The organism is Pseudorhodoplanes sp., assembly GCA_032027085.1.
GTDB lineage: Bacteria > Pseudomonadota > Alphaproteobacteria > Rhizobiales > Xanthobacteraceae > Pseudorhodoplanes.
Genome location: JAVSMS010000001.1, coordinates 4824427 through 4882097 on the forward strand (window position 1 = coordinate 4824427; position 57671 = coordinate 4882097).

49 protein-coding genes, 1 other RNA gene and 2 riboswitches (1 of these 52 running past the window's edge) are annotated in these 57671 nt (G+C 63.1%); of the genes, 17 read left to right on the forward strand and 33 right to left on the reverse strand.

Going from position 1 to position 57671, the window contains the following annotated elements; all coding sequences use genetic code 11:
- Window positions 1-181 precede the first annotated feature (181 nt).
- From ftsZ to RO009_23750, 3 genes are all read right to left on the reverse strand, one after another.
- Window positions 182-1897, reverse strand: coding sequence for a cell division protein FtsZ (gene ftsZ / locus RO009_23740; protein ID MDT3688043.1), 1716 nt, complete (start codon window positions 1895-1897; stop codon window positions 182-184).
- An 88-nt stretch (window positions 1898-1985) separates the two neighbouring features.
- Window positions 1986-3308: a cell division protein FtsA gene (gene ftsA, locus RO009_23745; GenBank protein MDT3688044.1), complete on the reverse strand. Its 1323-nt coding sequence runs from the start codon at window positions 3306-3308 to the stop codon at window positions 1986-1988.
- A 226-nt stretch (window positions 3309-3534) separates the two neighbouring features.
- Entirely contained in the window at window positions 3535-4449 is a 915-nt protein-coding gene (locus tag RO009_23750; protein MDT3688045.1) for an FtsQ-type POTRA domain-containing protein, read from the reverse strand.
- Between the two features lie 318 nt (window positions 4450-4767).
- Between RO009_23750 and RO009_23755 the strand changes: the two genes are divergently transcribed.
- Window positions 4768-5934, forward strand: coding sequence for a terminase family protein (locus RO009_23755; GenBank protein MDT3688046.1), 1167 nt, complete (start codon window positions 4768-4770; stop codon window positions 5932-5934).
- A gap of 164 nt (window positions 5935-6098) precedes the next feature.
- Here RO009_23755 and RO009_23760 read toward each other — a convergent pair whose 3' ends face one another.
- Entirely contained in the window at window positions 6099-7289 is a 1191-nt protein-coding gene (locus RO009_23760; protein ID MDT3688047.1) for an NADH-quinone oxidoreductase subunit D, read from the reverse strand.
- Window positions 7290-7532: 243 nt separating this feature from the next.
- On the opposite strand from RO009_23760, the gene RO009_23765 reads away from it, so the two are divergent.
- Window positions 7533-7817 carry a GYD domain-containing protein gene (locus RO009_23765; protein MDT3688048.1) on the forward strand — a complete coding sequence of 95 codons (285 nt, stop codon included), beginning with the start codon at window positions 7533-7535 and terminating at the stop codon, window positions 7815-7817.
- A gap of 142 nt (window positions 7818-7959) precedes the next feature.
- On the opposite strand, the gene RO009_23770 is transcribed toward RO009_23765, so the two are convergent.
- The 14 genes from RO009_23770 to RO009_23835 form a co-directional block, all read right to left on the reverse strand.
- Window positions 7960-8877: a D-alanine--D-alanine ligase gene (locus RO009_23770; GenBank protein ID MDT3688049.1), complete on the reverse strand. Its 918-nt coding sequence runs from the start codon at window positions 8875-8877 to the stop codon at window positions 7960-7962.
- Window positions 8874-9794 (reverse strand): UDP-N-acetylmuramate dehydrogenase, encoded by a 921-nt coding sequence (murB, locus tag RO009_23775; protein ID MDT3688050.1) that lies wholly within the window; start codon window positions 9792-9794, stop codon window positions 8874-8876. Before murB ends, RO009_23770 begins: the two co-directional genes overlap by 4 nt.
- 222 nt (window positions 9795-10016) lie before the next feature.
- Window positions 10017-11423, reverse strand: a complete 1407-nt coding sequence (gene murC / locus RO009_23780; GenBank protein MDT3688051.1) for a UDP-N-acetylmuramate--L-alanine ligase — start codon at window positions 11421-11423, stop codon at window positions 10017-10019.
- 178 nt (window positions 11424-11601) lie between these two features.
- Complete coding sequence (murG, locus tag RO009_23785; protein ID MDT3688052.1) at window positions 11602-12708, reverse strand: undecaprenyldiphospho-muramoylpentapeptide beta-N-acetylglucosaminyltransferase; 1107 nt, start codon at window positions 12706-12708, stop codon at window positions 11602-11604.
- Window positions 12709-12924: 216 nt separating this feature from the next.
- Window positions 12925-14079 carry a putative lipid II flippase FtsW gene (gene ftsW, locus RO009_23790; protein MDT3688053.1) on the reverse strand — a complete coding sequence of 385 codons (1155 nt, stop codon included), beginning with the start codon at window positions 14077-14079 and terminating at the stop codon, window positions 12925-12927.
- A gap of 77 nt (window positions 14080-14156) precedes the next feature.
- Window positions 14157-15113, reverse strand: a complete 957-nt coding sequence (dmeF, locus tag RO009_23795; protein ID MDT3688054.1) for a CDF family Co(II)/Ni(II) efflux transporter DmeF — start codon at window positions 15111-15113, stop codon at window positions 14157-14159.
- A gap of 40 nt (window positions 15114-15153) precedes the next feature.
- Window positions 15154-16536, reverse strand: coding sequence for a UDP-N-acetylmuramoyl-L-alanine--D-glutamate ligase (gene murD, locus RO009_23800; GenBank protein MDT3688055.1), 1383 nt, complete (start codon window positions 16534-16536; stop codon window positions 15154-15156).
- An 11-nt stretch (window positions 16537-16547) separates the two neighbouring features.
- Window positions 16548-17636, reverse strand: coding sequence for a phospho-N-acetylmuramoyl-pentapeptide-transferase (mraY, locus tag RO009_23805; GenBank protein MDT3688056.1), 1089 nt, complete (start codon window positions 17634-17636; stop codon window positions 16548-16550).
- Window positions 17637-17648: 12 nt separating this feature from the next.
- Window positions 17649-19079 (reverse strand): UDP-N-acetylmuramoylalanyl-D-glutamyl-2,6-diaminopimelate--D-alanyl-D-alanine ligase, encoded by a 1431-nt coding sequence (locus RO009_23810; GenBank protein ID MDT3688057.1) that lies wholly within the window; start codon window positions 19077-19079, stop codon window positions 17649-17651.
- The gene (locus tag RO009_23815) at window positions 19079-20518 is read right to left on the reverse strand and encodes a UDP-N-acetylmuramoyl-L-alanyl-D-glutamate--2,6-diaminopimelate ligase (protein ID MDT3688058.1); all 1440 of its coding nucleotides are present in this window, start codon (window positions 20516-20518) and stop codon (window positions 19079-19081) included. Before RO009_23815 ends, RO009_23810 begins: the two co-directional genes overlap by 1 nt.
- 165 nt (window positions 20519-20683) lie before the next feature.
- Window positions 20684-22432 carry a penicillin-binding protein 2 gene (locus tag RO009_23820; protein ID MDT3688059.1) on the reverse strand — a complete coding sequence of 583 codons (1749 nt, stop codon included), beginning with the start codon at window positions 22430-22432 and terminating at the stop codon, window positions 20684-20686.
- Window positions 22429-22800 carry a hypothetical protein gene (locus RO009_23825; GenBank protein MDT3688060.1) on the reverse strand — a complete coding sequence of 124 codons (372 nt, stop codon included), beginning with the start codon at window positions 22798-22800 and terminating at the stop codon, window positions 22429-22431. The genes RO009_23820 and RO009_23825 overlap by 4 nt, the downstream gene beginning before the upstream one ends.
- 1 nt (window position 22801) lies before the next feature.
- Entirely contained in the window at window positions 22802-23839 is a 1038-nt protein-coding gene (gene rsmH, locus RO009_23830; GenBank protein ID MDT3688061.1) for a 16S rRNA (cytosine(1402)-N(4))-methyltransferase RsmH, read from the reverse strand.
- Complete coding sequence (locus RO009_23835) at window positions 23836-24315, reverse strand: division/cell wall cluster transcriptional repressor MraZ (protein MDT3688062.1); 480 nt, start codon at window positions 24313-24315, stop codon at window positions 23836-23838. Before RO009_23835 ends, rsmH begins: the two co-directional genes overlap by 4 nt.
- Before the next feature lie 379 nt (window positions 24316-24694).
- On the opposite strand from RO009_23835, the gene RO009_23840 reads away from it, so the two are divergent.
- Entirely contained in the window at window positions 24695-25255 is a 561-nt protein-coding gene (locus RO009_23840; GenBank protein ID MDT3688063.1) for a PRC-barrel domain-containing protein, read from the forward strand.
- 81 nt (window positions 25256-25336) lie between these two features.
- On the opposite strand, the gene RO009_23845 is transcribed toward RO009_23840, so the two are convergent.
- The gene (locus RO009_23845) at window positions 25337-25561 is read right to left on the reverse strand and encodes a hypothetical protein (GenBank protein ID MDT3688064.1); all 225 of its coding nucleotides are present in this window, start codon (window positions 25559-25561) and stop codon (window positions 25337-25339) included.
- Between the two features lie 520 nt (window positions 25562-26081).
- On the opposite strand from RO009_23845, the gene RO009_23850 reads away from it, so the two are divergent.
- Window positions 26082-26813, forward strand: a complete 732-nt coding sequence (locus RO009_23850; GenBank protein ID MDT3688065.1) for an outer membrane beta-barrel protein — start codon at window positions 26082-26084, stop codon at window positions 26811-26813.
- A 136-nt stretch (window positions 26814-26949) separates the two neighbouring features.
- Here RO009_23850 and rnpB read toward each other — a convergent pair.
- Together rnpB and RO009_23860 are read right to left on the reverse strand one after the other, a co-directional pair.
- An RNA gene (rnpB, locus tag RO009_23855) (RNase P RNA component class A) lies at window positions 26950-27396 on the reverse strand.
- Between the two features lie 32 nt (window positions 27397-27428).
- Window positions 27429-28265: an N-acetylmuramoyl-L-alanine amidase gene (locus RO009_23860; protein ID MDT3688066.1), complete on the reverse strand. Its 837-nt coding sequence runs from the start codon at window positions 28263-28265 to the stop codon at window positions 27429-27431.
- A 179-nt stretch (window positions 28266-28444) separates the two neighbouring features.
- Here RO009_23860 and RO009_23865 point away from each other — a divergent pair, with 179 nt between their 5' ends.
- The gene (locus RO009_23865; protein MDT3688067.1) at window positions 28445-29335 is read left to right on the forward strand and encodes a DMT family transporter; all 891 of its coding nucleotides are present in this window, start codon (window positions 28445-28447) and stop codon (window positions 29333-29335) included.
- Here RO009_23865 and RO009_23870 read toward each other — a convergent pair.
- The 4 genes from RO009_23870 to RO009_23885 form a co-directional block, all read right to left on the reverse strand.
- Window positions 29332-30639: a TRAP transporter large permease subunit gene (locus tag RO009_23870; GenBank protein ID MDT3688068.1), complete on the reverse strand. Its 1308-nt coding sequence runs from the start codon at window positions 30637-30639 to the stop codon at window positions 29332-29334. The genes RO009_23865 and RO009_23870 overlap by 4 nt on opposite strands.
- Window positions 30639-31196: a TRAP transporter small permease subunit gene (locus RO009_23875; protein ID MDT3688069.1), complete on the reverse strand. Its 558-nt coding sequence runs from the start codon at window positions 31194-31196 to the stop codon at window positions 30639-30641. The genes RO009_23870 and RO009_23875 overlap by 1 nt, the downstream gene beginning before the upstream one ends.
- A gap of 97 nt (window positions 31197-31293) precedes the next feature.
- Window positions 31294-32268: a TRAP transporter substrate-binding protein gene (locus RO009_23880; protein MDT3688070.1), complete on the reverse strand. Its 975-nt coding sequence runs from the start codon at window positions 32266-32268 to the stop codon at window positions 31294-31296.
- 97 nt (window positions 32269-32365) lie between these two features.
- A complete protein-coding gene (locus RO009_23885) occupies window positions 32366-32905 on the reverse strand; it encodes a winged helix DNA-binding protein (protein MDT3688071.1) in 540 nt (179 codons plus the stop codon).
- 106 nt (window positions 32906-33011) lie between these two features.
- Between RO009_23885 and RO009_23890 the strand changes: the two genes are divergently transcribed.
- Window positions 33012-36683 (forward strand): hydantoinase B/oxoprolinase family protein, encoded by a 3672-nt coding sequence (locus RO009_23890; GenBank protein ID MDT3688072.1) that lies wholly within the window; start codon window positions 33012-33014, stop codon window positions 36681-36683.
- Window positions 36684-37181: 498 nt separating this feature from the next.
- On the opposite strand, the gene RO009_23895 is transcribed toward RO009_23890, so the two are convergent.
- Complete coding sequence (locus RO009_23895; GenBank protein ID MDT3688073.1) at window positions 37182-38129, reverse strand: diguanylate cyclase; 948 nt, start codon at window positions 38127-38129, stop codon at window positions 37182-37184.
- 298 nt (window positions 38130-38427) lie between these two features.
- On the opposite strand from RO009_23895, the gene RO009_23900 reads away from it, so the two are divergent.
- Window positions 38428-38754: a hypothetical protein gene (locus RO009_23900; GenBank protein MDT3688074.1), complete on the forward strand. Its 327-nt coding sequence runs from the start codon at window positions 38428-38430 to the stop codon at window positions 38752-38754.
- 1 nt (window position 38755) lies between these two features.
- Here RO009_23900 and RO009_23905 read toward each other — a convergent pair whose 3' ends face one another.
- The gene (locus RO009_23905; protein ID MDT3688075.1) at window positions 38756-40105 is read right to left on the reverse strand and encodes an extensin family protein; all 1350 of its coding nucleotides are present in this window, start codon (window positions 40103-40105) and stop codon (window positions 38756-38758) included.
- Between the two features lie 150 nt (window positions 40106-40255).
- Here RO009_23905 and RO009_23910 point away from each other — a divergent pair, with 150 nt between their 5' ends.
- Entirely contained in the window at window positions 40256-40489 is a 234-nt protein-coding gene (locus tag RO009_23910) for a DUF2798 domain-containing protein (protein MDT3688076.1), read from the forward strand.
- Window positions 40490-40960: 471 nt separating this feature from the next.
- Here RO009_23910 and metH read toward each other — a convergent pair whose 3' ends face one another.
- From metH to RO009_23925, 3 genes are all read right to left on the reverse strand, one after another.
- Window positions 40961-44698: a methionine synthase gene (gene metH / locus RO009_23915; GenBank protein MDT3688077.1), complete on the reverse strand. Its 3738-nt coding sequence runs from the start codon at window positions 44696-44698 to the stop codon at window positions 40961-40963.
- 148 nt (window positions 44699-44846) lie between these two features.
- Window positions 44847-45761, reverse strand: coding sequence for a methylenetetrahydrofolate reductase [NAD(P)H] (metF, locus tag RO009_23920; GenBank protein MDT3688078.1), 915 nt, complete (start codon window positions 45759-45761; stop codon window positions 44847-44849).
- Window positions 45761-46756 carry a metalloregulator ArsR/SmtB family transcription factor gene (locus RO009_23925; protein MDT3688079.1) on the reverse strand — a complete coding sequence of 332 codons (996 nt, stop codon included), beginning with the start codon at window positions 46754-46756 and terminating at the stop codon, window positions 45761-45763. The genes metF and RO009_23925 overlap by 1 nt, the downstream gene beginning before the upstream one ends.
- Before the next feature lie 247 nt (window positions 46757-47003).
- On the opposite strand from RO009_23925, the gene tsaA reads away from it, so the two are divergent.
- The 4 genes from tsaA to RO009_23945 all read left to right on the forward strand — a co-directional run bounded on the left by tsaA (window position 47004) and on the right by RO009_23945 (window position 50989).
- Window positions 47004-47537 carry a tRNA (N6-threonylcarbamoyladenosine(37)-N6)-methyltransferase TrmO gene (gene tsaA, locus RO009_23930; GenBank protein MDT3688080.1) on the forward strand — a complete coding sequence of 178 codons (534 nt, stop codon included), beginning with the start codon at window positions 47004-47006 and terminating at the stop codon, window positions 47535-47537.
- Window positions 47538-47541: 4 nt separating this feature from the next.
- Entirely contained in the window at window positions 47542-48465 is a 924-nt protein-coding gene (locus RO009_23935; GenBank protein ID MDT3688081.1) for a ketopantoate reductase family protein, read from the forward strand.
- A 148-nt stretch (window positions 48466-48613) separates the two neighbouring features.
- Window positions 48614-49309 carry a L,D-transpeptidase gene (locus RO009_23940; GenBank protein ID MDT3688082.1) on the forward strand — a complete coding sequence of 232 codons (696 nt, stop codon included), beginning with the start codon at window positions 48614-48616 and terminating at the stop codon, window positions 49307-49309.
- Between the two features lie 123 nt (window positions 49310-49432).
- A complete protein-coding gene (locus RO009_23945; protein ID MDT3688083.1) occupies window positions 49433-50989 on the forward strand; it encodes a DUF4403 family protein in 1557 nt (518 codons plus the stop codon).
- Between the two features lie 199 nt (window positions 50990-51188).
- Here the strand turns inward: RO009_23945 and RO009_23950 are convergent, their stop codons facing one another.
- The 3 genes from RO009_23950 to RO009_23960 all read right to left on the reverse strand — a co-directional run bounded on the left by RO009_23950 (window position 51189) and on the right by RO009_23960 (window position 54508).
- The gene (locus RO009_23950; protein MDT3688084.1) at window positions 51189-52208 is read right to left on the reverse strand and encodes an NAD-dependent epimerase/dehydratase family protein; all 1020 of its coding nucleotides are present in this window, start codon (window positions 52206-52208) and stop codon (window positions 51189-51191) included.
- 37 nt (window positions 52209-52245) lie between these two features.
- Window positions 52246-53481 carry an ATP-grasp domain-containing protein gene (locus tag RO009_23955; protein MDT3688085.1) on the reverse strand — a complete coding sequence of 412 codons (1236 nt, stop codon included), beginning with the start codon at window positions 53479-53481 and terminating at the stop codon, window positions 52246-52248.
- Window positions 53482-53557: 76 nt separating this feature from the next.
- On the reverse strand, window positions 53558-54508 hold the full coding sequence (locus RO009_23960; GenBank protein MDT3688086.1) for a homocysteine S-methyltransferase family protein: 951 nt from the start codon (window positions 54506-54508) through the stop codon (window positions 53558-53560).
- A gap of 216 nt (window positions 54509-54724) precedes the next feature.
- On the opposite strand from RO009_23960, the gene RO009_23965 reads away from it, so the two are divergent.
- The 5 genes from RO009_23965 to thiC form a co-directional block, all read left to right on the forward strand.
- Window positions 54725-55342: a TetR/AcrR family transcriptional regulator gene (locus RO009_23965; GenBank protein MDT3688087.1), complete on the forward strand. Its 618-nt coding sequence runs from the start codon at window positions 54725-54727 to the stop codon at window positions 55340-55342.
- Between the two features lie 43 nt (window positions 55343-55385).
- A riboswitch (TPP riboswitch) is annotated at window positions 55386-55509 on the forward strand.
- A gap of 114 nt (window positions 55510-55623) precedes the next feature.
- A complete protein-coding gene (gene thiS, locus RO009_23970) occupies window positions 55624-55821 on the forward strand; it encodes a sulfur carrier protein ThiS (protein ID MDT3688088.1) in 198 nt (65 codons plus the stop codon).
- Window position 55822: 1 nt separating this feature from the next.
- Window positions 55823-56605, forward strand: a complete 783-nt coding sequence (locus RO009_23975) for a thiazole synthase (protein MDT3688089.1) — start codon at window positions 55823-55825, stop codon at window positions 56603-56605.
- A gap of 194 nt (window positions 56606-56799) precedes the next feature.
- Window positions 56800-56907, forward strand: a riboswitch (TPP riboswitch).
- A complete protein-coding gene (locus tag RO009_23980; GenBank protein MDT3688090.1) occupies window positions 56901-57311 on the forward strand; it encodes a hypothetical protein in 411 nt (136 codons plus the stop codon). (Overlaps the previous riboswitch by 7 nt.)
- A protein-coding gene (thiC, locus tag RO009_23985) for a phosphomethylpyrimidine synthase ThiC (GenBank protein MDT3688091.1) crosses the window boundary here: on the forward strand, window positions 57308-57671 show its beginning. 1511 nt of this gene lie beyond the right edge of the window; 364 of the gene's 1875 nt are visible here — the first part of the coding sequence; it begins with the start codon at window positions 57308-57310; the stop codon falls past the right edge of the window. The genes RO009_23980 and thiC overlap by 4 nt, the downstream gene beginning before the upstream one ends.

Here is a 57671-nt window from a genome sequence, read left to right on the forward strand (position 1 = left end):
TTCAGGGGCGCGACGATTAAATGCGGCAACTCAAGACGTTGCGGCCGCCCACGCCTATCCCACAGACCCTGCCGGTCCGTGAAAGCACATAATATTTCAATAATTTACCGGGCCAGGCAGCAAAAACCCCGGCCCTTGCGGTCCGGGGTCTTGAATTGTGGCAACCATCCAAAATGGCTGGTTAATTGGCCTGCCGGCGCAGGAAAGCCGGGATATCAAGCTGGTCATCATCCGCCGGGTTATGCACAGGCGCCGGGCGGCCATGCTGGTCGAGGCCCTGGGGTTGGCCCTGCGGGGCGCGCGGAGCGTAGTCGGAAACCGGTCCCCGATTCTCCAGCGAGGGATTGGCCGGACGCGGTGCCGGCGGCCGCTGCGGCATTCGCTCGAACGCGGGCGGAGCCGGAGGCATGGCCGGCATGGCCGGCTCGGCAGACTGGGCCGGCTCCTCGACCTTGCGGCCGAGACCTGCCGCCGCGAGGCGCTGCAGCAGGGTCATGCGCTGCTTTTCCGGATGCTCGCTTTCCACCGGCTCGCCCTGACGGGCGCGCAACTGGCGCTGGGCCGGCGCCGGAAGTTCCTCGATGCGCGGCATGCGCGGCCGCTGCAGGACACGTTCGGGCTGCGGCGGCACAAAAACCGGCGGAATGTCACGCTGCGGTGTCTCAACCGGCGGCTCGACAAAAAGCGACGGCTTCTGCGGCATGGCGCGCAGCGTCACGTCGTCGATTGAAACCGGCTGCGGCATCGGCTGCGACAGCGCTGCAGCGACAGCCGCGGTCGCGGCCTGTTCGACAGCCGGTGCGGCCGGACGCGCCGCCGGCGCCTGCGTGGACGGTGCCGCCCGCTCGATGCGCTCCGGGGTGCGCTCGGCGATGCGCGCGGCGGCCTCCGTGCGCGCACGCTGCACGGTCTCGGGCGCCTTCTGGACGCTCGGCTTGTCGATGCCGGTGGCGACAACCGACACGCGGATGATGCCGTCCAGGCTTTCGTCGAAGGTGGCGCCGACAATGATGTTGGCGTCCTTGTCGACTTCCTCGCGGATGCGGGTCGCGGCTTCGTCGACTTCGTACAGCGTCAGGTCCTTGCCGCCGGTGATGGAGATGAGAAGACCCTTCGCGCCCTTCATCGACGAATCATCGATCAGCGGATTGGAGATGGCGGCTTCGGCGGCGGTCGAGGCGCGCTTCTCGCCGGAGGCTTCGCCGGTGCCCATCATCGCCTTGCCCATCTCGCGCATGACGGCGCGGACGTCGGCGAAGTCGAGATTGATCAGGCCTTCCTTCACCATCAGATCGGTGATGCAGGCGACACCCGAATAAAGCACCTGGTCCGCCATCGCGAAGGCGTCAGCGAATGTGGTCTTCTCGTTGGCGACCCGGAACAGATTCTGATTCGGGATGACCAGCAGCGTGTCCACATATTTCTGCAATTCGACGATGCCGGCTTCCGCGTAACGCATGCGGCGGTCGCCTTCAAACTGAAACGGCTTCGTGACAACGCCGACGGTGAGGATGCCGAGCTCGCGCGCCACCTTGGCGATGACCGGCGCGGCTCCCGTTCCCGTCCCGCCGCCCATGCCGGCGGTGACGAACACCATATGCGCGCCGCTGAGATGATCGCGGATCTCGTCGATCACCTCCTCGGCGGCGGCGCGGCCAACTTCCGGCTGCGATCCGGCACCGAGACCCTCGGTCACCTGCGCGCCCATCTGGATGATGCGCTCGGCCTTGGACGAGGTCAGCGCCTGCGCGTCGGTATTGGCGACGACGAATTCAACGCCCTGCAGGCCCGCCGAAATCATGTTGTTGACGGCGTTGCCGCCGGCCCCGCCAACACCCATGACGGTGATCCGCGGCTTCAGCTCACGGATATCGGGGACTTTCAGATTGATGGTCATGTCTGCCTCATTGCTACGCGGGCGTTGAAGACGTCTCCGCACCGGCCGGTCCGCCGCCGGCCTGTCCCGAGATCCTGCGTTCGGGTCATCAGAAGCTTTCCTTCAGCCATCGTCCGACCCTTGAGAAATAGCCGCCCGTTCCTGTCATCAGGTGCCGCGTTCTTCGCGGTTCAAAGTGTTCGAGATGCGCCGCCTGCGGGTACACCAGGAGCCCTGTCGCGACGGCATAAGCCGGCCCCTTGGCAACGTCCGGCAATCCGGCGATGCCGAGCGGGCGACCGATCCGGACCGGACGCCTCAGAACGCGCGAAGCAAGTTCGGTCAGTCCGGTGAGCTGACTGGCGCCGCCGGTCAAAACCACCGTGCCGCCAGGCTCGGCGGCAAAGGGAGATGCCGCCAACCGGTCGCGCACCATTTCCAGGATTTCCTCGACGCGCGGCTGGATGATTTTCACCAGCGTCGCCCGGGAAATCACCTGAGGCGGCTCGCGCAGGTCGACGCTCACCGCTGGCACTGTGATCATGTCCCGCTCATCAGCTCCACCCGACAACACAGTGCCATAAATCGCTTTGATTCGCTCGGCATCTGCGATGCGTGTGTTGAGTCCGCGGGCCAGATCCATGGTGACGTGATGACCACCGAGCGCGAAGCCGTCGGCATGCACAAAGCGGCCGCCGGAGAAGACGGCGATGGTGGTGGTGCCGGCGCCCATATCGACGACGGCGGCGCCGAGATCTGATTCGTCATCGGCCAGAACCGACAAGCCGGCGACATAGGGCGAGGCGGCCATGGCCTCGACATCGAGGTGGCATTGCTCGACCGCCAGCATCAGGTTGCGCGGCGTCGCCGCGTCGGCGGTCGCAACATGCATGTCGAGACCGAAATGGCGCGCAAGCATGCCGCGCGGTTCCCGAATACCGCGCACATCATCAAGCGCGTAGCCGAGCGGAAGCGAATGCAGCACCACGCGGCCGTCGCGCACCGAATTCCTGTTCCCCGCGGAGAGAAGGCGCGCGATATCGCCATCGGAAACCGTCGGACCGGCGACATTGACCGAGGCCGTGTAGCGCTCACTGCCCAGCCGGCCACCGCCGACGGAGACCGCAACCGACTCAAGCTGCACTATGGCCGATTGCTCGGCGAGCTCGACGGCATGACGAATGGCGTCTTCCGCCTGATCGAGATTGGTGACGTTGCCGGCCTTCATGCCGGCCGCCTCGACATGGCCGAGACCGATGATCTCGACCGAGTGGCTGCGGCGGCGCAAGGCCTGGCGCGGCGACTGCGGCTGCAGCCGCGCGATCAGGCACACGATCTTGCTGGTGCCGAGATCGAGCGCGGCGACCAGCGCGCGCCGCTTCGGCGACACCGGCTTCATCTTGGGGGCAAGGCCGTAATGGAGCGGGTTCATGCGGCGCTCACCTCTTGTTCCCCTCCCCCTTGTGGGGAGGGGTTTGGGGTGGGGGTCGCGCGATTTTGAAAAGCGTCGACGTCAAACACCGACCCGCCTCCCCAACCTTCCCCCATCGCAAGTCGGGCCTGCCCGACTTGCGCATGATCATGTGCAACCCGGGCAAGCCCGGGTTGCATGGAGGAGGGAGAAAAAACGGAGAGCGCGAGAGTGTTACGAACAGGGTTCATGCGTCACCCGCCTTGCGTCTGGTCTTCTTGTCCTTGAGCGCTTCGTCGCGTGCACGGTTGCGTTCTTGCGCGGCGGCGTCCGACAGGCGCACCGTGACGCGGTCGGCGAGCCGCAGATCGATCGCGGTGATGTCGCGCGTGAGCAGCTTCTTGTCGCGGTCGAGCGCGATCAGGGTCTCGATCGCGCGTTCGGGCTGCGCTTCCGGCAGCCGCACGTCGAGGCCGTTCTTCAGCTTGATGTTCCAGCGCCGCTCGGCGACCAGCACATAGGCGCGCGCCTGATCGCGGATCGCCGGATAGCGGTCCATGAGCGCGAGAAAATCGGCAGCCCGCTGCGCGGCGCCCTGCCCGACCACCAGCGGAAGTTTGGCAAATTGCGGATCGACATAGGTTTCAAGCACGGTGCCGTCGCCGGCGATGACCGAGACGCGACCGTCCTTCTGCCAGAGCGCATAGGGCCTTCGCTCGGTCACCGAGATGTGCAGCCGGTCGGGATAGAGCTTGAGCACCGTGGCGTCGGCGATCCAGGGATTCGCCTTCAGGCGAAGGCGCGCATCGTCGGCGTTGAGAAAGAGCAGCGAGGTGCGGCCGGTGACGCCGGCGGTCGCCAGAATCTGTTCGCGCGTCAGCTGCGCCTGGCCGACCAGCGCAATGGAGGAAATGTAAAAGCCCGCGGCATTGGCGAGGGCGTCGCGCGCATCCTTGAACTGCACGACGATGGTATCGACATGGCCGCCGCGCACGGAACCATAAGCGACACTCGCGGCGATCAGCGTGAAAGCCGCCACATGGCCGGCGCCGCGCGGAATGCGATTTTCGAGCGTGGAAGCGAGACGATGGATCGCGCGCCCGAGACGGGCGAAGACATGGGGCCGCTTCAGCGATTGAGCGAGGCGTCCTCGATCATCCATCTTACAAAACTCTTCGAACGTTACCCCCGCATGCGCGGCCAGCTCGGGAACGAGGGACGTTCGCTCATGCCCGGCGGCGATCGCGTCCTGGCAGGCCGGCCCCCTCATCCCCTGCCACGATCGGCAGCGGGCATCAGCGCGCGTCACACCCCGACAAGCTAGGGCGCAATGCACTGAGAGAGTCAGTCTTCGGGCTTCTTGGTAAAGTTTCGGTAAAAATTGAGATTAATTGGAGGTTAAAGGTATTGGCCGTCAAGCAGTACCTTTTCGTGAAGGATCTTTGATCCATTCCACTATTGAACTCATAAAGGCCCTGAGCTGCACCCCGTCTTTGGCCGCGGCGCCGGCAAGACGCGGCTCGGCGCCGAATGGATACGCGCGCTGGTGCATGGCACGCCGCCTTATGCCGAGCGTCGGCACCGCCGCATCGCGTTGGTCGGCGAAAGCATGCTTGATGCCCGTGCGGTGATGATCGAAGGCGAATCCGGTCTGCTGCGCATTTCGCCGCGCGCGGAGCGGCCGATCTGGCTCTCCTCGCGCCGGCGGCTGGAATGGCCGAACGGCGCGGTGGCGGAGCTCTTCTCCTCGGAAGACCCCGACAGCCTGCGCGGGCCGCAATTCGACGCGGCGTGGTGCGACGAACTCGCCAAGTGGCACAACGCCGAGGCGACGTTCGACATGCTGCAATTCGCGCTGCGGCTGGGACGGCATCCGCGCCAGCTCATCACCACGACGCCACGCCCGATTCCACTGCTCAAGCGGCTAATCGCCGATCCGCGCACAGCGGTAACGCGCGCGACGACACACGCGAATGCCGCGCATCTGTCTCCGGCCTTTATCGACGAGGTGATCGGCCGCTATGCCGGCACGCGGCTCGGACGCCAGGAAATCGACGGCGAGATCATCGAGGACCGGCCGGACGCGCTGTGGTCGCGCGAGACCATCGAACGCGCCCGCGTCGTCGCCGCGCCGCCGCTGGTGCGGATCGTCATCGGCATCGATCCGCCCGCGTCATCGCGCGATGGCGCCAATGCCTGCGGCATTGTCGCGGCGGGGCGCAGCGAGGACGGCTGCGTGTATGTGCTTGCGGACGCGACGGTGCACGGCCTGCCGCCGGCGGGCTGGGCGAGCAAGGCGATCGCGCTCTACCGCCGGCTCAAGGCCGACATCATGGTGGCGGAGGTCAATCAGGGCGGCGAGATGGTGCGCGCGGTGTTGCGCGAGGTGGATGCGTCGGTGCCGCTCAAGATCGTGCATGCGACCCGCGGCAAATATCTGCGCGCCGAACCTGTCGCCGCGATGTATGCGCAGGGACGGGTGAAGCATCTCGACCCGCCGCTGGAACAACTGGAGGACCAGATGTGCGATTTCGGACTGAACGGATTGTCCGACGGCCGGTCTCCCGACCGGCTCGATGCGCTGGTCTGGGCGGTGACGGAACTGACGGCGCCGCGGCACCAGGGGCCGCGGATCAGGTCTTTGTGATGCGCGAGCGCCTTACCGGATGGGCGCGGGTCGCCGGAAAGCGTATAATTTCAATAGTCCTTCGCGACATGACCAAGATGCATGAAATATGTGCTGCTCGGCAATCTCGGCAAGAAGCCCGCATGAAGCGAAGCGAGTTGACCTTGCTATCCCGGGTTTCGGTTTTATCGATCGATCTCTCCGAACACAATGTCGAGTGAGCCGATGATGGCCGCGACATCGGCCAGCATGTGCCCGCGGCTCAGATAGTCCATCGCCTGGAGATGGGCGAAAGAAGGGGCTCGAATCTTGCACTTGTAGGGCCGGTTGGTGCCGTCGGAGACGAGATAGACGCCGAACTCGCCCTTCGGCGCCTCGACCGCCGCATAGACCTCGCCGGCAGGAACACGGTGCCCTTCGGTGTAAAGCTTGAAATGGTGAATCAGCGCCTCCATCGAGCGCTTCATTTCGGCGCGTGGCGGCGGGGCAATCTTGTTGTCCTGAATGATTACAGGCCCCTGCCCTTCGGGCAGTCTTAGTTTCTCGAGGCACTGCTTCATGATGCGCACCGACTGGCGCATCTCTTCCATGCGGATGAGGTAGCGGTCGTAGCAGTCGCCGTTCTTGCCGACCGGAATATCGAAATCGAGCTCGGGATAGCACTCGTAGGGTTGCGCCTTGCGCAAATCCCAGACGGCACCGGAGCCGCGCACCATCACGCCGGAAAATACCCAGGCCCAGGCGTCTTCCAGCTTCACCACGCCGATATCGACATTGCGCTGCTTGAAGATGCGGTTGCCGGTGAGCAGGGCATCGAGATCGTCGACAACCTTGAGGAAGGGATCGCAGAAGGCCCAGATGTCATCGAGCAGCTTCGGCGGCAGATCCTGGTGCACGCCACCGATGCGGAAATAGTTGGCATGCATGCGCGCGCCCGACGCCTTCTCATAGAACACCATCAGTTTCTCGCGTTCCTCGAAGCCCCAGAGCGGCGGGGTGAGCGCGCCGACATCGAGCGCTTGCGTTGTGACGTTGAGGAGATGCGAGAGCAGCCGTCCGATCTCGCAATAGAGCACGCGGATCAACTGCCCGCGCTTCGGCACGGTGATGCCAAGAAGCTTCTCGGTCGCGAGGCAGAAGGCATGTTCCTGATTCATCGGCGCGACGTAATCGAGCCGGTCGAAATAGGGGATCGCCTGCAGATAGGTCTTGTGCTCGATCAGCTTCTCAGTGCCGCGATGCAGCAAGCCGATATGTGGATCGACCCGCTCGACCACCTCGCCGTCGAGCTCGAGCACAAGCCGCAGCACGCCGTGGGCTGCAGGATGCTGAGGCCCAAAATTGATCGTGAAGTTGCGCTCCGCAGGCCGAGCCATCGCAAGCCTCATCTCGGCTGCAAATGGAACGCTGCCCTGGTTCCCCGGGTTCCAGCCCGCAGGGTGCGACAGCGAAGCGTATCGCACCATTTTATCTATTGGCGATCAGCGGCAGGACATGTGTCGCGCTATTGTGATGCGCAAGCACACGCCGCATGGCGAGGTACCGGATGGGCGCGGGTCGCCGGAAGGCGTATAGTTTCAACAGTCCTTCGCGACATGACCAATGATCGGGAGGTGGCCATGAAATATGTGCTGCTCGGCAATCTCAGCGCGGAATGGGCCAGCAAGCAGTCAGAGCGGACCGGCAAAGCCAGGGCAAAGCTCGACAAGCTTGGCATCAAGATCGAGTCGATCCATTACACGCAGGGCTATTACGATTTCGTCGACATCGTCGATGCTCCGTCTCCGGAGGCGATGCTCGCGTTTTCAGTCTGGTACTCGACGCAGGGCCTGGGCCGGATTCAAAGCATGCCGGCGTTCGACGCCGCGAGCTTCGAAACCGCAATCAAGGACGCCGCAGGCTGAGACGGCGCCGCGGTATCGGGGGCCGAGAATCAGCAGGATGGGTTGAGCGCAAGCGAAACCCATCACGTTGGGTTACGCGCGGCGCGAAGGTTCGGACCTGTCGCTCGGCCGTGGCCGGTTTAACCCAACCTGCCACCGCCGTTCACCGCCCGAGCGAAGCGTCCTCTATCATCCAGCGCACCAGCTCCTCGAAGCTGATGCCGGCATGCGCGGCGAGCTCCGGCACCAGCGAGGTCTCGGTCATGCCCGGCTGGGTGTTGACCTCGAGACAGGCGAGGCCCTGCCTGCCCGCCGTGTCATCGTAGCGGAAATCGGCGCGCGTCACGCCGCGGCAGCCAAGCGCGCGATGCGCGGCGAGCGTGAGGCGCCGTATCTCTTCATAAACGTCGGGTGGAATCTTTGCCGGCAGGACGTGCTCGGAGCCGCCCGGCGCATATTTCGCCTCGTAATCGTAGAAGCGCACCTTCGGCACGATTTCGATCACGCCCAAAGCCGTCTCCCCCATCACCGCGCAGGTCAATTCCTTGCCGGGAATATACTGCTCGCACAACACCGTCTCGCCAAAGGTCCAGTCCTCGCGGAACAATTCCTGCGGCGGATGTTCGTGCTTGTCGGTGACGATGAAGACGCCGACGCTCGAGCCTTCGGCGATCGGCTTGATCACATAGGGCCGCGGCAGCACGTGCTGCTTCGCCGCCTCGAAACGCGACACAACCATCCCCTCAGGCACCGGCACGCCGGCCGCCTTCAGCATGATCTTGGCGAGATCCTTCTGCATGGCGAGCGAGGACGCCAGCACCCCGGAATGCGTGTAGGGAATGCCGATCACTTCCAGCACGCCCTGCAACGTGCCGTCCTCGCCGGGACGGCCGTGCAGCACGTTGAGCGCAACGTCGGGCTTGAGATTTTGCAGCACGGTCGCGATATCGCGCTCAACGTCGATGCGGGTGACGCGATAGCCGGCACGCTCGGCGGCGGCTGCGCAGGCAGCCCCCGAGCGCAGCGACACCTCGCGCTCGGCCGACCAGCCTCCCATGAGAACGGCGACGTGTTTGCTCATTGCGCCACTCCGATGCGCTTGATTTCCCATTCCAGCGTCACGCCGGAATTCTCCTGCACGCGCCGGCGCACGGTCTCGCCCAGCGTCTCGATGTCATGCGCGGTCGCGTTGCCGCGATTGATTAGGAAGTTGCAGTGCAATTCGGAGACCTGCGCGTCGCCGACGACGAGGCCGCGGCAGCCGGCGGCGTCGATCAATTGCCAGGCCTTGTGGCCTTCCGGATTCTTGAAGGTGGAGCCGCCGGTACGGCTCTTGATCGGCTGCGTTGACTCACGCGCCTCGGTGATCTTGTCCATCTCCGCGGCGATCGCCGCGCGGTCGCCCGGTGCGCCCTGGAACAGCGCCTGCGTGAAAATGATGTCCTCGGGCGCGCCGCAATGGCGATAGGTGTAATGCATGTCGCCATTCTTGAAGACATGCAGCCTGCCGGCGCGGTCGACGCCGCGCGCCTCGATCAACGCATCTTTGGTCTCGCGGCCATAGGCACCGCCATTCATGCGCAGCGCGCCGCCGACGCCGCCGGGAATGCCACGCATGAAGGAAAGACCGGCAATGCCGGCCTCCTGCGCCGCTCGCGCCACCTTCACATCCGGCACCGCGGTGCCGACGCGGATGCGTGCGCCCTCTTCCACCGTGATGTCGCTGAAGCCGCGGCCAAGCCGGATCACGACGCCGGGCACGCCGCCGTCGCGCACGATCAGGTTGGAGCCGAGACCGACGACGATGACGGGAATGTCAGCCGGCAGGTTCTGCAGAAAGTAAGCGAGATCGCTTTCGTCCTCGGGCGTGAACAACACCTGCGCCGGCCCACCGACGCGAAACCAGGTGAGATCGGCGAGCGGCTGGTTGGCGATCAGCCGTCCGCGCAATTGCGGCATCTTCGCTTTCATGTCGGCGGTGATGTCAGGAAAGGTCATGCGGGCACCAACCATTCCCCCTCATGGCCGGGCTTGCCCGCCATCCACGCGATGCGAACACGGCGGCGCAGCCTCTTGCCCGGCACAAGTTTACACTCGGGCCGACCGAAGGCCGCACCCGTGTAACCGGGTATGAGAATGGAGAGACTAGGCAGGGCTTGTCCCGGCCATCCGCGAGCCATGACGATGGAGAGGCAATCGACTTGTCGAAAACCCTCACCGCTACGCTCCCAGCGCCTTCAGTTCGCCGGGCAGCGCGTAGGCCCATTGCGTGATGTTGCCGGCGCCGAGGCACACAACCATGTCGCCCGGCTGCGCGATGCCCTTGATGAGAGATGCCAGCTTCTCGGAGCTTTCCAGCGCTATCACATCGCGATGTCCCCGCGCCCTCATGCCGGCGACAAGATGGTCGCGATCGATGCCCGCGATGGGCGCTTCGCCGGCGGGGTAGACATCCGCGATGACCACGGTGTCGGCGTCGTTGAAGCAGGTGCAGAACTGTTCGAACAATTGCTGCAGGCGCGTGTAGCGGTGCGGCTGCATCACCGCGACCACCCTGCCCTTGCTCGATTCGCGCGCGGCTTTCAGCACCGCCGCGATTTCGACGGGGTGGTGACCGTAATCATCAACAATCGCAACGCCGTTCCACTCGCCGGTGCGGGTAAAGCGCCGCCTCACGCCGCCAAAGGCGGCAAGCGCCTTGCGGATGCGCTCGTCCGACACACCGAGCTCGTGCGCGACCGTGATGGCGGCGACGGCATTCAGCGCATTGTGGCGGCCCGGCATCGGCAAGGTGAGATCGCGGATCGTGTGTTCGCCGGCTCCGTCGCGGCCGCGGAAAACAACCGTGAAGGTCGAGGCGCCGTTGTCATGCGACAGGTCGATCAGCCGCGCATCGGCTTGCGGATTCTCGCCGTATGTAATGATGCGGCGGTCGACGATGCGGCCGACCAGCGTCTGCACGTCCGGATGATCGGTGCACATCACCGCAAAGCCGTAGAACGGCACATTCTCCACGAACGCCTGGAAGGCCGCCTTCACGGCGTCGAAGGTCTGGAAATGATCGAGATGTTCGGGATCGACATTGGTGACGATGGCGATGTCGGCCGGCAGCTTGAGGAAGGTGCCGTCCGATTCGTCGGCTTCCACCACCATCCAGTCGCCGGCGCCGAGCCGCGCATTGGTGCCGTAGGCGTTGATGATGCCGCCGTTGATCACGGTCGGATCGAGTCCGCCGGCATCAAACAACGCGGCCACCATCGAGGTGGTCGTGGTCTTGCCGTGCGTGCCGGCGATGGCGACCGCCGATTTCAGCCGCATCAACTCGGCGAGCATTTCCGCGCGCCGCACCACCGGCAGACGCTTGCCGCGCGCCGCGATCAGTTCAGGATTGTCCTTCTTGATGGCAGAGGAAACGACCACCACCGCGGCGTCGTCGACATTCCCAGCATCGTGGCCGACCACGATGCCGATCCCCTTCTCGCGCAGCCGCTTCACGTTGGCGCTCTCGGCGACATCCGAGCCGGTCACCTTGTAGCCCAGATTGGCCAGCACCTCGGCGATGCCGCTCATGCCGATGCCCCCGATGCCGACAAAATGGATCGGGCCGATGTCGCGCGGAAGTTTCATTCACATTCCTATAGAGGCGTCATGGCCGGGCTTGTCGCTCGAAGTCGGGTTTACGCGACTTCGGCTACAAACTTGACGCAACTCGGGCAAGCCCGAGTTGCGATGCCATCTCGCTTAGAAAGGCACGGCATCCCTAAGCGGGATGCCCGGCACAAGGCCGGGCATGACGAATTGGAGTTCAGGGCCTTAGGTTTTTACCCACCCTCAGTACCAATTCGGCCAGACGGGCCGCCGCGTCAAGCGTGCCCGCTGATTTCGCCGATTTCGCCATGTTTGCGAGGCGTTCGGGGTCGCCGGCGAGGTCGGCCATGTCGGTCGCGAGACGGCCGGGCGTGAAATCGGGCTGCAGCAGGCGGATTGCGCCGCCGGCCTCTTCCAGCACGGCGGCGTTGGCGGCCTGGTCCTGATCCAGCGCATGCGGCAGCGGCACGAGAATTGCCGGGCGTCCGATGGCGGCGAGTTCGGCGACGGTGGACGCGCCGGAGCGCGAGATCACGAGATGCGCATCCGCCATGCGCGCCGGGAGATCGCCGAAGAACGGCGCGACATCCGCTTTGACTCCGGCCTGCGCATAGGCCTCGCGCACCGCCGGCAGATCTTCCTCGCGTGCCTGCTGCACGATCCTCAGCCGCATCTTCAGATGCTCGTCGAGCCGCGCGACGGCAGGCGGCACGATCTCCGACATGATGCGCGCGCCCTGGCTGCCGCCGAAGACCAGCACGCGGAAGGCGCCATCGGATTTCGGAATGTCGTAGGGCGTCGAGGCGGCATCGATCACTGCGGGGCGCACCGGATTGCCGACATGCGTCGTCTTGGCGGCGAGCGGCGGATCGCGATCGGTGACGCCGGCAAAGCCGGTGGCGATCGCGGTCACACGCGGCGCCAGAAATTTGTTGGCGCGGCCCATCACCGCGTTCTGCTCATGGATCACGGTCGGGATTTTGCGCAAGCCGGCGGCGAGCAAGGGCGGCACGCTCGGATAGCCGCCGAAGCCGACGACCACAGATGGCTGCACGCGGCCGAGCATCGCAAACGCCTTGGCGACACCGAATGCGAGGGTGCCCGCCGTGCGCGCGAGCGAGATCGGATCGCGACCGCGCAGGGTTGCGCTGGGGATGACATGCACTTGCGAGAACCTGTCGCCGAATTTTGCCGCCCGCGCATCGGTCGCCAGCGCGACCTCAGCACCATGCCGCAGCAGTGCCGCGCTCAGCGCCTCGGCGGGAAACAGATGCCCGCCGGTGCCGCCGGCGGCGAGGAGCACCAGCGGCCGACCGCCTGTCATGCAGTTATCCCGTGATCACGCCAAAGACGGGTTGGTCATACAAAAAAACGTGCCCTCAAGCCAGCAGCACGGTGGACACGTTGTCAAAGCGAGATGATCTCGAAGTCGTCAGGCCCGCGCATGTCGCGGGCGTGACGCCTTGGCAGCGTTTCAGCAACAAAGAAGTGGGATGCCGGGAGTACCCGGCGATGACGGGACACTGTCAAGGCAGCCAGCCTAAGCGGTGCTACTCACCGGCCTGAAATGCCCGCGGCTGGTGAGTTGCTCGGCGCGCGGGCGCTCGCGCGTCAGCGCCAGCAGCATGCCCATGCCGTAAGCCAGCGAGAGCAGCGAGGAGCCGCCATAGGAGATGAACGGCAGCGTCATGCCCTTGGCCGGGATGAGATGCAGGTTCACCGCCATGTTGATCGCCGATTGCGCGCCGAACAGAACGGCGAGACCGGTCGCGGCGAAGCGCGAGAACGCATCTTCGTTGCGCATCGCCCGCGCCAGCGCGCGCACCACGATGAAGGTGAACAGCGCGACCAGCACGATGCACAGCACCACGCCGAATTCCTCCGCCGCCACCGCGAAGATGAAGTCGGCATGGCTGTCCGGCAGAATGCGCTTGACCACGCCCTCGCCCGGCCCCTGGCCGAACCAGCCCCCGCGCACGAAGGACTCGACAGCGTTGTCGATCTGGAAGGTGTCCCCGGAGGAAGGATCCATGAAGCGCTTGAAGCGGCGTGCGACATGCGGAACGGTGAAATAGGCGACGGTCAGACCAAGAATGGCGGTGCCGCCCAGCCCGATCACCCAGATCACGCGCATGCCGGCGATGAAGAACAGCGCGCCCCAGACCATGGCGACCAGCATGGTTTGTCCGAAGTCCGGCTGCATCACCAGCAGGCTTCCAATCACCCCCAGCAACAGCAGCGCGATGGAATTCGCCGGCATTTCCGGGCGGTGCGCCGATTCGGCGAACAGCCAGGCAATGAGAATGACAAAGGCCGGCTTCACGAATTCCGACGGCTGGATATTGAGGCCGAGCAGCACGATCCAGCGCCGCGCGCCCTTGATCTCGGCGCCGACGAACAGCGTCGCCGCCAGCATCAGGGTGGAAATGACAAAGACGAGGAGCGCCAGCCGCCGTATCTGCCGCGGCGACAGGAACGAGGTGCCCATCATGATGGCGATGGCGGGAATGAGATAGAGAATCTGGCGGTTGACGAAATGGAACGGGTCAAGTCCGAGCTTGGTCGCCACCGGAGAACTCGCGGCCAGAAGAAGAATGATGCCGGCCAGCATCAACGCGAAAATCGCCGCCAGTGTCAGGCGATCGACCGTCCACCACCATTCCGCGAAAGGCGTGCGTTGCGTGCGCGAAACCATGCGACTCCCCGAACGCTAGTGGTCGCCTGATTGTGTTTAGGTTTGATTAACGAACGCAGATCCCGCCCGTCAAAGGATCAGGCAGCAACCGGAGGCGACGCGCATGCCTGCACCTCGACGGTAATATGCGAAAGAGTGTCGAGGCCTTGCAGCCGCGCCTTGTAGATCTCCGGCGTCTTGGGACGATCGCTGACGATACAGGCGATCACGCCCATATGGCCCGGGCCCAACTGCCACAAATGCAGATCGGCGACGCGGTCGCCTTCAATTTCGAGTTTCTCGCGTATCTCGGCGGCAAGCCCGTTCTGCGGCTCCATGTCGAGCAGCACGGCGCCCACCGACCGCAGCAATCCCACCGACCAGCGCGCGATGACCAGCGCGCCGACAATGCCAATAACAGGGTCGAGGAAGACCCAGCCCTGAAAGCGGCCGACCAGAAGCGCGACGATAGCGAGAATCGAGGTCAGCGCGTCGGCCACGACGTGCAGATAGGCGGCGCGGATGTTGCTGTCATGGCTGTGGTGGTGATGATGATGACCGGCGTGATCGTCATGATGGTGGTGGCGGTGGTGATCCTCGTCGTCGAACAGAAGCCAGGCGCTGACCAGATTGACCAGGAGGCCGATGACGGCGACGGTCAGCGCCTCGTTGAAACGGATCGAGACTGGAGAAAACAGGCGCACAAGGCTCTCATAGGCAATGAGAACCGCGATCAGGCCGAGAATGCAGGCGCTGGCAAACGCAGCCAATTCTCCGACCTTGCCGGTACCGAAGGAAAACTGCGCATCGTCGGCGTGCTTGCGCGCGAAGCGATAGGCGAAGGCGGAAATGGACAAGGCGGCGGCATGCGTGGACATGTGCCAGCCGTCCGCAAGCAGGGCCATCGAGCCAAATATCGTGCCGGCGGCGATTTCGGCGACCATCATGATCGCCGTCAGGCCAACCACGAGCCAGACCCTGCGCTCGTGCCGCGCATGCGACGCACCAAGAAACACATGCCGGTGTTGCCAAGGTTCGATCGAGTGAGAATGCATTCCGCGTCTCTCCTTCGATCGCAAGATAGTGCGCGAGGGCCTAGGGGACCAGCCCCGGCAACGCCTTCACCAATTCACGGAAGGCGTCGCCGCGCACTTCGAAATTGCGGTATTGATCGAACGAGGCGCAGGCCGGCGACAGCAGTACCACCGCCTCGCCGCCATCCTTCGCGGCATCCGCTGCGGCCTGCGGCACGGCGCGGTCCAGGGTCTCGACAATTTCGAACGGCACCTTGCCGGCCAGCGTTTCTGCAAAGTCCTGCGCCGCCTCGCCGATCAGATAGGCCTTGCGGACGCGCGGGAAGAATTCGGCGAGCGGCGCGATGCCGCCCTCCTTCGGCTTGCCGCCCGCGATCCAATAGATGTTGCTGAAGGAGCCGAGCGCCTTGGCGGCGGAATCGGCATTGGTCGCTTTCGAATCGTTGACAAAGAGCACATTGCCCTCGCGGCCGACCTCTTCCATGCGATGGGCAAGACCGGGGAAGGACTGCAGACCTTTCCGGATGCGCTCGTCGTCGAGGCCAAGCGCCGTGCAGGCCGCGACCGCGGCCATCGCGTTCTGCGCGTTGTGCATCCCGCGCAGCGAGCCGATGCCGGCGAGATCCGCGACTTCTTCTGCATCCGCACCGACGACGCGATAGATGTGCGTCTCGCCCGCGAGATAGCCCTGCGCGGGCATGTCCTTTGTCGAAATCCGGATCACGCCCTTGCCGGTCGCTGCGAGGTTACGCGCCATCTCTCGCCCATAATCGTCGTCGATGCCGATCACCGGAAATTTTGCGCGGCCGGGCACGCGCGACTTGATGAAGGCGTAACGCTCCATGGTGCCATGCCGGTCGAGATGATCGGGCGTGACGTTGAGCATGATGCCGATCGTCGGGTTGAGCGACGGCGTCAGGTCGATCTGGTAGGATGACATCTCGATCACATGAAAGCGATCGTCACTCGGCGGGTCCAGCGCCAGGATCGGCGTGCCGAGATTGCCGCCGACCTGCACGTCACGGCCGGCGCTTTTGAGAACATGCGCGATCAGCGCGGTGGTGGTGGATTTGCCGTTAGTGCCGGTGATCGCGACAAATGGCGCCGCCGGCGCCAGCGCCGCGCGCTCGCGGAAATACAGTTCCACATCGCCGATGACCTCGACATTGTGCTGCTGCGCGCGCTTGACGGTCCAGTGTGGCTCCGGATGCGTGAGCGGCACGCCCGGTGCGAGAACGAGCCCGTCGAATCTCTTCCAGTCGGCATCCTTCAGATCGCCAACGGGAATGCTCTCGCGCGACGCCGCTTCGCGGCTTTTTTCGGAATCGTCCCACACGAGCACATCGGCGCCGCCCGCCATCAGCGCTTTCGCCGAGGACAAGCCGGAGGAGCCGAGGCCAAACACGGCAACGCGCCTGCCTTTGAATGAGGTGACCGGTGTCATGGGTCGCGCCGTCAGCGCAATTTCAGCGTCGACAGGCCGATCAGCGCCAGCACGATGGAAATGATCCAGAAGCGGATCACAATCTGCGGCTCGGTCCAGCCCTTCTTCTCGTAATGATGGTGGATCGGCGCCATTTCAAAGACGCGCCGACCGGTCAGTTTGAATGACACCACCTGCACGATCACCGACACCGCCTCGAGCACGAACAGCCCGCCGATGATGGCGAGCGCGATCTCGTGCTTGGTGGCAACCGCAATGGTGCCGATCATCCCGCCCATCGCCAGCGAGCCGGTGTCGCCCATGAAGATCGAGGCCGGCGGCGCGTTGAACCAGAGAAAGCCAAGGCCCGCGCCGACCACCGCGCCGCACAGCACCGCCAATTCGCCGGAGCCAGCGACATAGTGAATCTGCAGATAGTCGGCGAAGACGACGTTGCCGGAGAGATAGGCGATCATGCCGAAGGACATGGCCGCGATCATCACCGGCACGATGGCGAGGCCGTCGAGACCGTCGGTGAGGTTCACCGCATTGCCGGCGCCGATGATGATGAAGGCGCCGAAAATGACATAGAACCAGCCCATATTGACCACGAAGTCTTTCAGGAACGGAAAGACCAGCGATGTTCCGAAGGGCGGGCGCGCGAGCTGCGCGATGGCGACGCACGCGGCAATGGCCACGATCGCTTCCAACGAAAGCCGCATGCGGCCGGTGAAGCCGGTGTCGCTCTTCTGCTTCCGGACTTTCAGCAGATCATCATAAAAACCAATGGCGCCGAAGCATAATGTGACGCCGAGCACGATCCAGACATAGCGGTTGGACGGATTGGCCCACAATACGGTCGCCATGGTCACACCGAAGAGGATCATCAGACCGCCCATGGTCGGCGTGCCGATCTTCGTCTTCAGATGCGATTGAGGACCATCGGCGCGAATCGGTTGACCGCGACCCTGGCGCATGCGCAGCCAGTCGATGATCGGCGAACCGGCAATGAAGACGAACAGTGCCGACGTGATCATCGCGCCGCCGGTACGGAAGGTGATGTAACGGAAAACGTTCAGGGCCGAAAATTTGTCCGACAGATCGACCAGCCAATAAAGCATCGGATGAGAACCTTATGCCGACGCCGTCTCGTGCGCGTCCGCCGGCGCAAAATTGCGCTGCAGTGCTTTCACGATCGGCGCCATTTTCGAACCGTTGGAGCCCTTGACCATGATGGCGTCACCGCCCCGGATGGCATCGAGGACCTGCGGTTCGAGACCTTTCGAATCCTCCGCATAGCCGCCCCGGCGATCCGAGGGAAGAGCCTGCCACAGATTTCGCATCGCCGGGCCGGAACAAAAGACAAGATCGACTTCGTTCGCGATCACCGGCTCGACCAGCGCGCGGTGCAAGCTTTCAGCCTCGCGGCCGAGTTCCAGCATGTCGCCCAGAACCGCAATGCGGCGTCCGCGCGGCCCGAGCGCCGCCTGTCCGAGCAGCTCGAGCGCGGCGCGCATGGAGACCGGATTGGCGTTGTAGCTTTCGTCGATCAACAACGCGGAACCGCCGGGCACGCGCAAATCGATGCGGGTGCCACGGCCGGAGGCCGGTTTCAGATCGGCGAGCGCGAGCGCCGCGATGGCGAGATCGGCACCGGCGAGTTTGGCGGCCGCCAGCACGGCCAGTGAATTCAGCACCAGATGCCGGCCGGGCGCGCCGAGCTTGTAGGCAATATTCTCGCCCAGAACATTCGCGCGCACGGTCGAACTCGCCGGCTGCAGCGCGCAACTGATCACACGCGCATCGGCGCTTTCATCTTCGCCGAAGGACACGATGCGACCGACCTTCGCCGCCTTGGCCTTTTCAACCAGCCGGGAAAATTGAGCGATATCGCAATTGAGAATCGCAGCACCGCCCGGCATCAGGCCCTCGAAGATTTCCGCCTTGGCGTCGGCGATCTCGTCGACCGACTTGAAATATTCGAGATGCACCGGCGCCACTGTCGTGATGATGCCGATATGCGGCTGCACCAGCTTCGACAGCGGACCGATCTCGCCGACATGATTCATACCCATTTCGAAGACGGCGAAACGCGCGTCCTGCGGGCAGCGCGCCAGCGAGAGCGGCACACCCCAGTGATTGTTGTAGGACGCCGCCGAGGCATGCGTCAGGCCTTCACGCGACAGCGCAAGATGCAGCGCCTCCTTGGTCGATGTCTTGCCAACCGAACCTGTGACACCGACCACTTTCGCGTCGGTGCGGGCGCGGGCCGCCTTGCCCAGATCGCGCAAGGCTTGAAGCACGTCATCGACGATGAGGTAGCCCCCGTCGCCGGGAAGACTGCCGCGCCTGTCGGCGGCAACAACCGCCAGCGCCGCGCCGGCCTTCAATGCCGCATCAACGAATTGATGACCGTCGCGATTGTCACCGGCGATCGCGAAGAAGGCCTCGCCCGGCACGAGCGTGCGGCTGTCGATGGAGATGCCGGAAATGTCCTGCGCCGTCACGCCGTCGGCGCTTGCGCGCATCGCCGCCGCCATCCTGTCGACGGTCCATAAAGCCATCAAAGCTTCTCCCCCAAAGCCGCCGCGACCGCATCATGATCGCTGAACGGCAACACCCGGTCGCCGACAATCTGGCCGGTTTCATGGCCTTTACCGGCGATCACCAGCACGTCGCCGGGATTGAGTCCGGTCAGGCTTTGGCGGATCGCCTCGCCCCTGTCGGCAATCTCGGTCGCGCCGGGTGCCGCCGCAAGAATGGCGGCGCGGATGGCCGCCGGATTTTCGCTGCGCGGATTATCGTCGGTGATGACCACACGATCGGCCTTCTCGGCAGCGATCGCCCCCATGATGGGGCGCTTGCCGGGATCGCGGTCGCCGCCGGCACCGAACACGGCGATCAGCCTGCCCTTCACATACGGACGCAACGCCTCCAGCGTCTTCGCCAGCGCGTCCGGCTTGTGCGCGTAGTCGATAAAAACCGGCGCGCCGTTATACGAGCCGGCATATTCAAGACGGCCCTTCGCGCCCTGCAGTTTTTCCAGCGCCGCGAATACGCGGGCGGCATCGCTTCCCGTCGTGATGGCAAGCCCCGCCGACACCAGCGCATTTTCAATTTGAAAGGCACCGACCAGAGGCAGGTGTAAGGAATATGTCCTGCCGGCGTGTGCGACCGTCAACTTCTGCGCATAGCCGTCAATCGCCGCATCGGTCAGGCGGATGCCCTCTCCCTTGCGACCAACGGTGAAGATATTCAAACCGCGCCTCCGCGCGGCATCGATCACGGGCGTGGCCTCGTCATGATCGGCGCAAATCACCGCGCTGCCGCCATCAACAACAAGACTGTCGAACAACCGCAGCTTGGCGCCGAGATAATGTTCGAGACTCGGATGATAATCGAGATGGTCGCGGCTGAGATTGGTGAAGGCGCCGCCGGCGACGCGCACACCATCGAGGCGATGCTGGTCGAGACCGTGCGAGGATGCTTCCATCGCCAGATGCGTGACGCCCTCAGCAGCAAGCTGATCGAGCGTGCGATGGAGCGCAACCGGGTCGGGCGTCGTCAGCGAGCCATAGACTTCGCGCTTGGGCGAAACGACGCCGATTGTGCCGAGGCTTGCCGCCTGATGCCCAAGCGCGGCCCAGATCTGGCGCGTGAAGGCGGCGACCGAGGTCTTGCCGCTCGTGCCGGTCACCGCCGTGATCACGCGCGGCTGGCGCGGATAGAGTTTCGCGGCCGCGAGTGCGAGCGCGCGCCGCACGTTCTTCACCTGTGCGAAGGCTGCTTCACCATCCGGCTTGCGCTCCGCGATGATCGCGACCGCGCCGTTGGCAATCGCCTGCGGGACATATTGCAATCCATCCGCTTTGGTCCCCGGCACCGCGACGAACACATCGCCCGGCTTCACCGCGCGGCTGTCGGCGGTGATGCCTGTTACCTCCAGCGCGGCGAAGCGCGGGTCGAAGGTGGCATCGGGAGGTAGGAGTTCGGAGAGCTTCATGAGCGTCGTTGTTCATCCTTATACCTCCCCCTGCAAGGGGGAGGTCGGCGAGCTTCAGCGAGCCGGGTGGGGGGCAGCTTGTACTTTGTAAATGACCCCTCCCCGGACTGCCTTCGGCAGTCCGACCCTCCCCTTTCAGGGGAGGGATAGGACGACGGCACGGCTTTACCGTATCCCCGCCGTGGCGGCCAGAATCTGCTTGTCCGCAGTCGGAAGATCGAAGCGCGGTTCGACGCCCAATAATGGCGCAATCCGGGCCACCACCTTGCCGGCGGTCGGCGCTGCGTTCCAGCCAGAGGTCGCATAACCATGCGTCTCCGGGGTGGGCTGCGGCTCGTCCAGGATGATGGTGACGAGATATTTCGGCTGGTCGGAGGGAAACACCGCCATGAAGGTGGTCAAAAGCTTGGTCTTCGAATAGCGGCCGTTAATGACCTTCTCCGCGGTGCCGGTCTTGCCGCCGACATAATAGCCGGGGATGTCCACCTTCTTCGCCGATCCCTTCTCTGCATTCAGCCGCATCAGATAGCGCATGCGCTCGCTGGTCTCCGGCTTGATCACCTGCTTTGCCAATTGGTCGGCTTCCGCCTGCGAGCGTTTCAGGAAAGTGGGCGGAATGAGCTTGCCGCCATTCATCAGCGCACCGACGCCCATCACCGCCTGCAGCGGCGCGACCGACAAACCGTGGCCGAAGGCGATGGTGACCGTGTTCAGCTCGCCCCAGCGCTTGGGCACCAGCGGCTCGGCGCTTTCCGGAATTTCCGTGCGCAACCGATCGAGCTGGCCCATCTTCTTCAGAAACGCCTTGTGGTGGTCGACGCCGAGCGCCAGCGCCATGCGGGCAGTTCCGATATTCGAGGAGTAAGTAAAAATCTCCGGCACCGTGAGTATGCGCTTCTGCGCATGATAGTCGCTGATGTTGAACTTGCCGTAGCGCAGCGATTGCCGGGCATCGAACGACGAATTGAGCGTGATCTTTCCCGAATCGAGCGCCATCGCGACGGTGAGCGCCTTGAAGGTGGAGCCCATTTCAAAGACACCGGTGGTCAGGCGGTTGAGCCGTGTCTTGTCCAGCGCCTGGCGCGGATCATTCGGGTCGTAATCCGGCAACGACACCATGGCGATGATCTCGCCGGTGCGGACATCCGTCACCAGTCCTGACGCAGCGATCGCCTTGAACTTGTCCTTTGCGGCCAAAAGCTCGGCACGCAGCGCATGCTGCACCCGCAGATCAAGCGCGAGCTCGACCGGCTTCTGCTGGCGGTCGGTCGCAAAACCCAGCCGGTGCAGATCGGCAAGCCCGCGGCTGTCCAGCCACTTTTCGATGCCGGCGATGCCCTGATTATCGATATTGACGTGACCGATCACATGCGAGACTTCCGGCCCGTTCGGATAGACGCGCTTGTTCTCGGCGAGAAAGCCGATGCCGGGAATGCCGAGATCGTGAATCTGCTGCTGCTGCTTCGCCGTGATTTCGCGCCTAAGCCAGGCAAAGCCCCTGTTGGATGACAGCCGTTCGCGCACTTCCTTCCCGTCGAGATCCGGCAAGGTTGCGGTCAGCAATTCCACCGCCTCATCCACGTCGATGATGCGGCGCGGTTCGCCGAACAGGGAAGGCATCCGTACGTCGGTCGCCAGCACCGCGCCGTTGCGATCCAGAATATCGGGCCGCGCAGTGGCGATCACGTCGCCGCCGCCCGCCCGCCTGGAGGCATGGCTGTCAGCCGACATGCCATAGAGAACAAGGCGGCCGGCGATCACCGCATAAATGACGGCGAAGACCGCGATGGCGAGGCCGACGCGCGCCTTCGCCTTGGCGTTGCGGTCGACATTGCGGCCATAGAGAAGGCGATCGAGCAGCCTTTCCTTCGGCTCTGCCACCGGACTGCCGGTCTGTGCGACGGGTTGCGTCATTGGTCCCCCGCCGGATTGCCGATGCTGGCGGTCGGAATGTCGGTTTCCTCGATGATGGCCCCGATCGGATCGGCCTCTTCCGGAGTCGGCGGCTTGGGGCGCTCCGGCAGATTGTCGAGGCTCGACACCTGACGCGCATCGATCGGCTTCAGCGGCAGATGGCGCTGCGCGAGGCCCTCGATGCGGCGGGGTGTCGTCAGCTTCGCCCATTCCGCCCGGAGGGCGGCGATGGCGTCGCGCTCGCGCCTGATTTCAGCGCGCATCCCGGCCAGCCGCTCGGCGTCCAGCGTCGCCTGAAACTTGATTTCGTAGACATAAGCCGCCGCCGCGACCAGGCCGATGATGACCAGCAGATTGAGGATGCGCATGTCAGCGGCCCCTGATCACATCGGCCAAGGACGGCAGCCGCGGCAGGAGATCATCGAAGTCTGCGTCGCGCGGCGGCGCGCTCGTGCGCTCGGCGGCACGCAGTTTGGCGGAGCGCGCGCGCTGATTGGTTGCAACCTCGGCGTCGTCCGGCGTCACCGGCTTTTTGGTCACCAGCGTGAAGGTCGGCGCCGGGCCGCGTGCGTCCGGCTGATGCCGCGAGCCCTGCTTGTGTTTGCCGCGCCCGGCGAAGAAGGACTTCACAATCCGGTCTTCCAGCGAATGAAACGACACCACCGCAAGCCGCCCGCCAGGCTTCAGGATGCGCTCAGCCGCAACCAGCGCTTCGCAGAGTTCCTGCAACTCCTCGTTCACGAAAATGCGGAGCGCCTGAAAGGTCCGTGTCGCCGGATGAATGGCGCCGGGCTTTGTGCGCACCACGCGCGCGACAACCTCGGACAGCGCGCGCGTGGTCGCGATCTCCGCCCTGTCGCGTTCAGCGACGATCGCACGCGCGATGGCGCGCGACTGCCGCTCTTCGCCGAGCTGATAGATGATGTTGGCGAGGTCGCGTTCGGACGCCTGCGCGATCACGTCGGCGGCGCTCGGTCCCTGCCGGCTCATGCGCATGTCGAGCGGACCGTCGAGACGAAACGAGAAGCCGCGCCCGGCCTCGTCAAGCTGCATCGAAGACACGCCGACATCGAGCACGATGCCGTCGACTGTGTCGAAACCGGCGCCGCGCGCAACATCATCCAGTGCAGAAAAACGATCCTCGGTCAGCATCAGCCGGCCTTTGGCGCTTTCGACAAGATCGGCGCCGCGCGCAATCGCGCTCTGGTCGCGATCGATGCCGATGACCCGGCAATTCGCCGCCGCGAGCATCAGCCGCGTGTAGCCGCCGGCTCCGAACGTGCCGTCGATGTAAACACCATCGTCCCTGATATTGAGTGCCGCGACCGCCTGCGGCCCCAGCACGGGAATGTGACGGGCCAGTCCGCCAGCGACCGCGGGTTCCCCGCCGTCGCCGCCCGTTGTCATTCCCGTGCTCCTTGCGGTTTCACCGCCGCCCCCTGCGCACCCAGCTTCCTTCTCAGCTCGCGCATCTTTCCGGTGGCCGCGGAAAGCTGCGCCGAGAAGCGATCGGGCGCCCAGATCTGGAATTTGTGTCCAAGACCAACGAACGCGACCGCGTCCATGATCCCCGCATGGTCCTTCAAAGACTCGGGAAGCGTCACCCGCCCCTCGCCGTCCATCTTCAATGTTTCGCTGGTGCCGTAGAGCGCGGTGGCGAATTGCTCGCGCTCCTCCGAAAACGGCGGATAGCTTGCGATCAGTTGCTCGATCTCGGTCAGCAGCGCCTGGCCCCCGGCCTCGATCGCCGGCTGGTCGAGCGACGGGCAGCAATAGAGCCCCTCGAACGCATCGCGCGCCAGCACGGCCCGGAACGGCGCCGGCACAGAGACCCGGCCTTTTGAGTCCAGCCGCAGAATGAAATGAGAGACGAACCGGTCCATCTCGCCCGCCGCACCGGTATGGGAGAATATGGGCTATCATGGGAACATTTGGGCGTCAATGGATTCACGCCCCGTTCCCGCTGACGGGGATACCGGGCTGCTCGCTCGTGATTAAGGATGGTTAAGATTAAGGAAGGGTTGAACGCCCGCACGCGCCCTTTCCGGCTCCCGCAAGAAGAAGATTTTCCTGCCCCGGGCGAATCGTTTCTGCGGCACCGCATCACGTCTCCGACACAACTTGCATGGCTCCTGTGATTCCTCGCCGCAGGCGAAGTTCCATCGGAACGCGCTCCGCCTCCGGACGTTTGCTCTGCGTGCGTGCGTCGCGCGTGTATGCGGCGCGCAACGAGTTTCTGTTTTTGAAAGCAAGGAGGCGAGCATGTTGAAGAAATTGATGGTGACCACGGCGATTACCGGTTTGATGATCGGTGCTGCCGCGGCGCAGTCATCGCAGCCGTCGGGATCGCAATCGATGCCATCGGCGCAGGACAAACCGGCAACCGACAAGGCTGCAACGTCGGCGCCTGCCGGCAATGCACAGTTCATCAATTCGCAAAGTGCGGACCAGATGCTGTCGTCGAATTTCATCGGAACCGACGTGGTCGGGCCGGATAATGAAAAGATCGGCGACGTGAATGACGTCCTCTTCACCAAGGACGGCAAGATCGTAGGTTATGTCGTGGGCGTCGGCGGCTTCCTCGGCATCGGCAGCAAGAACGTCGCCTTGGCTCCGTCATCGTTTCAGATGGTCCCGGCCGGCTCCGGAACCACAGGCTCGGCGGCGGGCGCATCCGATGACATGAAGCTGAAGCTGAACATGACCAAGGATCAGCTGAAGCAGGCGGCAAGCTTTGAAACGAAGAAAGACCAGGACTCGAAGGCGCGGGCGACTTCGCCGTCGAGCAGCCCCGGAAGGCCGGCTGGTTCGCCGTCCAAGTAATTCGGGTGAGAGTGGCGTCAACAGTGTGTAGCGTGAGCGTGAGCGGTCCGGATACCCCCGTCCGGGCCGCTTTTTTTGCGATCAAGAGAATGTCTGCTTCCACCACATCGTCAGCGCGGCCAGCGCGATCACCAGCGCCGGTGCAACGATGCCGCGCCAGTCGGCGCCGAACGGATTGTGCCGTCCGCAATAATAGCAGCGCTGGAATTTTCGCAGGATCATATCCGAGAGCGGCAAGCTGGTCCCGCAAGAGCGGCACTTGCTGCGACGATCGAGTCTGTACAATTCAACGGCAGGCTCACGCATCACGGACTCCCGGTATCCTATGCATTCGCACGTTGAAGGACGGGATTTCGTTTGCGATTTTGAGCGTCGCACTTTGATATTTGCTTAACCAGGCGGTGCACATGCGTCGGCGAATCGAAAATGCGTGGACGCGTCTCAATCTGAAACAAGATTCGTCTTGTGTTCCTGAAGAACGAATCGAGGTCCGATTTTTTGGGACAGGTCAGGTGTTAAGCGAAGGTTTCCGCGTGCGCCGCCGCCGACAAAAAAGCGAGCCATCATCATCTCGCCCCCCGAAACGAATCATCGTTATCCAGCTACCTCGAAAACATCCAGAGCCAGGATCGCGAATGAATGAGGCGGCGTTATCACGCGGTTGCGTGCACGATCAGGCGATTGCGTTGCGCGGCTACAACGGTTTCCGGTGCCCAGCCACCGTTTTACGGCGATATTTATCGACCATCATTTTCGCTTGGCTTGCGGCGAACTGCCGCTGATTTAACGTGGCTATGGGACGGACATAGCAAGAGGGGGGCGCCAGATGCGTCGTCTGTTTGGACTTTCTCTCTCACTTCTCGGCATCGCCTTTTTCGCGCACACAGCGAACGCCGCCGATCTTCCCAGAAAGGCGCCGCCTCCTGCACCGGTTGTTGCCGCTTTCAACTGGAGCGGTTTCTACGCCGGTATTCACGGTGGCTGGGCAACCGGCGATTTTGAGTCCAGCACGCTCGGAGGTTCAGCCGACATTGACGGTGGATTTTTCGGTGGCCAGATCGGCTGGAATTGGCAGGCCGCCGGTTCGCCGTGGGTTTGGGGTGTAGAGGTTGACAGCGCCTGGGCCGACATTGGCGACTCTGTCACGACCGTCATTGCTCCCTTTACCGGGACAGCCTCATCCGATCTTGACTATTTCGGCACGGCCCGTCTGCGTGTTGGTTACGCTTGGGATCGCGTACTTTGGTATGTCACGGGTGGCCTCGCCTGGGCGCACAACGAGATTTCCGGCAGCTTGGCAGGCCCCGGATTTGTCGCTGGCGCCTCCAGCGACAACACGCATGTTGGCTGGACCATTGGCGGCGGCGTGGAATGGGCTTTCGCCGATCCGTGGTCAGTCAAGCTCGAGTATCTGTTCATGGATTTCGGCAGCGAGGATTATTTTGGCGGACCCGGTGGCGGCGGCTTCGATGCCGATACACAGATTCACACCTTCAAGATCGGCCTGAATTATCGCTGGGGTGGCTACGGCAAATCGCCGGTTGTTGCCCGCTACTGAACCTGAGTGAGAGACTGCTTTACGCAACTGGCCCCGGCGCAAGCCGGGGCTTTGTTGTGCGCCATCAGATCAGGCGCGCCCAGACCAAAAACCTGGCGGGGCGCCCGGCGGTTTGCGCCGGACGCCCCTTCATCAAGATGTCAGCCCGCCTGTAAGCCGGGTTCTGTATGGCCCGCATCTCGCGATGCGAACGTGACGGCCATTCCTCTGCGACGCCGGTTGCCCGGCGCCTGAAGCAACCTACCCGAACGGCTGGTCCGGACAGACCTGAGAGTGTCCCGCTTTCGCGAAGACAAGTCCCGCGCCGTTCCTATTCGGTTTTGCTCCCGGTGGGGTTTGCCGTGCCGTCTGCGTCGCCGCAAACGCGGTGCGCTCTTACCGCACCGTTTCACCCTTGCCTCGCGCCAATACGCAACGCGGCCGAGGCGGTCTCACTTTTCTGTGGCACTTTCCCTAGGCCCTGTCTCCGGGAAGCGGAGACCGGACTCGCCGGACGTTATCCGGCACCGTGTGTCCGTGGAGCCCGGACTTTCCTCCCCGGCGCCCTTTCGAGCCTTACCGGAGCGGCCGTCCGGCCGACTGACGCCTTAGCAATGGGGAGTGCGGACGCCCGCGTCAAGTGTCGCTGAGGCTTTCGCGGGCGACGTCTCGCGGCATGGTTTCCGTCTGCTGCGCCATCAGATGCGAGGGCTGTGTCTCCAGCAGCGCCCGCAGCGTGATCAGCGTCGAGGAATCGAGCACGCCGTCAATGCGGGCCGGGCGGAAATGGCGCTGGAAAGCGGCGACGACGCAGCGGGTTTTCTCGTCGTAATAGCCGTCGGTCGGCAGACCGTAGCCATAGCGCGCGAGCGCCATCTGCAATTTGCCGATCGCCTCGCCGCGGTCGCCCATTTCGAAATTTGGACTGTCCATGATCGGCGCCGGTTCGACCCAATGCCCGATGCCGGACTCCGACAGAAGGCGCCAGGGGAATTTCTCACCGGGGTCCTGCTTGCGTTCCGGCGCCACATCGGAATGCGCCAGCACCCGATCGGCCGGAATGGAATGGCGCAGCATGATGGCACGGCAGAGCGAGATGACGGCCGCAATCTGCCGGCGGGGAAAATCCGGATAGCCGAAATCATGGCCAGGATTGTGGATCTCGATGCCGATCGAACACGAATTGATGTCGGTCTCGCCGGCCCAGAAACTGTGCCCCGCATGCCAGGCGCGGCGGCTCTCCGGCACAATCTGGACGATGCGCCCATCCTCGTGCACGAAATAATGGGCGGACACGCTGCTTTCGACGGCGGCGAGACGCTGCACGGCGGCATCCGCGTCCTCCATTCCGGTGTAATGCAGGACGATCATGTCCGGATCGCGATTATTCGCTCGCTCGCCATGATTGGGCGACGGCACGACTTCGGACACCAGGACGCTGTCGGGTTCGAACGGGAGCAACGGGGCGGGCATGGCGGCACAATAGCAAGCCAGACGCCAGAACGAGAAGGGGAAATGCCGACGGAGGTCAAGACGGCCGCCCCAAAAAACTTGCTCATCACTTTACCGCATGAAGCCAATGAATTCTCGGCGCTGGTTCGCGGTCCGAAACGCAGCTAGCGTGCGTCTCCCTCCTCCCGACAATTGCCTGCATGCTTTCCCAACGACAAAATCTCGGCCTGCTGCTCGGTTTCATCGGCATCGTCATCTTTTCCGGCACCATGCCGGGGACGCGCTATGCCATTCCATCTGTCGATCCTTATTTCCTGACGGCATTTCGCGTCAGCCTGGCGGGCTTTGGCGGCGTCGTCGCGTTGATCGTCACGCGCCGGAAATGGCCCTCGGCCAATGCCTTTGGACCGCTGATCCTGTGTGCGATCTGTCTGGTGCTGGGCTTTCCGCTGCTGATGGCGGTCGCGCTGGTCACGGTGCCGGCCGGACATAGCGGGGTCATCCTTGGCGTTCTGCCGCTCGCAACTTCGGTTGCCGCCGCATTGTTCCAGCATGAGCGCCCAAGCCGCGGATTCTGGATTGCCGGCGTGATCGGCGCCGTGCTCGTGATCGCATTCGCGCTCCATCGCGGCGGCGGAGGAACCATTACCATCGGCGATATGCTGGTTCTGCTTGCGGTGCCCTGCGCCGCCATTGGCTATGTTTATTCGGCGCGACTGGCTGCGACGATGCCGGGCTGGGAAGTCATTTCCTGGATCGTCGTTATATCGCTGCCCATCGCATTGCCGGCGACTTTCCTGTTATGGCCGGCAGACGCATCCAGCATCCCGGCGAGTGTCTGGGTGGCGCTGATCTATCTCGGCCTGATGAGCCAGTTCATTGGTTTCTTCGCCTGGAATGCCGGGCTGGTCATGGGCGGCATTTCGCGCGTCAGCCAGATTCAATTGCTGATGCCGTTCGTGGTGGTGCTGATGGCGGCGGTGGTCAACCGCGAGGCAATCGACCTCGAGACGATGCTGTTCGCCGCCGCTGTGGTGCTGACGGTTGCGATCGGAACTCGCATGCGGGTCGCGCGTCCCGCCAAGGCCTAGCGCACATCGAACATTGTCGACGGCAGCCACAAAGCGATTTGCGGGAAGATCACGATCAGCGCCACCGCCGCGCACATCAGGAAGAAGAGCGGCAGCGTGTACGCGCCGATGGTGAATATGTTGCGGCCGGTCATGCCCTGCAGAACATAAAGGTTGAAACCAACGGGCGGCGTGATCTGCGCCATTTCCACGACCAGCACCAGATAGATGCCGAACCAGATCAGATCAAAGCCCGCCCGATCGACCAGCGGAATGATGATGGACGTCGTCAGCACCACCATCGAAATGCCGTCGAGGAAACATCCAAGCAGGATGAAGAACACCGTCAGCACCGCAATCAATTGCCAGTGCGAAAAATTGAATCCGGCGATCCATTCCGCCAGCGCGCTCGGGATGCCGGTGAAACCCATTGCCGCCGTCAGATAGGCGGCCCCCGCCAGAATGAAGGCGATCATGCAGCTCGTTCGGGTCGCGCCCAGCAAGGCCTCGACGAAGGTGGTGCGTGTCAGCGTGTTGGACCACCATGACAGGGCCAGCGACAGAAACACGCCGACAACCGCCGCTTCGGTAGCGGATGCAAGTCCACCATAGATCGAGCCGATGACGCCAGCGATCAGCAGCACGATCGGAATCAGGCGGCGGCTGGCCACGACCCGATTGACGAAACTGACCGGCGGCTCGCGCGGCGGCATCCGCCGTGTATTCAACAACGCCCAGACGACGATAAAGCCCATGAACAGGGCTGCGAGCATGATACCCGGCACAACGCCGGCGATGAACAGGCGCGCGATCGACTGGTCGGTCGCCGTCGCATAGACGATCATGATGATCGAAGGCGGGATCAGAAGCCCCAGCGTGCCGGACCCGGCGAGTGTTCCGACCGCCATTTTCTCGTCGTAGCCGCGCTTGAGCAGTTCCGGCAGCGCGATGCGACCGATAGTGGCGCAGGTGGCCGCGGACGATCCCGACACCGCGGCAAAGATCGCGCAACCCACGACATTGACGTGCAGCAGGCGTCCCGGAAGCCGCTGCAACCACGGCGCCAGCCCTTCGAACATGTCCTCCGACAATTTGGTGCGATAGAGAATCTCACCCATCCAGATGAACATCGGCAACGCGGTGAGATCCCACGAATTGGAGGCAGACCACACGGACGTGGCAAGTACCTGGCCGGGAGGCGTCGCAATCTTGGTCATGACCGCGACGAGACCGGTAGCGGCAAGCGCAAATCCGATCCAGATCCCCGAGCCCAGAATGACGAACAGCAGGACAATGAGAACGAACGAGAGTTCTACGACGCCCATTACGCCTCCTTGCCAAGCGTAATGGCGTCTTCGCTCGTCCGGAATGTCGGCCGACCCTGCCGCAGCACGATGAGAAACTCGTCAACAAGAGCGATGGTGAGAACCAGTGCGCCCACAGCCATCGCAGCCTGCGGAATTGTGAGTGGAACCCGGATCACGCCCGTCGACACCTCGTTGAATTGCCATGACACCCAGGCGAACAGCAGCAATTGCCAAGTCATGTATCCAGCGAACGCGGCCGAGGCGCCGAACGCCCATAATTCGGCCTTGTGCCGCCACTTTTCGGAAAGCATCGCCAGCAGCATGGTGACGCGGATATGCGCGCCCGCTTTCAGCGTGCCGGCCAACGCCAGGAAACTCGCGGCCGCCAGCAGATAGCCTGCGATTTCCGCCAGCGACAGAATGACGAGGCCAACCGGCGGCAACCCGACCAGCGGCAGGAGAATATCGATGAGGCGGCCGGCAAGCTGCGCGCCGACCATAACCGCAATCACGACAAGACACAGGGCCGAAAGCCAAAGTGCCGTTTGAAAGAGCGCGTCCAGAAACTTCCGCATCACGATCCCCACATCGTCACGCCGGGCCTGCCCCCGCGTCCCGCGGCCGAAAGAAGAACTCCCGGGCCTGGGTCCGGGAGTTCTTGTCAGTGCTGAATTACTTCTTGTAGGCGTCAATCATCGCTTTTCCATCGGCCCCGGCCGATTTCGCCCACTCGGCCGCAATCGTTTCGCCGATCTTGGTCAGACCATTCTTCAGTTCCGCACTTGGGGGCAGCACAATAATTTTGGCATCCTTGAGCGCCTTGGTCTTGATCGCCATTTCCTCCTGCGAGGCCTTCCAGCCGCGCTCTTCTGCGGCCTTGGCGGCATCCAACAACGCCTTCTGCTCGTTCGGCTTCAGCTTGTCGAACGCCGCTTTGTTCACGAAAACGATGTTGCGCGGCAGCCAGGCCTGTGTGTCGATGTAATGCGTCAGGTAATCCTGCGCCTTGGTGTCGACGCCAGTCGAAGCGGAGGTGATCATCACATCGACGCGGCCGGTGGCGAACGCGGTCGGCAGGTCGGGCACCTCGATCTGCGTCGGGATCGAGCCGGCCAGCTGAGCGATGCGGCCGATCATCGGATTGTAGGTGCGGAATTTCAGCCCCTTGAGATCGTCGACCGATTTTATCTCGCGCTTGGCATACAGACCTTGCGGCGGCCACGGCACCGAATACAGCAGCATCAGCCCTTCGGAGGCGAGCTGCTTTTCAAGAAACGGCTTCTGCGCAGCATAAAGCTTCTTCGCCGCATCATAGCCGGTGGCGAGGAACGGCAGCGCGTCAAAACCGTAAACCGGTGCTTCGTTGGCCGCCAGCGATTCCAGAATCTCGCCGATCGGCGCCGTACCCTGACGGACCGCACGCTTGATTTCAGGATGTTTGATCAGGGAACCGGCCGAATGAACCTTGATCTTGAGCGAACCGCCAGTGGCTTTCTCCACGTCAGCGGCAAAAGCGGCGACGGTTTTCGTGTGGAAATTGCCGTCCGGATAAGGGGTCGGCATGTCCCATGTAGTCTGGGCCGCAGCCGCAGTCGCCACGCTGCCGGCTACTGCCAGCCCAAGCAGTCCACGCATAACTATCGTCATCGTCGTTCTCCCTCGCGATTGCATCACACAGCCGTTCTGCTCTGACACTCACTCTAGCAGGGATCGCCTGCCCCTCGAATAGTCTTCCGTTCGAGTTTCATAAGCTCGCCGCCGATCGCGCGGCCTGATCGTAGTGACCGGACAAGGCGCGCATCAGCGCGGCAATCTCCGACAGGCGTCGCTCATCGCTGCCGGCGCCCTTGACCGGCGCGACCAGCAAGACCTCGCGGATTTTCGTGTAAGCGGCGACAACCGTTTCGCCCTTGCGCGTCAACGCAACCGTTTTCTCGTTGCCGCTGCGGCCCGAGGACACGAGTCCGGCCGCCTCCAGCTTTTTCACGGAATAGGTAACGAGATGCGTATCCTCGATATTCAGCACGAGGCAGATATCGGCGAGCCGCTTTGCTTTGCCGCGGTGCGCGATGGTGTGCACCACCAGCACGTCCAGCGGCGAAAGATCGGGCACGCCGGCGGCCGCCATACAGCGGACGATCCAGCGCTCGAAAGCGTGACCGAGAAGAATGAGCCCGAATTCCAGTTCCGATAAAGCCGGCATCGCTCCGGCGGCCAGATGTGCCGAAGAAACCACCGGGCCAACCGGTTTCTCGCCGCTTCTTTGCGCTTGCTGCCTGGCCATAAGCCGCGCTTCCATTGCCCTCATGGAAGGCTAGCGTCGTAAAATAATTTGTCAACAAATCGTTGACGATTTATAGGATGAGCAGAGACCACAGCGAACCATCAAAATGGCGGCGCAGCAAAGCTGGGATTTCTGGATCGACCGCGGCGGCACGTTCACCGACATCGTCGGGCGCAAGCCCGACGGCACGTTGGTCGCGCACAAGCTTCTGTCGGAGAATCCTGAGGCCTACCGCGATGCCGCCGTGCAGGGCATCCGCGACCTGCTCGGACTGAAGGCCGGCGACGCTATTCCTGAAGGCCGCATCGCCGCCGTGAAAATGGGGACTACGGTCGCGACCAATGCACTGCTGGAGCGCAAGGGCGAGCGCACTTTGCTGGTGACGACCAAAGGTTTCCGCGACGCGCTGCGCATCGGCTATCAGGCGCGGCCGAAAATCTTCGCGCGGCAGATCATCAAGCCGGACATGCTGTTCGAACGCGTTGTCGAGGTCGACGAGCGCGTGCGCGCCGACGGCACTGTCGAGCGCAAGCCTGATCTCGCCGCTGTAGGCGACGAACTCGAAGCCTCGAAAGCCGACGGCATCAAGTCAGTCGCCATCGTGTTCATGCATGCTTATCGCTATCCGGAACACGAAAAGGCTGTTGCCACGCTCGCGCGTGAGATGGGCTTTGCCCAGGTCTCGGTCAGTCACGAGGTCTCGCCGCTGATCAAGTTGGTGGGACGTGGCGATACGACTGTGGTCGATGCATATCTCTCGCCGATCCTGCGCAAGTATGTAGCGCAGGTAGGAAGCGAGCTTGTTGCTTCACCGACCTCGCTTGCTGAGAAAGTCGGCGCGCTCGGCGCGCCGGGAGGAGGCTCATCCACAAGAGTCCACCTCATGTTCATGATGTCCTCGGGTGGCCTCACCGCCGCCGATCTGTTTCAGGGCAAGGACGCGATCCTCTCCGGCCCCGCCGGTGGCGTCGTGTCGATGGCTGAAACCGCGCGCGAGGCCGGCTTCAAGTACGTGATCGGCTTCGACATGGGCGGCACCTCGACCGACGTGTCGCATTTCCACGGCGAATACGAGCGCGCATTCGAGACCGAAGTGGCGGGCGTACGCATGCGCGCGCCAATGATGCTTATTCATACGGTGGCGGCCGGCGGCGGCTCGATCCTGCATTTCGACGGCGCGCGCTTTCGCGTTGGTCCCGACAGCGCCGGTGCCAATCCCGGGCCAAAGTGCTATCGCCGCGGCGGCCCCCTCGCCGTCACCGACGCCAATGTCATGGTGGGCAAGCTGCTGCCTGACTTCTTCCCGAAAATCTTCGGACCGCGGCAGGATGAGCCGCTCGACGACAAGGCGGTGCGCGAAGCCTTCGAGAAACTCGCCAGGGAGGTCGGCGACGGCCGCAAGCCAGAAGAGGTCGCCGACGGCTTCATCAAGATTGCGGTCGAGAACATGGCCAACGCGATCAAGAAGATTTCCGTGCAGCGTGGCTATGACGTGACGCGCTATGCGCTGAACTGTTTCGGTGGCGCCGGCGGCCAGCACGCCTGCCTTGTCGCCGATGCGCTCGGCATGACCAAGGTCCTCATCCATCCTTTCTCGTCGCTGCTCTCGGCCTATGGCATGGGCCTCGCCGACATCCGCGCCACGCGTCAGCAGGCGATCGAAGAGCCGTTCGGTGTGAAATCACTTGCCGCGCTGAAGAAGATCGGAACGCGGCTCGGCAAAGAGACGAAGGGCGAAGTGGCGGGCCAGGGTGTACCTGCGAAATCGATCGACGTGATAGTCCGAGCGCACATCCGCTACGCGGGGACTGACACCGCCCTTGTGGTGAAAGCCGGAACGCTGGCAGCGATGAAGGCGGCGTTCGAGAAAGCGCACAAGGCGCAATTCGGCTTCGTCGACCGCAAGAAGGATCTGGTGATCGAAGCCGTTTCGGTGGAAGCCGTCGGCGGCGGCGCCAAGTTCCGCGAGAAGACACTGAAGACGACGCGGGGCAAGCTCCCCTCGCCCACCCGCCGCACCAAATTTTTCTCCGCCGGTCAATGGCACAAGGCGAATGTCTATACGCGCGACCAGATCAAGCCTGGTCAGAAGATCAAAGGCCCGGCCATCGTCATCGAACCGCATCAGACCATCTTGGTTGAATCCGGCTGGCAGGCGGAGCTGACGAAGAAGAATCACCTGATTCTGGCGCGCGTCAGGAAGCTGAAACGGCAAAGCGCGATCGGCACCAAGGCGGATCCAGTGATGCTGGAGGTCTTCAACAACCTGTTCATGTCGATCGCCGAACAGATGGGCGTCGCTTTGCAGAACACCGCCTATTCGGTGAATATCAAGGAGCGGCTCGACTTCTCCTGCGCGGTGTTCGACGGCAAAGGATCGCTGGTCGCCAACGCGCCGCACATGCCGGTGCATCTCGGCTCGATGGACCGTTCGGTCGAGACCATCATCCGCGACAACAAAGGCAAGATCAAACCGGGCGACGTCTACGCGATCAACGCGCCTTACAACGGCGGCACGCATCTGCCCGACATCACGGTCTGCACGCCGGTCTTCGACAAGGCCAGGCGCAAGATCCTGTTCTGGGTCGCTTCCCGCGGCCACCACGCCGACGTTGGCGGCATTTCGCCCGGCTCAATGTCGCCGAACGCGACGACCATCGAGCAGGAGGGCGTGCTGTTCGACAATTTCAAGCTGGTCGACCGCGGACGCTTCCTCGAAAGGGAACTGATGGCCGCGCTGACCGGCGCCAAATATCCGGCACGCAACCCGATCCAGAACATCAACGACATCAAGGCGCAGATCGCCGCCAACGAGAAGGGCGTGCAGGAACTGCGCAAGATGGTTGCGCATTTCAGTCAGCCCGTGGTCGACGCCTACATGAAGCATGTGCAGGACAACGCCGCCGAAAGCGTGCGGCGGGTGATCGACCGGCTGCATGATTCCGAGTTCAGCTACGAGATGGACCAGGGCACCGTGATCAAGGTGAAGATCACGGTCGACAAGAAAAAGCGGGAGGCGACGGTGGATTTCACCGGCACCTCGCCCCAGCAGCCGACGAATTTCAACGCGCCTGAGCCGGTGACTCGCGCGGCCGTGCTCTATGTGTTTCGCGTGATGGTGGACGATGACATCCCGATGAATGCCGGCTGCCTGCGGCCGATCAATATCGTGATTCCGAAAGGCACAATGCTGACGCCGGAATATCCCGCCGCTGTGGTCGCCGGCAATGTCGAGACCTCGCAGGCGGTGACCAATTGCCTGTTCGGGGCGCTCAATGCGCTCGCCGCTGCGCAGGGCACCATGAACAACCTGAATTTCGGCAACAAAAAATATCAATACTACGAGACGATCTGCTCGGGCTCGCCCGCGGGCCCCGGCTTTGACGGCACCGACGCCGTGCATACGCACATGACCAACACGCGGCTGACCGATCCGGAAATCCTGGAATTTCGCTATCCGGTGCTGCTGGAGGATTTTCACGTCCGCAAGGATTCAGGCGGCAAGGGGCAATGGAAAGCCGGCGACGGCATCCGCCGCACCATCCGGTTCCTCGAGCCGATGGAATGCACGCTACTGACCGGACACCGCCGCGTGCGTCCGTTCGGACTTGCCGGCGGCGAAGCCGGTCAGGTCGGCGAAAATTCCGTGCGCCGCAAGGACGGCACGATCGAGAAGCTCAAGGGCTGCGATTCCACGACGCTCGACGCCGGCGAAGCCATCATCATCCAGACACCCACTGCCGGTGGCTGCGGCGATCCGCGAAAGCGTCGATCATAGCCCGCGTTCAGGCCTCGGCGCGCGTGTCCTCTTTCCAGCAGAGGGATGACTTGCTGATCGCATCTTCCTGAGCCGCAACGGCGACGTTTTGGCCAGCGAACGCGGCTGACGCTTCGGCGTCCCAAGGACATGCGGACCTCCGCGGCCGGCCGCCATGCCGTAACCAGCGATGGGCAACAGCCCAAGACTGCGCCGTGCCGCCTCGATCTGTATCCAAGCCGCTTCGATGTCCCGCCGGCAGCGTTCGATGAGCCGCCATGCCAATGCCTGCGGGGCTTCCCCTTCCGCGTCGCTCTGCATGCCGGTCAACGCTCACAATCTGCGGCCGTTCCTGCAAAAAGCAGCTGGCATTGCGATTTCCGCAGTGGCGTCGCGAAAATCCTGCTGTCCTTGGCAATCTGGAAATGGCCTGAGCTCGCGGAGCGCCTTCCCGCCTTCGCCCGGCGCTACAATCAGCCTTGACCACACGTGCCAGGAGGCCACTGGCGCATGACGTGACTAGTCCCGCGTCTTGATGTCGCGCGCTTGACCGCGGATCACGCTGCCCGTCCTGTCGAGTGCGTGCGCCGCCTCGACATCCGACGAGGAAACAACACGATTCCGGCCACCCGATTTGGCCATGTACAAGGCCATGTCGGCGCGACGCAACAATGTGTCGATGTTGTCGCCGATCTGGTAAGCGCTGACGCCAAAACTGCTCGTCAGGCTGATCCGGCCTTGACCGGCACTGATTGACAGATCCGTCACCCGCACGCGCAACCGTTCAGCCAGCGCGACGGCGTCATCCGCCGTCTTGCCTGGCAGAAGCATGGCAAATTCCTCGCCGCCAAGGCGGCCGGTTATCGCCTCTTCCGATGCTGCGAGCGCGGCAACACAGCGAATCGCTTCGTCGCCCACATCATGACCAAACGTGTCATTGATTCCCTTGAAGTGATCTATGTCGATCATGATGGCTGCGATAGGGCCGACGACGGACGGGCTGAAATATTCGGCCGCCGCTTCAAAAAAACCGCGGCGATTGGAAATGCCCGTGAGCGGGTCCAATGTCGCCATGCAGATCAAATCGCGCTGCAACGTCCCGAGACGCTCGGCGGCCCTCAGCCGGGCGTAGAGTTCTTCCGCATTTGGCGGCTTGTTGATGAAGTCGTCGGCGCCTCCATCGATCGCCTCGACGAGATTGTGCCGCTCGTGGCTGGCGGACATCATCAAAATATAGATGGGCCGCCGCTTGCCCGCGAGACGGCGCACCTTGAGGCACATTTCAGCTCCCGACATGGACGTGAGTTCGGCGCTGGTCAGCAGCACTCCGACATTGGTGTGAGCGGAGATATAATCGAGCGCTTCCGGCGCATCCTGGAACGGAAATACCTGATGGTCGCGTGCCTCCAGCAAGCGCCCCACACATTTCAGGACCGTTCGGCTTGGATCGACGACGACCGTATCCATCGCATCCCCTCCATTCTCTCCACTTGCTTGGAATGCATTCTCCGATTGCCGGAGCAATTTTTCTCAACTTCCGCGTTCAAGAATGATGGGGGAGCGTTAGCAGTTTAATGCGGAAAATGCGAAAATTTGACGAGAATGCATTGCCCCGGAAAAACACATCGGCGACCAGAATTTTGTCCCGGTTGGTCGAGAAGGCCATTTTGCGCGTTACATGTGGAAAGATAGTCAGACTGCTCCAGTCAGAATAAGCCATGATCAAAGCGCCCTGATTTTCGTTGTGGTCGTCACGGCGCTGGCCGTGGCGCCACCTGCGGCACGGGCCCAGTCCTATCCAGTCTCAGGCAAATGGACCTATGAAAATCCGCACGGCGAAGGGCCGGCCAAGGATTGCGGCCGGCGCTACATGACATTCCATTCGCCGCAGCGCTTCGACACCGGTGGCGGTGTGCCGAGCTATCGCAATGTCAGCGTCGACAACGCCGGAAACGCGACCTATCGCATTGTCGATGAATTCGCCACCGGCCAGATCCGGGCACGCTTAAGTTACACCCTGCGCCAGATCGATGCCGACCACATCGTGATCCAGGTTGCGGGAAACACGATTCCGTTGCGGCGCTGCCAGTAAATCAGTCATCGCGGCGGCGCGGGCCGTCATCTTCCACCCAGTCATCGTCATCTTCTTCCGGTGCGAAGAATTTCTTCAGCTTGGGTTTTGCTTTCGTCTTCGCCGCGGCTTTCATCTTGTTCACCGAACCGGTGACGCCGGAATCCCGGCCGAGCGCATAGCCACGCTCCTGCGCCGCGCGCGCGGCGATGATCTCGCCCGACACCGCATCGGGATTGCAGATCGTGCGCCCGCTGTCGCGCCGCATCAGATCGACATGGATATGATCGTAATGGAAGCGGTTGGAGCCCGGCGCCAGCACCGTGGTGAATTGCTCGCAGGCCGCGCCCTGGACGTCGCGCAGGAAGCCCTGCTCTTCCGGCGTACCGCGCCAGCCGTTGTTCACCGTGATGCGGCGCCCGTCCGCAAGCGTGAATGAGGAAATGTCGAGCGCGTTGCCGAAGGCATGTTCGGAGATGCGCGCGCCCGGTTGGGCGTTCATGCCCCGGCAGGAATAGGCGGAAATCTGCCGGATCTCGGACACCGGTTGCCCGAACCAGCGCCGCGCCGCCGGCTGCACCGAAGACGCGATCCATTGATCGAGCGCAGACACAATCGGACAGGCAAGCGTCGCCGCCGGCTTGATCTCCACCGGACCGATCGACCCGGTATATTGCCCGCGCGGCGACAGCGGCACGCTTTGCGCACGGGGATAAGACGACCGCGGCTGATATTGCGGCTGGCTTTGTCGAACCGGCGCGCGCGAGGACGATGCATCGGACACATCGTCTTCGTTGTCGGGCGGCGGCGCGTCATAGATCGATGGCCGCCGCGACGTGGCAGCTGCGGGAGCGGCGCGCATCCCCGGCTGTTCGTGTCTGCCCAAAGACGACGCCTGCTGATCCAGGCTTTGCGGCGTGAGCGACAGCGGCGCCTGCAACGGCGCCGACTGCACGGCGCTGCGCGGCTGATAAGTCTGCGGCGCGGCAACCTGCGGCACAGATCGCGGCTGGCTGTAAGGATTGCCGTAGCGTGGCTCCGCCGCCGGCCATGACGGCTGCGACGACGGCCGGGACCTGGCCCCACCCGGAATGGCGCCCGGCGGGCGCAGCTCTTCGGAATAGCCCATCGCGCTCGAGACCTCGCCGAGCGCCGTCACCTTCAGCGGATAGTCCGCCCCGCAAATGCCTGGGCCGTTGATCGGCTCCGCCCGCACCAGCACTTGGCTTTCTTTCACTGCGCCGGATTTCAGACAGGCGAGCTCAGCTTCCTTCCGCCAGGGCTCACGCTGCGCAAAAAAATAGCGCCCGCAGCCAGCCAGGGCGACGAGAACGAGGGAGCCGACGAGACACAAACGCACTCCGCGGGACATGACGCGGACAATGCGAATGACTCTGTTAACGTCTCATCAATCCTGCCGAGGGCGCAAAACCCCGGTCTGGTTAGCGTTACCAAATGGTTTCGCGCTTGATGGGGCGCCGACGTTGCGTTCAACTTCCGCCGTGCAAAGGGACCCTGCGCCATGGACTGGAAGACACGGCTGCTCACCGCGTCGCTGATGACCATCGTCATGGTGGCGATGGTCACCTTCATCGCCACATTCCTGAATCTCGGTCTTGACCCGGGCTTTTTCCGGCAATGGGGCAAGGCGTTTGTCGTTGCCTGGCCGGTTGCTGCCATCACGGGCTTCATGGTCATGCCCAAGGCGCGCCGTCTCGCCGACCAGATCCTGATGCGGCTGGGGCGGCCAATGTGACGCCGCAGAAGTGCGACAATTCAACCCAGAATTGTTCTCATGCCATTTACCTATGCCAAGGAAATCAATGGCTTCCCGCAGCGCCCCATGACTGGTGTGGAAAATATTTTATGTAGAAATATCAGGTTCTTAGTAGCAAAAAGGTGACGATTTCGCGATCCGCTTGGACACTTTTGGGCAGATGCCGCGTTGTGGGCTTCGAGCCAGCCACCGCATCTGTTAAGCTGGCATTCATCTCAACACAAGGGAGGCCTTATGCACCTAGCCTTGAAACTGAATGTCCTGGCTGTCTGCGCCGTCTTTGCATTCGTTGGCGCAGTCCTGCTTGGAGCGTTTTGATTTCGAGACTGCAGGACAAGCCATAAGACCAGGCCGCACTGAAGCGGCTCAAAGTTTCAGCGGACACCGGAGCGGGGCATCTCCGGTGTCTTGCTTTTTGGGGCTCTCTCTTGCGTTTTCAGACTCTGAAAGTCAGGCCGCCGCGCGCGTCTTGCCTAGGCTTGCCGGACTGTAGTTGAGGATCGGCGCCAGCCATTTCTCCGCCTCTTCCACCGTCCAGCCCTTGCGGCGGGCATAATCCTCGACCTGGTCGCGCTCAATCTTGCCAACGCCGAAATAATGGCTCTCCGGGTGGCTGAAATAGAGCCCGCAGACAGAGGCGCCCGGCCACATGGCGAAGCTCTCGGTCAGCTTCACTCCGATGCGCTCGCCCTCGATCAGACGGAACAGCGTGTCCTTCTCGGTGTGATCGGGTTGCGCCGGATAGCCCGGCGCCGGCCGGATGCCTTGGTACTTTTCCCCAATCAGCTCGGCCTTGGTGAGCTTCTCGTCCGGCGCGAAGCTCCAGAATTCCTTGCGCACTTTCTCGTGCAGACATTCGGCAAAAGCTTCCGCCAGCCGGTCGGCCAGCGCCTTGATCATGATCGACGAATAGTCGTCATTGGCTTTCTTGTAGCGGTCGGCGACGTCATCCTCGCCGATGCCGGCGGTGACAACAAAGGCGCCGACATAATCCTCAAGCCCGCTCGCACGCGGCGCGACGAAATCGGAGATCGCAACATTGGCGCGACCTTCGCGGCGCGTCAGTTGCTGGCGCAATCCATGCAGCGTCGCGATCTTTGTCTTGCGTGCGTCGTCGAACACAAGGATGTCGTCGCCCTCGGTATTCGCCGGCCAGAAGCCGACCGCGGCGGCGGCCTTGAACCAGCCTTCGCCGGTGATGCGCTTCAGAAGCTCCTGTGCATCCTTGTAGAGAGATCGCGCCGCTTCCCCGAATTTTTCGTCATTGAGAATGTCGGGATATTTCCCGGTCAGCTCCCAGGTCGAGAAGAACGGCGTCCAGTCGATGTAATCGACAAGCTGCGTGAGCGGGAAATTCTCGATCACGCGCGTGCCGAGGAAAGACGGTTTCGGCGGCACATAGCCTGACCAGTCGAACTTGAGGCTGTTGGCACGTGCATCGGCGATCGACAACCGCTTCTTGTCTTCCTGGCCGCGGGCATGCGCAGCAGCAATCTGCGCATATTCCTCGCGAACATTGGCGACATAGGCCGGCCGATTATCCTTCGACATCAGCGAGGCGGTGACGCCGACCGCGCGACTGGCATCGTTCACATAGACCGTCTGGCCGCTATTGTAGTTCGGATGAATCTTGACCGCGGTGTGCACGCGGCTGGTGGTGGCGCCGCCGATCAAGAGCGGCAGATCGAAATTCTGCCGCTCCATCTCCGCCGCGACATGGCACATCTCGTCGAGCGAGGGCGTGATCAGCCCGGACAGGCCAATGATATCGACCTCCTCGGCGCGCGCGGTTTCCAGAATCTTCGCCGCCGGCACCATCACGCCGAGGTCGATGACCTCGTAATTGTTGCACTGGAGCACGACCCCGACGATGTTCTTGCCGATGTCGTGCACGTCGCCCTTGACGGTTGCCAGCAGCACCTTGCCGTTGGAATTGCTCTGGCCCTTGTCGTTCGCCGCCTTTTCCTCCTCCATGAAGGGCATGAGATAGGCCACGGCCTGCTTCATCACCCGCGCCGACTTAACCACTTGCGGCAGGAACATCTTGCCCGAACCGAACAGGTCGCCGACGATATTCATGCCGTCCATCAACGGGCCTTCGATCACGTCGAGCGGGCGCTTGGCCTTCAGCCGCGCCGCCTCTGTGTCCTCGGTGATAAAATCGGTGATGCCATGCACCAGCGCATGCGACAGGCGCTTCTCCACCGGCCATTCCCGCCACGCGAGATCGGCCGCGGTCTTTTCGCGGGTCTGGCCCTGGAAGCGTTTTGCAATGTCGAGCAGGCGCTCGGCCGCGTCCTCACGGCGATTGAGCACCACGTCCTCGCAGGCATCGCGCAATTCCGGATCGAGATCGTCATAGACCGCCATCTGGCCGGCATTGACGATGCCCATGTCCATGCCGGCATGAATGGCGTGATACAGGAATACCGAATGCATCGCCTCGCGCACCGGCTCGTTGCCACGGAACGAGAACGACAGGTTCGATACGCCGCCGGAAATATGCGCATGCGGCAGGTTCTGCCGGATCCAGCGCGTCGCCTCGATGAAGGCGATGCCGTAGCCGTTATGCTCCTCGATCCCGGTCGCAATGGCGAAGATGTTGGGATCGAAGATGATGTCTTCCGGCGGAAAGCCGACCTCGTTGACCAGGATGTCGTAGGCCCGTTTGCAGATCTCCATCTTGCGTTCAACGGTGTCGGCCTGGCCCTTTTCATCAAACGCCATGACCACCACCGCCGCACCATAACGGCGCACGACTTTGGCGTGGTGGATGAACGTATCGACACCCTCTTTCATGGAGATCGAATTGACGATCGCCTTGCCCTGCACGCATTTCAGCCCGGCCTCGATCACCGAAAATTTCGATGAATCGATCATCACCGGCACGCGCGCAATGTCGGGTTCCGCCGCGATCAGATTGAGGAAAGTCACCATCGCCTTCTCGGAATCGAGCAGACCCTCGTCCATGTTGACGTCGATCACCTGGGCGCCGTTCTCAACTTGATCGCGCGCGACCGCGAGTGCGGCCGGATAATCGCCCGCCGTGATCAGCTTGCGGAATTTTGCCGATCCCGTGACATTGGTGCGCTCGCCGACATTCACGAAGGGGATTTCCGGCGTCAGCGTGAATGGCTCAAGGCCGGACAGCCGCAGCCGTACCGGGATTTGTGGAATCTTGCGGGGCCTCGCCTGCGACACCGCCGCCGCGATGGCCTTCATGTGCGCGGGTGTGGTGCCGCAGCAGCCGCCGACGATATTCACAAGACCCGACGAGGCGAATTCGCTGAGCAATCCGGCCATGTGTTCCGGGCTTTCATCATACAGCCCGAATTCATTCGGCAGGCCGGCATTGGGATAAGCGCAGGTGAGCGTATCGGCGATCTGCGCGATGTCGTCCATATGCGCGCGCATTTCCTTGGCGCCGAGCGCGCAGTTCAGGCCGATCGAGAACGGCGCGGCATGCCGCACCGAATTCCAGAAGGCCTCCGGCGTCTGGCCGGAGAGCGTGCGGCCCGACAGGTCGGTGATGGTGCCGGAGATCATCACCGGTATGGAGCGGCCGAGTTGATCTTCCAGTTCGGCAATCGCGCAGAGCGCCGCTTTGGCGTTCAACGTGTCGAAAATGGTCTCAACCAGCAGGATGTCGACGCCGCCCTCGATCAAGGCCGCAGCCTGCTCCGCATAGGCGGCCTTCAATTCGTCGAAGCTGACGGCGCGGAAGCCGGGATTGTTGACGTCGGGCGAGATCGACGCGGTGCGGTTTGTCGGTCCCATTGCGCCCGCGGCGTAACGCTTTTTCCCGTCCTCCTTCTCCGCAATCACCGCCGCCTCGCGCACAAGGCGCGCGGCATCGCGATTGAGTTCGGATACCAGCTCTTCCATGCCGTAGTCGGCTTGCGCGATGACCGTCGAGGAGAAGGTGTTGGTGGAGACGATATCGGCGCCGGCGCGGAAATATTGCAGGTGGATATCGCGCACCGCATCCGGCCGTGTCAGCGCCAGCAGATCGTTGTTGCCGCGCAGATCGCGCGGCCAGTCCTTGAAGCGCGATCCGCGAAAGCCCTGCTCGTCGAGCTTCAGCGCCTGCAACATGGTGCCCATGCCGCCGTCGAGCAGCAGGATGCGCTCGCGTGCCAGATCGCGGAGCTCGAGTTCGACGGGGGATACGCCAACGGAAGAATGCATGCAGTCTGTCACTCGTGCTGGTCATTCCGGGGCGCGTGCGAAGCACGCGAACCCGGAATCAAGAGACACAACGAAGCGTGCCGTGATGGTTCTGGATTCGGGGTTTCGCCGCCTTCAGCGGCTCGCCCGGAATAACGGATGATATTGTTCACGCCGCTGCCCTCGTTTCCGGCCGCAGGCCGAGCAGATGGCAGATCGCGTAGACGAGATCGGCGCGGTTCATGGTGTAGAAGTGGAAATCGGTGACGCCGCGATCGACGAGATCCATCACCTGCTCGGCGGCGACGGCGGCGGCGACGAGCTTGCGGGTGGCGACATCGTCATCGAGCCCATCGAAACGCTCTGCCAGCCAGGACGGAACGGAGGCGCCGGTCCGCTCGGCGAAACTCTTCGCCTGCTTGAAGTTCTGCACGGGCAGAATGCCGGGAACGACCGGCACATCGATGCCGCGCGCGCGGACGCGGTCGAGATAGCGGAAATAGAGATCGTTCTCGAAGAAGAATTGCGTGATGGCGCGCGTCGCGCCGGCATCAACCTTCGCCTTCAGCATGTCGATGTCGGCTGCGACGGTGGGGCTGTCCGGGTGTTTCTCCGGATAGGAGGCAACCGAGATTTCAAAATCAGCGACGCGCTTGATGCCCGCGACAAGATCGGCCGCATTCACATAGCCGCCCGGATGCGGGGTATAGCGCGTGCCGGCGCCCGTGGTCGGATCGCCGCGCAAGGCCACGATGTGACGCACGCCGGCGGCGGCATAATTCCGGATCACCTCGTTCACCTCGTCGCGCGTCGCCTCGACGCAGGTGAGATGCGCGGCCGGCGTCAGCGCGGTTTCATTGAGCATACGCTTGACGGTTGCATGCGTGCGCTCGCGGGTCGAACCGCCGGCGCCGTAGGTTACCGACACAAAATGCGGCGTGAGCGGCGCGAGCCGGCTGATGGATTCCCAGAGGGTCGCCTCCATCTCTTCCGTCTTGGGCGGAAAGAATTCGAACGATACGCGGATCCGGCTGGCCAGTCCGTTCTGCAGCAGGCGGCTGGCGCGCGTTGCGGATTCGGTCATCAGGCCACCTCCCGGCTGCGGCCGGCGATGCGAAGGCGCGGATCATGCGCGAGCCAGAGCGAGACCGCGATCTTGCCTTCGGAGCCGAGCTCCGGCGCGATGCTTCGTTGCATCGTGACGTCCAGACCCGCCGCTTCCAGCCATTGCGACACCGTTTCCGGCGGGAAACCGAGGCGGCGATGCGCGTGCTCTTCGCGCAGGAATTCCAGATCATGCGGCGCGAAATCCACCACCAGCAGCCGCCCACCGGGTTCGAGCACACGCGCAGCTTCGCGCACGGCGCGCCCGCCGTCATCGAGATAATGCAGCACCTGATGGATGATCACGACGTCGAAGGATTCACGCGCCAGCGGCAGATTGTAGATGTCGCCCTGCCGCACGCTGCAATGTTTCAAGCCGGCGCGCTCGAGTCGCGCGCGCGCGATCGACAGCATGGCCGGCGACAGATCGATGCCAAGGCCGCGCTCGATCTGCGGACCGAACAATTCCAGCATGCGTCCGGTGCCGGTGCCGAGATCGAGAAGCGCCCGGAACGGCTTGTCGGAAAGCGCCATGATGATGGCGTCCTCCACGGCGGAATCGGCGGTGTGCAATTTGCGGATGCGGTCCCACTCCGCGGCATGCGAGCGGAAGTAATCCTGCGCCTGCTTGGCGCGCTGCTCGCGCACGGCGGCCAGCCGCTCGCGGTCGCGGGACAGCGTCGGGTCGTCGGCATCGAGCCGCTCCACCAGCAACCGGCCGAGCTGCGCATTCTCGCCGCGGTCGGCCATGCGGAAGAAGGCCCAGGCGCCCTCGCGATGGCGTTCGATCAGCCCGGCTTCTGCCAGCAGCTTCAGATGGCGGGAGATGCGCGGCTGCGACTGACGCAGGATTTCGGTCAGGTCGGAGACCGTGAGCTCGGTCTCGGCCAGCAGCGCAAGGATCCGCAGGCGCGTGCCCTCGGCGCTCGCCTTGAGCGCGCTGTGCATGGCCTCAAAAGACAGGTTCGCCACCATTCGATCCACCATATAAGGATATCTTTATACCTTAATTTGGTGGGCGCAAGCCCATTCATTGGGCGACAGAAGACCCCTTGCCAGTCAGGGTTTCAAAGCGGTTTCTCCGGCCGAACAGCGCATTATCCGGCGAAGTGAAATCACTTCGCCGTAAAGATCATGCGCCATGTCAACAAGTTAGCGCGCGATGGGACGCAAAATTGCTATCCACTTTTGCTGATCGCGCGCTAGAGGCTAGGGTCTCGCCATGACAGAAAAAGCTCTAAACGACCCCGGCGCCAGCATCCGGGACGGCGAGATGGCGATCCCCCTGCCTGGCCACTTCGACGCCCAGCTCTATTTCATCGGCCGCATCCGCACGCCATGGACCCGCCGGCAGGACTGCCCGCACAATGCCCGCGAGGCGCGCGAGCGGGGCGACGTCTGCGTCGTGGAGGTGGACCCCCGCTACCAGGCTGCCCTGAAGGACGTCGCCGGCTGTTCGCATCTGATCCTTCTCTACTGGATGAGCGAAGCGCGCCGCGATCTGGTGCAGCAGATGCCAAAGCATGTCAGCGAGCCGCGCGGCACCTTCGCGCTGCGTTCGCCGGTGCGGCCGAATCCGGTGGCGCTTAGCGTGGTGCGGCTTCTGAAAATCGAGGGAACGACCCTCTCTGTCGTCGGCGTCGATTGCCTCGACAACACGCCGCTGATCGACATCAAACCCTATTTTGCATCGACGGATGCTGTCCCCGAGGCCAGCGTGGCCTGGCACAGACCGCAATCCGAAAACGGAGTCTGACATCATGCGCATTGCGATCATGGCCGCGGGTGCGGTCGGCGGCTATTTTGGCGCGCGGCTGGCCGATGCCGGCCACGATGTTGTTTTCATCGCGCGCGGCAAGCATCTCGACGCCATCCGCAGGAGCGGGCTGAAGATCGAAAGCGTGCTGGGCGACCTGCATCTGAAGAATGCGAAGACGACCGACGATCCAGCCAGCGTCGGCTCAGTCGATATCGTGATGTTCGCAGTGAAGCTGTGGGACACCGAGGCTGCGGGTGAACAGACGAAGCCGCTGGTTGGTCCCGATACACTCGTCATTACATTGCAGAACGGCGTCGACAGTGTGGAGCGCCTCACACCTATTCTCGGCGCCGATCATGTTGTCGGCGGTACGACGCATGTCGTCACCGTAATGCCCGAGCCTGGCGTGATCCGCCAGACCAGCAAGTTTGCAAAATTCACCTGCGGATTTTCGGATCGCCGCAGCGACCCGAAATTGCAAGCCTTTGTCGCCGCCGCACAAGCGGCGGGCATCGAGGCCATCCTCTCCGACGACATTGAACGCGAACGCTGGCAGAAATTCATTTTTCTCGCGGGCACATCAGGCGTCACGGCGTCGACCCGCATGCCGCTTGGCCCGGTCATGGCCGACCCTGACACGCGTGCCTTTTTCCGAAAAGTGATGGAAGAGGTGCAGGCGGTCGCGCGTGCGAAGGGGGTCGCCATCGCCAATGATTTCATCGACAGCCAGATGGCCTTTGCGGCTGCTGCGTCCCCGACGACAAAAGCCTCGCAGCTCAACGATCTGGAAGCCGGCAACCGGCTCGAACTCGACTGGCTGGCCGGCAAGGTGGTGGCGTTCGGGCGCGAATTGGGCGTGCCGACGCCGGCCAATGAAGCGGTTTACGCAATGCTCAAATTGCACCGCATGGGGCGCAAAGGCTGAAACCGCCGAATTCTACTGAAATGTAAGAGAACGCTGTAAGGTAAACCTAGTCCTTTCGAGGTATCCCCAAAATCTCCCGGAACCGAAACGCCTTCCTTCACTTGTCTTCTGCAGAACAGGTGGACGGTCTGGCCTTCGGGAGTGTGTCATGGCGAGCAAGCGCCGCGCGTGCCTGGGAAGTGTGTTTTTTGCAGCGACGATCCTGACCTGCAGCGCAGCCGGCGCCCAAACGCTGGCTTACAACGAGCCCGGACGCTTTCTGCTATTTCCGCCGCTTTTCACCCAGCCGCCGCTTCAAACTCAACCTCAGATCCAGCCGGAGGTTGCGCGCGAGCCGATCGCTGCGACGCCGCAGGCCGACACAGATATCCCCGCGCATCTGCGCCGCCAGATTGTCAGCTATTCCGGGAAGGAGCCGGCCGGCACCATCATCGTCGATACGCCCAACACCTATCTCTATTACGTGCTCGGCAACGGCCGAGCGATGCGCTACGGCATCGGCGTCGGTCGCGACGGTTTCCGCTGGTCGGGCGTGAAGTCGGTCGAGCGCAAGGCGGAATGGCCGGACTGGGTGCCGCCAGCGGACATGATCGCACGCCAGCCCTATCTGCCGCGCTTTGTTGCCGGCGGCCCGCATAATCCGCTGGGCGCGCGCGCACTCTATATCGGCGGCACCATTTATCGCATCCACGGCACCAATGTGCCGTCCAGCATCGGACAGCGCGTCTCGTCGGGCTGCATCCGCATGCTTAACGAGGATGTGATCGATCTCTATGAGCGCGCCAAGGTCGGCACCCGGGTGGTTGTGCTGCCCGACAACCGCCACATGGCCGGGCGGCTCTAAGGCCGCACGGAATTTCGGCGCGGCAATCTGCCATGCCGGCGCCCTAGCCTGCGCCGACGCCCCGCATTAAACTCTGCCCCCGCCGATTCATTTTGGCAGGGCGAAGGGGACGCAATGCGGGGGATGTCCCGGACAATTCCAGGCGCGACCCTGCTTGGCGGCGTTGCGGTCGTGCTTGTGTTCTTCTTCGGCACCCTGTGGGTGATGGAGAAGCTTTCGCCGGGCGCGTCCGATGCGCCCCCGGTGCTGGCGCAATTGCCGCCGCTGCCTGCTGCCACGCGCACATCCACCATCATCACACCGGCCGCCATTGCGCTCACCGCCATCCGTGACACATTGGAGCGCGCCGCACCGCGCGACTTCTCCGGCCGGCCTGACAATCCGATCAGCAAATTGCTGTCGAAAGCCGAAATCGGCTGGACGGTGACGCGCTCGCCGCTCGCCATTAGCGGCCGCAGCGACGGCGTGACCATCGCGACGACGTTGAACGGCTCCCTGCGTGTCACCGGGCAGATTGCGGATCAGGCCGGCAATATCACCGGCGCGCTGGCGGGTCTCGTCAACAACAACCTCGGTTCCGGCATCCAGAAATTCACCGGCAAGACGCTCGACCAGCGCGCTGACATCCGCGGCAACGTCGCGGTGCTGTCGCGGCCGGCGATCACCACCGACTGGCGGCTGGAGCCCAATCTCAGCGCACAGGTATCGATCGCCGAAGCCAATCTGTCGGTTGCCGGTTTGAAGCTGAGCGCTTCGAACGAAGTGCGCCCGCTGCTCGACAAGGCGGTGGCCGAGCAAATGTCGGCGCTGCAGGCGCGGCTGCGCAACGACCCCTTCCTCGAACAGGCGGCGCGCCGCGAATGGGCGAAGATGTGCCGCTCGATTTCCCTCGGCGCGGCCGGCGCCGGCTTGCCGAATCTGTGGCTGGAATTGCGCCCGACGCGCGCCTTTGCCGCGCAGCCGCGCACCGACGCGAACGCCGTGACGTTGACGCTCGGCGTGCAGGCGCAGACCCGCATCGTCGCAGAGGAAACAAAGCCGAGCTGCCCGTTCCCGGCCAAGCTCGATCTGGTGCCGCAGATGGACCGGGGGCGCGTCAGCATCGGCCTGCCGATCGACGTGCCGTTCACCGAGCTGAACCGCGTTCTCGAGCCGCAACTGAAGAATAGATCATTTCCCGAAGACGGCTCCGGCCCGGTCCAGGTGACCGTGTTGCGCGCCTCCGTGGCCGCAGCCGGCGAGCGCCTGCTGATTTCGTTGCGCGTCAAGGCCACCGAGCGCAAGAGCTGGTTCGGCTTCGGCACCGAAGCCACGATCCATGTCTGGGGCCGGCCAATGCTCGACAAGGCCGAGCAGATACTGCGGCTGACCGACATTTCACTCGCGGTCGAATCGGAAGCGGCCTTCGGCCTGCTCGGCGCCGCCGCGAAAGCCGCCGTTCCCTATATGGAGGCGGCGCTGGCAAAGAATGCCGTGGTGGATTTGAAACCCTTTGCAGCCTCGGCACGCAAGAGCATCGAAGCGGCCATCACCGATTTCCGCAAGCAGCAGGACGGCGTGAGCGTGGACGCCGCCGTCACGGGCTTGCGCCTCGTCGGCATCGAGTTTGACTCGAAGATGCTGCGGGTCATCGCCGAAGCCGACGGCAATGTGCGCGTCGCGGTGAGCAGGCTGCCGTAGGGCGCAAATCATTCGGATAAAATTATCATGCGTCATGGCCGGCCTGTCCCGGCCATCCGCATCTTTGATCTTGCTCCGTTTGAAGAGGTCAATGCCCGCGACACGTTTACACGCGGGCCGCGCTTCGTGCGGACCAGGCTGCGCGGGCATGACGATTCAATTGAAGCAACACGCTCTTATCGTAAGGCTTGCTTCGCCTTCAGCGGATCGGCAACGACCGCGCCGTCGCCGGAGAAGGCCGCTCTTTCGCCGCCGCAAGCCACGCCACGAATTCCGCCAGCGCTTGCCGGACCGGACGCGGCGCATAGCCCAGTTCGCGCCGCGCCTTGCTGTCGTCGAGCCGCGCCGATCGCAGCGCCAGCCGCACGCCTTCGACGGTCGCAATCGGCCGGCGATGCGACAGCCAGGATGCAAAGGATTCCGCGAGCGCCGACACGCCGAGCGCGACGGCGCCGGGAATGCTCATCTTGATCCGCTCACGCCCGGTGATCTCGTCAAGGGCCGACAGGATCTGTCCGAGCGACATGTTCTCGCCGCCCAGAATGTAACGCTCGCCACTGCGCCCCCTCTGCGCGGCGAGGATCATTCCGGCGGCCACGTCGCGAACATCGACGACATTCAACATGCTGTCGAGATAGATGTGAAATCTCTGCGAGACGAAATGCGCAAGCATCGCGGCCGGCGGCGTGAAGCCGAAATCATTGGCGCCGACCGGCAATGTAGGGTTGACGATCACCACATGGAGGCCAGCCGTCGCCGCCTCCGCCGCTGCCTGCTCGGCCAGGCATTTCGAATGCGTATAGGGCCCCAACGCATGGCCGTCGCTTGCGATCACGCTTTCGTCGATCACGTCGGACGAGCGCAGGGAGGACAGCAGAACGGTTTCACTCGAACAATGCACGACACGGCGGATTCCATTCTCACGCGCGGCGGACAGCACGATCGCGGTGCCAAAGCCGTTGACGCGATCGAAGTCGTCCACGTTTTCGGTCCACAGATGCGGAATGCCGGCGAGATGATAGACCTCGTCCACGCCGTCCATGGCGCGCGGAACCGCATCCCGATCAGTAATGGAAGCGCGAACAAAATCGCAGCGCGGTCTGAGGCGCCGCGGAGGTGCCTGATCAAGAATACGCACATGGTCGCCGCGCTGCAGAAGCGCAGCGACAAGATGCTGGCCGATGAATCCGCTTCCGCCGGTGACCAGTGATCGATGCACAACCGGACCTCATGCTTGCATAGCCGACGTGAAACTGTCAGGACGGCGATAGGTTCGGCACGACTTCACTTTCTATGATCCGCATGGCTTTAAGGGTTAGCAAGTGGTTGCCCCACCCTCTTTTGGCCAATCTGCCCGCCCATCCCGGATTTGTGATCAAAAGCAGCGCCGTCATCCCGGCCGGGACGGCGCTCAGCCAGTCCCGGTTCACGGGCGTGAGTTCCTCCTCGCTATTCATGTAAGGGCCGCATCTCGACCACAATTGCCGGCATTCGGACAGAATATCGCGCCGTGATGCGCCGCGTTCGGCCGCGCCAAGCAGCGCCAGCATCGCAAGATGCGTGCGGACGCCCGGCCGGCTCGGCGGCACCTCCCCGATCTTTGCGTCGCAGGACACCTGCACCAGCAGCCCGGCGAGATCGAGACCGCACAGCCAGGCGCTCATCGGTTCGACGAGCCGTGGATTGCAGTCGATATAGAAGGGTCCCGCTTCGGTCAGAACGTAGTCAATCGACAGCGCGCCGTGCCAGGCGAGCTTTTGCCCGATCCTGCGCATGTGCGATTCAACAAGTGGGCGCGACACGCTGTCCTTGATCGCATCGCCTCCGCCAATGCCTTCGACAATCCGTCGATAAGCATGCATCGCCACCAGTTCGCCGCGCCTGAACACGGCCTGTGCATGCTCAACCTCGCCGCTGACGAAATCCTGCACCAGCACTGTCCCGTCAAAACCGCCGGCTGACTGCAATTCGGCTGATGCAGCGGCGAGATCCGCACTGGATTTCACCAGCCAGGTGCCGCGGCTCGCGGTTCCGATCGCGGTTTTCACGACGTTTGGAAAACGAGAGATGTCCGCCAATTGACCGGCATTTGCGACAAATTGCGTGCGCGGTTGCGGAAGGTCGAGCTCTTTCAGCAGAGCATGGAATCCCGCCTTGTTGTGAGCATGCCGGTAACTCTCGAAGCTTGGCAGGGCGACATGGACCAGCGCGGCGAGCTGCTCCTGCGCCGCGGCGAACAGATAGCCCTGTTCGTGAACCGGTAGCAGCACGTCGAAACGGCGGCGGGACAGCAAATCCTGAACAAAGGACAGATAGGCGAGCGGGCGATCGCGAAGGCCAGGGCAGCGGTGAAACTTACCGACGAATCGGGAAAAGCGGCCCAGGCAATACGGATTGGGATCGCAGACCTCGATCTCGTGGCCGCCCATGGCGAGCGCGGTGATGGCTTCACGCGCCGACGTGCTAGAGCCTTCCGAAAGCAGGATCCGCATGCGGAGGTCCAGCCGCTGTGTCAGACTTCATGCAGTATAACACAGCAGCCGTCCTGCGGTTCAGCGCATCTGCGCGTTACGCCGCGACTTCCACGCAGGCCATGCAGATCTGCTCGACATGGCGATGGTCGGTGCCGCAGCAGCCGCCGAGCACGGTGAGGTGTTTCATGCGGCTGCGCAGATCGCGATATTGCCGTCCGAGTTCGACCGGATCGCCGATATCGAGATCGCTCGCGGCATCGAGTTCCGCGTGGCTGCGTTTCGACGCATTGGCGCGAATGCCGCGCAGACGCGTGATCCAGTCTTCCCTGCGGCGCAGCGCGCCCTCGAAATGCGTCGGGTGCGCGCAGTTGATCATGTAATAAGCCGGCGCGGCGCCGGTCTCGCGGTCAACCTGTTCGATCGCTTCTTTGAGCGTTTGTCCTGTCGGCAGGCGGCCGTCGGTTTCCAGTGTGAAGGAGATCACAACCGGCATACCGGCGGCGTTTGCCGCCTTTGCGATACCGATCGCCTCTTCCACGTAGTTGAGCGTGAAAGCTGAGACCATGTCGGCGACGGTGTCGCGGAAGATCGCAATCTGCCAGCCGTGATAGTCCTGCGCCTCCTTCGCGGTCATCGCGTTGGCGATCTTGTAGCCATCGCCGCGCGGGCCGATATTTCCGGAAATCACCATCGGCGTGCCCGGCGTTTCGTGCTCGCGGCGCAGATCCGCCATCAGCCCGATGCAGCGCCTGTTGGCGTCGGCCAGCGCGTCGCGCGAATAGCCGAGCTTGGCGCCCCAGTCCGGGCTCGCCCGCCAGGTGGCGCTCTCCAGCACAAAGCCGAGGCCATTCTTCTGGGCCATCGCAATATGGCGCTCGTAATAGGCGCGGGTGCGCGCGACGCCGTCCTCGCTCTTCATCAGGTCGAAGCTCGCAAAATGCGGCAAATCGATCCCGTCATGGAACATCAGCGTCGTCTCGAAGCCGCTGTCGGTGAGAAAGAGCTTGTCCGCGAGCTGCGGCAAGCTGTTGCGATATTTGGCCATCATCGATAATCCGGTCCCAAGTGTGAATTGCAGTGAATACGGGGCGCGATCTCGCAAATGCGCGCTCTTACGCCTAGAGGTCTGTTGGTGCATGGCAGGCGCCCCGAGGTTCACGCGGGAGAGCCGAAAAACAGCGCGGACAGGCCGGAATTTGCGGAAATAAGGCGGGATTTTGGCGTGTTTCTACGGTCAACTGGACTCGTGGTACAGTCGCGCATGCTCGAAACGCGCAAAACCGACACCCGCGAGAAAATCCTCGAGGTCGCCGAAGCCGCTGTATTGGCGAAGGGATTTGCCGCGACCTCGATCGAGGAACTGATCGCCGCGGTCGGCATCACCAAGAACGGCTTCTTTTATCACTTCAAGGACAAGAGCGAGCTCGCCAAGGCCCTGATGCTGCGCTACATCGCGCATGACACGCAATTACTCAACGATATCTTCCGCCGCGGCGACGAACTGCACGATGACCCGCTGCACGGATTTCTGGTCGGGCTGAAACTGTTCGCGGAAATGCTCGGCAATCTGCCGGCGGCGCATCCCGGCTGTCTCGCCGCATCGTTCTGCTATCAGGACCAGCTCTTCAACAAGGATATCCGCGAACTGAACAAGACCAGCGTGCTCGCCTGGCGCAAGCGCTTCCGCGAGCGGCTGGAGCTGATCGCGCAGCGTTATCCGCCGCGGCAGCCGGTGGATTTCGAGGCTTTGGCCGACATGGCGGCGTCGAATGTCGAGGGCGGCCTGATCCTCGGCCGCCTGCTGCAGGACCCGAGTATTCTGCCGCGACAGATCCTGCTTTATCGCGATCTGGTGAAGATGGCGTTCCTGCCCGACTGATGGCGTCGCCGCGTTGACACACAAACACACTGGCTTACATTACGGCCGTTCCGAGGGGAGCCCTGCAGAGGGCTGAGAAACCGCCGGTCTCATTCACGAGATAATGCGGTGACCCTTTGAACCTGATCCGGGTCATGCCGGCGAAGGGACAGGGATGCTGCATATCGCTTCACGCGCTTACGTCAACGTCCTCGACGCCCTCGTTGCCGGCACCTGGTCTGCCGAAGGCCGGCTTCGGCCTGCCACTCGCAACAACAACCATACTACAACGAGGTGACGCAATGCTCGTAACCGTCAATGGCGAGAAGCGGGAGATCGCCGCCGCTTCTTTGAACGCACTGCTCGGCGAACTGGATTATGAAAACAATCACGTGGTGATTGCGGTGAACTATGATGTCGTGCCGCGCGCGCAATGGGCAGTAACGGCGCTGAACAGCGGCGACGAAATCGAAATCGTCTCCATGCGGCAGGGAGGCTGAGATGGTGTCGTTCTACGGCAAGATGTTCTCTTCCCGCCTGCTGACCGGCACCGGGCTCTATGCCTCGCCCACTTTGATGCAGCAGGTGATCGAAGCCTCCGGCGCCGAGATCATCACGCTGTCGCTGCGCCGCGCCGCCGCCGGCGACACGAGCGGACAATCCCTTCGTGCGCTGGTCCGCGATCTCGATGTGACGGTCCTTCCCAACACCGCTGGCTGCTACACGGTGCGCGACGCGGTCACCACCGCCAGGCTCGCACGCGAACTCTTCGGCACCAACTGGATCAAGCTCGAAGTCATCGCCGACGACAAGACGCTGCAGCCGGATGTGATCGGGCTCGTTGAAGCGGCAAGCATCCTCATCAGGGATGGTTTTGACGTTTTCCCGTATTGCACGGAAGACCTGAGCGTCGCGCAACGGCTGGTCGATGCCGGCTGCCGCGTGGTGATGCCTTGGGCGGCCCCGATCGGCAGCGCGCGCGGCCTTCTCAACCGCGATGCACTCAGCCTCCTGCGCGAGCGCCTGCCTGATGTGACGCTGGTGGTCGACGCCGGACTCGGCGCGCCCTCGCATGCCGCGCAGGCATTGGAACTCGGCTATGACGCGGTGCTGCTCAACACGGCCATTGCGAAGGCCGCTGATCCGGTCGTGATGGCGAAGGCCTTTCGCCTCGCCGTCGACGCAGGACGAATCGCACGTGCAGCCGGGTTGATGGGCGCGCGCGATGTCGCCTCGCCCTCGACGCCTGTTGCCGGAATGCCGTTCTCGCATGCGGCGCCGTAGGTACGGCATCGGCTGGCACACTTGTCGCCCCGGACGCGCGCGAAACGCGCAAGCGGCACCGTCAGAATGCGCGGAGTACGGACCCGGCTCTCGGGGCTGGCGCCCCTCGGCTGGGACGACAAGCAAGCGATTGGCGGCTGCGTTCTGTCATGCGCCCGCGTCGATTGACAGGAGGTCAAACGGGCCTACATTAGCGCCGTTCCGAGGGGGGTCCCGTTATGGGGCTGAGATACCGCGGTCTGCGGTGACCCTTTGAACCTGATCCGGGTCATGCCGGCGAAGGGACAGGACGCCAATGTCACCCTCCATCTATCTCGCCAAATTGCTCGGTCCGGCTCTGGTCGCGGCCGGCTTCAGCATGCTGCTCAATCCGGCTGCCTATGCCGCCATGGTCAGCGACATGCTGGACGATTCCGCGCTGATCTATGTCGTTTCGGTGATCGGACCGATCGCCGGCACCGCACTCGTGCTTGCGCATAATGTCTGGGTCGGCGACTGGCCCATCATCATCACCCTGCTCGGCTGGATGAGCATCATCGATTCACTGACATGGATCGTGGCGATGCGCGCCATGCAGACGCTCTGGGCGCCGCTTTTTGAATTCCCCGCCTTCAGCTTGGCCGGCGGGATCGTCGTGCTGCTGCTCGGCGCAGTGCTTTGCTATTTCGGTTACTGGGCCGCGAAGCCCGTCTGGAGAGAAAAATGAACATCCACAATCCAAAGATCGAGACGCCGAAAGTGACGACCGGCGCCCTGCCCGCCTCGCGCAAGATCCATGTCACGCCGGATGCCGCGCCTGACCTGCGCGTGCCCTTGCGCGAGATCAAGCTGTCGGACGCTTCCGGCGAGCCGCCGCTGCCGGTCTACGATACGTCGGGTCCCTATACCGACGACAATGTTGCGATCGATGTGGAAAAGGGATTGCCGCGCACGCGCATCCTGTGGGTGAAGGAACGCGGCGGTGTGGAGGAATATGAAGGCCGCCCGATCCAGCCGGTCGACAATGGCAATGTCACGGGCAAACATCTCGCCCGCGCTTTCCCGAACACACCGAAGCCTTTGCGCG

Bases quoted from the DNA above. Each gene is read 5' to 3' on its own strand.
- ftsZ (MDT3688043.1), bottom strand. From the start codon at position 1,897: ATGACCATCAATCTGAAAGTCCCCGATATCCGTGAGCTGAAGCCGCGG.
- ftsA (MDT3688044.1), bottom strand. From the start codon at position 3,308: ATGAACCCGCTCCATTACGGCCTTGCCCCCAAGATGAAGCCGGTGTCG.
- RO009_23750 (MDT3688045.1), bottom strand. From the start codon at position 4,449: ATGGATGATCGAGGACGCCTCGCTCAATCGCTGAAGCGGCCCCATGTC.
- RO009_23760 (MDT3688047.1), bottom strand. From the start codon at position 7,289: ATGGCTCGGCCTGCGGAGCGCAACTTCACGATCAATTTTGGGCCTCAG.
- RO009_23765 (MDT3688048.1), top strand. From the start codon at position 7,533: ATGAAATATGTGCTGCTCGGCAATCTCAGCGCGGAATGGGCCAGCAAG.
- RO009_23770 (MDT3688049.1), bottom strand. From the start codon at position 8,877: ATGAGCAAACACGTCGCCGTTCTCATGGGAGGCTGGTCGGCCGAGCGC.
- murB (MDT3688050.1), bottom strand. From the start codon at position 9,794: ATGACCTTTCCTGACATCACCGCCGACATGAAAGCGAAGATGCCGCAA.
- murC (MDT3688051.1), bottom strand. From the start codon at position 11,423: ATGAAACTTCCGCGCGACATCGGCCCGATCCATTTTGTCGGCATCGGG.
- murG (MDT3688052.1), bottom strand. From the start codon at position 12,708: ATGACAGGCGGTCGGCCGCTGGTGCTCCTCGCCGCCGGCGGCACCGGC.
- ftsW (MDT3688053.1), bottom strand. From the start codon at position 14,079: ATGGTTTCGCGCACGCAACGCACGCCTTTCGCGGAATGGTGGTGGACG.
- dmeF (MDT3688054.1), bottom strand. From the start codon at position 15,113: ATGCATTCTCACTCGATCGAACCTTGGCAACACCGGCATGTGTTTCTT.
- murD (MDT3688055.1), bottom strand. From the start codon at position 16,536: ATGACACCGGTCACCTCATTCAAAGGCAGGCGCGTTGCCGTGTTTGGC.
- mraY (MDT3688056.1), bottom strand. From the start codon at position 17,636: ATGCTTTATTGGCTGGTCGATCTGTCGGACAAATTTTCGGCCCTGAAC.
- RO009_23810 (MDT3688057.1), bottom strand. From the start codon at position 19,079: ATGGCTTTATGGACCGTCGACAGGATGGCGGCGGCGATGCGCGCAAGC.
- RO009_23815 (MDT3688058.1), bottom strand. From the start codon at position 20,518: ATGAAGCTCTCCGAACTCCTACCTCCCGATGCCACCTTCGACCCGCGC.
- RO009_23820 (MDT3688059.1), bottom strand. From the start codon at position 22,432: ATGACGCAACCCGTCGCACAGACCGGCAGTCCGGTGGCAGAGCCGAAG.
- RO009_23825 (MDT3688060.1), bottom strand. From the start codon at position 22,800: ATGCGCATCCTCAATCTGCTGGTCATCATCGGCCTGGTCGCGGCGGCG.
- rsmH (MDT3688061.1), bottom strand. From the start codon at position 23,839: ATGACAACGGGCGGCGACGGCGGGGAACCCGCGGTCGCTGGCGGACTG.
- RO009_23835 (MDT3688062.1), bottom strand. From the start codon at position 24,315: ATGGACCGGTTCGTCTCTCATTTCATTCTGCGGCTGGACTCAAAAGGC.
- RO009_23840 (MDT3688063.1), top strand. From the start codon at position 24,695: ATGTTGAAGAAATTGATGGTGACCACGGCGATTACCGGTTTGATGATC.
- RO009_23845 (MDT3688064.1), bottom strand. From the start codon at position 25,561: ATGCGTGAGCCTGCCGTTGAATTGTACAGACTCGATCGTCGCAGCAAG.
- RO009_23850 (MDT3688065.1), top strand. From the start codon at position 26,082: ATGCGTCGTCTGTTTGGACTTTCTCTCTCACTTCTCGGCATCGCCTTT.
- RO009_23860 (MDT3688066.1), bottom strand. From the start codon at position 28,265: ATGCCCGCCCCGTTGCTCCCGTTCGAACCCGACAGCGTCCTGGTGTCC.
- RO009_23865 (MDT3688067.1), top strand. From the start codon at position 28,445: ATGCTTTCCCAACGACAAAATCTCGGCCTGCTGCTCGGTTTCATCGGC.
- RO009_23870 (MDT3688068.1), bottom strand. From the start codon at position 30,639: ATGGGCGTCGTAGAACTCTCGTTCGTTCTCATTGTCCTGCTGTTCGTC.
- RO009_23875 (MDT3688069.1), bottom strand. From the start codon at position 31,196: ATGCGGAAGTTTCTGGACGCGCTCTTTCAAACGGCACTTTGGCTTTCG.
- RO009_23880 (MDT3688070.1), bottom strand. From the start codon at position 32,268: ATGACGATAGTTATGCGTGGACTGCTTGGGCTGGCAGTAGCCGGCAGC.
- RO009_23885 (MDT3688071.1), bottom strand. From the start codon at position 32,905: ATGGCCAGGCAGCAAGCGCAAAGAAGCGGCGAGAAACCGGTTGGCCCG.
- RO009_23890 (MDT3688072.1), top strand. From the start codon at position 33,012: ATGGCGGCGCAGCAAAGCTGGGATTTCTGGATCGACCGCGGCGGCACG.
- RO009_23895 (MDT3688073.1), bottom strand. From the start codon at position 38,129: ATGGATACGGTCGTCGTCGATCCAAGCCGAACGGTCCTGAAATGTGTG.
- RO009_23905 (MDT3688075.1), bottom strand. From the start codon at position 40,105: ATGTCCCGCGGAGTGCGTTTGTGTCTCGTCGGCTCCCTCGTTCTCGTC.
- RO009_23910 (MDT3688076.1), top strand. From the start codon at position 40,256: ATGGACTGGAAGACACGGCTGCTCACCGCGTCGCTGATGACCATCGTC.
- metH (MDT3688077.1), bottom strand. From the start codon at position 44,698: ATGCATTCTTCCGTTGGCGTATCCCCCGTCGAACTCGAGCTCCGCGAT.
- metF (MDT3688078.1), bottom strand. From the start codon at position 45,761: ATGACCGAATCCGCAACGCGCGCCAGCCGCCTGCTGCAGAACGGACTG.
- RO009_23925 (MDT3688079.1), bottom strand. From the start codon at position 46,756: ATGGTGGCGAACCTGTCTTTTGAGGCCATGCACAGCGCGCTCAAGGCG.
- tsaA (MDT3688080.1), top strand. From the start codon at position 47,004: ATGACAGAAAAAGCTCTAAACGACCCCGGCGCCAGCATCCGGGACGGC.
- RO009_23935 (MDT3688081.1), top strand. From the start codon at position 47,542: ATGCGCATTGCGATCATGGCCGCGGGTGCGGTCGGCGGCTATTTTGGC.
- RO009_23940 (MDT3688082.1), top strand. From the start codon at position 48,614: ATGGCGAGCAAGCGCCGCGCGTGCCTGGGAAGTGTGTTTTTTGCAGCG.
- RO009_23945 (MDT3688083.1), top strand. From the start codon at position 49,433: ATGTCCCGGACAATTCCAGGCGCGACCCTGCTTGGCGGCGTTGCGGTC.
- RO009_23955 (MDT3688085.1), bottom strand. From the start codon at position 53,481: ATGCGGATCCTGCTTTCGGAAGGCTCTAGCACGTCGGCGCGTGAAGCC.
- RO009_23960 (MDT3688086.1), bottom strand. From the start codon at position 54,508: ATGGCCAAATATCGCAACAGCTTGCCGCAGCTCGCGGACAAGCTCTTT.
- RO009_23965 (MDT3688087.1), top strand. From the start codon at position 54,725: ATGCTCGAAACGCGCAAAACCGACACCCGCGAGAAAATCCTCGAGGTC.
- thiS (MDT3688088.1), top strand. From the start codon at position 55,624: ATGCTCGTAACCGTCAATGGCGAGAAGCGGGAGATCGCCGCCGCTTCT.
- RO009_23975 (MDT3688089.1), top strand. From the start codon at position 55,823: ATGGTGTCGTTCTACGGCAAGATGTTCTCTTCCCGCCTGCTGACCGGC.
- RO009_23980 (MDT3688090.1), top strand. From the start codon at position 56,901: ATGTCACCCTCCATCTATCTCGCCAAATTGCTCGGTCCGGCTCTGGTC.